The sequence below is a fragment of the Ramlibacter sp. WS9 genome, assembly GCF_003797765.1.
GTDB lineage: Bacteria > Pseudomonadota > Gammaproteobacteria > Burkholderiales > Burkholderiaceae_C > Ramlibacter.
Genome location: NZ_RKMB01000011.1, coordinates 112,657 through 168,450 on the forward strand (window position 1 = coordinate 112,657; position 55,794 = coordinate 168,450).

55 protein-coding genes and 1 pseudogene (2 of these 56 cut by a window edge) are annotated in these 55,794 nt (G+C 65.6%); 30 read left to right on the plus strand and 26 right to left on the minus strand.

What is annotated here, in order from left to right; translation table 11 throughout:
- Together boxC and EEB15_RS17605 are read right to left on the minus strand one after the other, a co-directional pair.
- Positions 1-931, minus strand: the 5' portion of a protein-coding gene (gene boxC, locus EEB15_RS17600; protein ID WP_141511175.1) for a 2,3-epoxybenzoyl-CoA dihydrolase. Its footprint begins 761 nt before the window's first position; the window shows 931 of its 1,692 coding nt (coding positions 1-931); the start codon lies at positions 929-931; the stop codon falls past the left edge of the window.
- Positions 932-1,031: 100 nt separating this feature from the next.
- Positions 1,032-2,009, minus strand: a complete 978-nt coding sequence (locus EEB15_RS17605; protein ID WP_141511176.1) for a helix-turn-helix transcriptional regulator — start codon at positions 2,007-2,009, stop codon at positions 1,032-1,034.
- A 117-nt stretch (positions 2,010-2,126) separates the two neighbouring features.
- Between EEB15_RS17605 and EEB15_RS17610 the strand changes: the two genes are divergently transcribed.
- Genes EEB15_RS17610 through EEB15_RS17645 form a run of 8 tightly spaced genes read left to right on the plus strand, consistent with a single transcriptional unit; the run spans position 2,127 to position 10,348 of the window.
- The gene (locus EEB15_RS17610; protein WP_141511261.1) at positions 2,127-2,591 is read left to right on the plus strand and encodes a DUF4863 family protein; all 465 of its coding nucleotides are present in this window, start codon (positions 2,127-2,129) and stop codon (positions 2,589-2,591) included.
- A 14-nt stretch (positions 2,592-2,605) separates the two neighbouring features.
- Positions 2,606-4,153, plus strand: coding sequence for a 3,4-dehydroadipyl-CoA semialdehyde dehydrogenase (locus EEB15_RS17615; RefSeq protein WP_141511177.1), 1,548 nt, complete (start codon positions 2,606-2,608; stop codon positions 4,151-4,153).
- 8 nt (positions 4,154-4,161) lie between these two features.
- Positions 4,162-5,754 (plus strand): benzoate-CoA ligase family protein, encoded by a 1,593-nt coding sequence (locus tag EEB15_RS17620; protein ID WP_141511178.1) that lies wholly within the window; start codon positions 4,162-4,164, stop codon positions 5,752-5,754.
- Between the two features lie 34 nt (positions 5,755-5,788).
- Positions 5,789-6,949, plus strand: coding sequence for an ABC transporter substrate-binding protein (locus EEB15_RS17625; protein ID WP_141511179.1), 1,161 nt, complete (start codon positions 5,789-5,791; stop codon positions 6,947-6,949).
- 32 nt (positions 6,950-6,981) lie between these two features.
- The gene (locus EEB15_RS17630; protein WP_141511180.1) at positions 6,982-7,863 is read left to right on the plus strand and encodes a branched-chain amino acid ABC transporter permease; all 882 of its coding nucleotides are present in this window, start codon (positions 6,982-6,984) and stop codon (positions 7,861-7,863) included.
- Positions 7,864-7,872: 9 nt separating this feature from the next.
- Entirely contained in the window at positions 7,873-8,886 is a 1,014-nt protein-coding gene (locus tag EEB15_RS17635) for a branched-chain amino acid ABC transporter permease (RefSeq protein WP_141511181.1), read from the plus strand.
- Positions 8,883-9,632, plus strand: a complete 750-nt coding sequence (locus EEB15_RS17640) for an ABC transporter ATP-binding protein (protein WP_141511182.1) — start codon at positions 8,883-8,885, stop codon at positions 9,630-9,632. The genes EEB15_RS17635 and EEB15_RS17640 overlap by 4 nt, the downstream gene beginning before the upstream one ends.
- Before the next feature lie 2 nt (positions 9,633-9,634).
- A complete protein-coding gene (locus tag EEB15_RS17645; protein WP_141511183.1) occupies positions 9,635-10,348 on the plus strand; it encodes an ABC transporter ATP-binding protein in 714 nt (237 codons plus the stop codon).
- Here EEB15_RS17645 and EEB15_RS17650 read toward each other — a convergent pair.
- Positions 10,343-11,263: a helix-turn-helix transcriptional regulator gene (locus tag EEB15_RS17650; RefSeq protein WP_233259529.1), complete on the minus strand. Its 921-nt coding sequence runs from the start codon at positions 11,261-11,263 to the stop codon at positions 10,343-10,345. The genes EEB15_RS17645 and EEB15_RS17650 overlap by 6 nt on opposite strands.
- Before the next feature lie 236 nt (positions 11,264-11,499).
- Here EEB15_RS17650 and EEB15_RS17655 point away from each other — a divergent pair, with 236 nt between their 5' ends.
- Genes EEB15_RS17655 through EEB15_RS17670 form a run of 4 tightly spaced genes read left to right on the plus strand, consistent with a single transcriptional unit; the run spans position 11,500 to position 16,449 of the window.
- The gene (locus tag EEB15_RS17655) at positions 11,500-13,344 is read left to right on the plus strand and encodes a tannase/feruloyl esterase family alpha/beta hydrolase (protein WP_141511185.1); all 1,845 of its coding nucleotides are present in this window, start codon (positions 11,500-11,502) and stop codon (positions 13,342-13,344) included.
- A gap of 8 nt (positions 13,345-13,352) precedes the next feature.
- On the plus strand, positions 13,353-14,471 hold the full coding sequence (locus tag EEB15_RS17660; protein ID WP_141511186.1) for an ABC transporter substrate-binding protein: 1,119 nt from the start codon (positions 13,353-13,355) through the stop codon (positions 14,469-14,471).
- A 17-nt stretch (positions 14,472-14,488) separates the two neighbouring features.
- Complete coding sequence (locus tag EEB15_RS17665) at positions 14,489-16,198, plus strand: tannase/feruloyl esterase family alpha/beta hydrolase (RefSeq protein WP_141511187.1); 1,710 nt, start codon at positions 14,489-14,491, stop codon at positions 16,196-16,198.
- A complete protein-coding gene (locus EEB15_RS17670; protein ID WP_141511188.1) occupies positions 16,183-16,449 on the plus strand; it encodes a substrate-binding domain-containing protein in 267 nt (88 codons plus the stop codon). Before EEB15_RS17665 ends, EEB15_RS17670 begins: the two co-directional genes overlap by 16 nt.
- A 95-nt stretch (positions 16,450-16,544) precedes the next feature.
- Here the strand turns inward: EEB15_RS17670 and EEB15_RS17675 are convergent, their stop codons facing one another.
- The 4 genes from EEB15_RS17675 to EEB15_RS17690 are packed head-to-tail and all read right to left on the minus strand — an operon-like array spanning position 16,545 to position 20,527.
- Positions 16,545-17,597, minus strand: coding sequence for a porin (locus EEB15_RS17675; protein WP_141511189.1), 1,053 nt, complete (start codon positions 17,595-17,597; stop codon positions 16,545-16,547).
- A 54-nt stretch (positions 17,598-17,651) separates the two neighbouring features.
- Positions 17,652-18,002 carry a LysR family transcriptional regulator gene (locus EEB15_RS17680; RefSeq protein ID WP_141511190.1) on the minus strand — a complete coding sequence of 117 codons (351 nt, stop codon included), beginning with the start codon at positions 18,000-18,002 and terminating at the stop codon, positions 17,652-17,654.
- Between the two features lie 45 nt (positions 18,003-18,047).
- Positions 18,048-19,550 (minus strand): FAD-dependent oxidoreductase, encoded by a 1,503-nt coding sequence (locus EEB15_RS17685; RefSeq protein WP_158290159.1) that lies wholly within the window; start codon positions 19,548-19,550, stop codon positions 18,048-18,050.
- 2 nt (positions 19,551-19,552) lie between these two features.
- On the minus strand, positions 19,553-20,527 hold the full coding sequence (locus EEB15_RS17690) for a tripartite tricarboxylate transporter substrate binding protein (protein WP_141511192.1): 975 nt from the start codon (positions 20,525-20,527) through the stop codon (positions 19,553-19,555).
- A 98-nt stretch (positions 20,528-20,625) separates the two neighbouring features.
- On the opposite strand from EEB15_RS17690, the gene EEB15_RS17695 reads away from it, so the two are divergent.
- The 6 genes from EEB15_RS17695 to EEB15_RS17720 all read left to right on the plus strand — a co-directional run bounded on the left by EEB15_RS17695 (position 20,626) and on the right by EEB15_RS17720 (position 27,938).
- Entirely contained in the window at positions 20,626-21,552 is a 927-nt protein-coding gene (locus EEB15_RS17695) for a LysR substrate-binding domain-containing protein (RefSeq protein ID WP_141511193.1), read from the plus strand.
- A 111-nt stretch (positions 21,553-21,663) separates the two neighbouring features.
- A complete protein-coding gene (locus EEB15_RS17700) occupies positions 21,664-22,635 on the plus strand; it encodes an NAD(P)-dependent oxidoreductase (RefSeq protein ID WP_141511194.1) in 972 nt (323 codons plus the stop codon).
- Positions 22,632-24,161, plus strand: coding sequence for a UxaA family hydrolase (locus tag EEB15_RS17705; protein ID WP_141511195.1), 1,530 nt, complete (start codon positions 22,632-22,634; stop codon positions 24,159-24,161). Before EEB15_RS17700 ends, EEB15_RS17705 begins: the two co-directional genes overlap by 4 nt.
- A gap of 28 nt (positions 24,162-24,189) precedes the next feature.
- The gene (locus tag EEB15_RS17710) at positions 24,190-25,674 is read left to right on the plus strand and encodes an NAD-dependent succinate-semialdehyde dehydrogenase (RefSeq protein ID WP_141511196.1); all 1,485 of its coding nucleotides are present in this window, start codon (positions 24,190-24,192) and stop codon (positions 25,672-25,674) included.
- On the plus strand, positions 25,671-26,471 hold the full coding sequence (gene hpaI / locus EEB15_RS17715) for a 4-hydroxy-2-oxoheptanedioate aldolase (protein ID WP_141511197.1): 801 nt from the start codon (positions 25,671-25,673) through the stop codon (positions 26,469-26,471). Before EEB15_RS17710 ends, hpaI begins: the two co-directional genes overlap by 4 nt.
- A 9-nt stretch (positions 26,472-26,480) precedes the next feature.
- Entirely contained in the window at positions 26,481-27,938 is a 1,458-nt protein-coding gene (locus tag EEB15_RS17720) for an FAD-binding oxidoreductase (RefSeq protein WP_141511198.1), read from the plus strand.
- 240 nt (positions 27,939-28,178) lie between these two features.
- Here EEB15_RS17720 and EEB15_RS34265 read toward each other — a convergent pair whose 3' ends face one another.
- From EEB15_RS34265 to EEB15_RS17740, 3 genes are read right to left on the minus strand one after another with little or no spacing between them, the layout of a single operon-like run.
- Positions 28,179-28,415 carry a tannase/feruloyl esterase family alpha/beta hydrolase gene (locus EEB15_RS34265; RefSeq protein WP_370283680.1) on the minus strand — a complete coding sequence of 79 codons (237 nt, stop codon included), beginning with the start codon at positions 28,413-28,415 and terminating at the stop codon, positions 28,179-28,181.
- Entirely contained in the window at positions 28,412-29,599 is a 1,188-nt protein-coding gene (locus tag EEB15_RS17735; RefSeq protein WP_141511199.1) for a thiolase family protein, read from the minus strand. Before EEB15_RS17735 ends, EEB15_RS34265 begins: the two co-directional genes overlap by 4 nt.
- A gap of 13 nt (positions 29,600-29,612) precedes the next feature.
- Entirely contained in the window at positions 29,613-30,605 is a 993-nt protein-coding gene (locus EEB15_RS17740; protein WP_141511200.1) for a Bug family tripartite tricarboxylate transporter substrate binding protein, read from the minus strand.
- Between the two features lie 192 nt (positions 30,606-30,797).
- Between EEB15_RS17740 and EEB15_RS17745 the strand changes: the two genes are divergently transcribed.
- On the plus strand, positions 30,798-31,442 hold the full coding sequence (locus EEB15_RS17745; protein ID WP_141511201.1) for a TetR/AcrR family transcriptional regulator: 645 nt from the start codon (positions 30,798-30,800) through the stop codon (positions 31,440-31,442).
- Positions 31,443-31,476: 34 nt separating this feature from the next.
- Here EEB15_RS17745 and EEB15_RS17750 read toward each other — a convergent pair whose 3' ends face one another.
- From EEB15_RS17750 to EEB15_RS17760, 3 genes are read right to left on the minus strand one after another with little or no spacing between them, the layout of a single operon-like run.
- A complete protein-coding gene (locus EEB15_RS17750; RefSeq protein WP_141511202.1) occupies positions 31,477-32,475 on the minus strand; it encodes an isopenicillin N synthase family oxygenase in 999 nt (332 codons plus the stop codon).
- Between the two features lie 45 nt (positions 32,476-32,520).
- Positions 32,521-35,046: an ATP-binding protein gene (locus tag EEB15_RS17755; RefSeq protein ID WP_158290160.1), complete on the minus strand. Its 2,526-nt coding sequence runs from the start codon at positions 35,044-35,046 to the stop codon at positions 32,521-32,523.
- A gap of 31 nt (positions 35,047-35,077) precedes the next feature.
- Positions 35,078-35,905, minus strand: a complete 828-nt coding sequence (locus tag EEB15_RS17760) for a glycosyl hydrolase family 18 protein (protein ID WP_141511204.1) — start codon at positions 35,903-35,905, stop codon at positions 35,078-35,080.
- A 188-nt stretch (positions 35,906-36,093) separates the two neighbouring features.
- Between EEB15_RS17760 and EEB15_RS34270 the strand changes: the two are divergent.
- Positions 36,094-36,435, plus strand: a pseudogene (locus EEB15_RS34270) (SulP family inorganic anion transporter); the annotation flags it as partial.
- A gap of 61 nt (positions 36,436-36,496) precedes the next feature.
- Positions 36,497-38,155 carry a cyclic nucleotide-binding domain-containing protein gene (locus EEB15_RS17765; protein WP_233259530.1) on the plus strand — a complete coding sequence of 553 codons (1,659 nt, stop codon included), beginning with the start codon at positions 36,497-36,499 and terminating at the stop codon, positions 38,153-38,155.
- Here the strand turns inward: EEB15_RS17765 and EEB15_RS17770 are convergent.
- Positions 38,097-38,657: an AAA family ATPase gene (locus EEB15_RS17770; RefSeq protein WP_141511205.1), complete on the minus strand. Its 561-nt coding sequence runs from the start codon at positions 38,655-38,657 to the stop codon at positions 38,097-38,099. The genes EEB15_RS17765 and EEB15_RS17770 overlap by 59 nt on opposite strands.
- A gap of 24 nt (positions 38,658-38,681) precedes the next feature.
- The gene (locus EEB15_RS17775; RefSeq protein ID WP_141511206.1) at positions 38,682-39,515 is read right to left on the minus strand and encodes a 5'-3' exonuclease H3TH domain-containing protein; all 834 of its coding nucleotides are present in this window, start codon (positions 39,513-39,515) and stop codon (positions 38,682-38,684) included.
- A 50-nt stretch (positions 39,516-39,565) separates the two neighbouring features.
- On the opposite strand from EEB15_RS17775, the gene EEB15_RS17780 reads away from it, so the two are divergent.
- Positions 39,566-40,075, plus strand: a complete 510-nt coding sequence (locus tag EEB15_RS17780) for a hypothetical protein (RefSeq protein ID WP_233259531.1) — start codon at positions 39,566-39,568, stop codon at positions 40,073-40,075.
- A gap of 4 nt (positions 40,076-40,079) precedes the next feature.
- Here EEB15_RS17780 and EEB15_RS17785 read toward each other — a convergent pair whose 3' ends face one another.
- The gene (locus tag EEB15_RS17785; protein ID WP_141511208.1) at positions 40,080-40,670 is read right to left on the minus strand and encodes a YdeI family protein; all 591 of its coding nucleotides are present in this window, start codon (positions 40,668-40,670) and stop codon (positions 40,080-40,082) included.
- A gap of 213 nt (positions 40,671-40,883) precedes the next feature.
- Between EEB15_RS17785 and EEB15_RS17790 the strand changes: the two genes are divergently transcribed.
- The gene (locus EEB15_RS17790) at positions 40,884-41,399 is read left to right on the plus strand and encodes a GAF domain-containing protein (RefSeq protein WP_233259532.1); all 516 of its coding nucleotides are present in this window, start codon (positions 40,884-40,886) and stop codon (positions 41,397-41,399) included.
- 15 nt (positions 41,400-41,414) lie between these two features.
- Here EEB15_RS17790 and EEB15_RS17795 read toward each other — a convergent pair whose 3' ends face one another.
- Both EEB15_RS17795 and EEB15_RS17800 read right to left on the minus strand, forming a co-directional pair.
- Positions 41,415-42,854, minus strand: a complete 1,440-nt coding sequence (locus EEB15_RS17795) for a PLP-dependent aminotransferase family protein (protein WP_141511209.1) — start codon at positions 42,852-42,854, stop codon at positions 41,415-41,417.
- A gap of 7 nt (positions 42,855-42,861) precedes the next feature.
- Positions 42,862-43,449 (minus strand): LysE family translocator, encoded by a 588-nt coding sequence (locus EEB15_RS17800; protein ID WP_233259533.1) that lies wholly within the window; start codon positions 43,447-43,449, stop codon positions 42,862-42,864.
- 122 nt (positions 43,450-43,571) lie between these two features.
- Between EEB15_RS17800 and EEB15_RS17805 the strand changes: the two genes are divergently transcribed.
- Complete coding sequence (locus EEB15_RS17805; protein ID WP_141511210.1) at positions 43,572-44,234, plus strand: alpha/beta family hydrolase; 663 nt, start codon at positions 43,572-43,574, stop codon at positions 44,232-44,234.
- A 5-nt stretch (positions 44,235-44,239) separates the two neighbouring features.
- On the opposite strand, the gene EEB15_RS17810 is transcribed toward EEB15_RS17805, so the two are convergent.
- The 3 genes from EEB15_RS17810 to EEB15_RS17820 all read right to left on the minus strand — a co-directional run bounded on the left by EEB15_RS17810 (position 44,240) and on the right by EEB15_RS17820 (position 46,347).
- Positions 44,240-44,503, minus strand: a complete 264-nt coding sequence (locus tag EEB15_RS17810; protein ID WP_141511211.1) for a helix-turn-helix transcriptional regulator — start codon at positions 44,501-44,503, stop codon at positions 44,240-44,242.
- A gap of 27 nt (positions 44,504-44,530) precedes the next feature.
- Positions 44,531-45,358, minus strand: coding sequence for an oxaloacetate decarboxylase (locus EEB15_RS17815; protein ID WP_141511212.1), 828 nt, complete (start codon positions 45,356-45,358; stop codon positions 44,531-44,533).
- A gap of 98 nt (positions 45,359-45,456) precedes the next feature.
- Positions 45,457-46,347 carry an MBL fold metallo-hydrolase gene (locus EEB15_RS17820; RefSeq protein WP_141511213.1) on the minus strand — a complete coding sequence of 297 codons (891 nt, stop codon included), beginning with the start codon at positions 46,345-46,347 and terminating at the stop codon, positions 45,457-45,459.
- Positions 46,348-46,465: 118 nt separating this feature from the next.
- Here EEB15_RS17820 and EEB15_RS17825 point away from each other — a divergent pair, with 118 nt between their 5' ends.
- A complete protein-coding gene (locus tag EEB15_RS17825) occupies positions 46,466-47,401 on the plus strand; it encodes a LysR family transcriptional regulator (protein WP_141511214.1) in 936 nt (311 codons plus the stop codon).
- Here EEB15_RS17825 and EEB15_RS17830 read toward each other — a convergent pair.
- The gene (locus EEB15_RS17830) at positions 47,398-48,090 is read right to left on the minus strand and encodes a Crp/Fnr family transcriptional regulator (protein ID WP_141511215.1); all 693 of its coding nucleotides are present in this window, start codon (positions 48,088-48,090) and stop codon (positions 47,398-47,400) included. The genes EEB15_RS17825 and EEB15_RS17830 overlap by 4 nt on opposite strands.
- 135 nt (positions 48,091-48,225) lie before the next feature.
- Between EEB15_RS17830 and EEB15_RS17835 the strand changes: the two genes are divergently transcribed.
- Together EEB15_RS17835 and EEB15_RS17840 are read left to right on the plus strand one after the other, a co-directional pair.
- Positions 48,226-48,972 (plus strand): nitroreductase, encoded by a 747-nt coding sequence (locus EEB15_RS17835; RefSeq protein WP_141511216.1) that lies wholly within the window; start codon positions 48,226-48,228, stop codon positions 48,970-48,972.
- The gene (locus tag EEB15_RS17840; protein WP_141511217.1) at positions 48,969-50,660 is read left to right on the plus strand and encodes an acyl-CoA synthetase; all 1,692 of its coding nucleotides are present in this window, start codon (positions 48,969-48,971) and stop codon (positions 50,658-50,660) included. Before EEB15_RS17835 ends, EEB15_RS17840 begins: the two co-directional genes overlap by 4 nt.
- A gap of 26 nt (positions 50,661-50,686) precedes the next feature.
- Here EEB15_RS17840 and EEB15_RS33720 read toward each other — a convergent pair whose 3' ends face one another.
- Positions 50,687-51,076, minus strand: coding sequence for a VOC family protein (locus EEB15_RS33720; protein WP_158290161.1), 390 nt, complete (start codon positions 51,074-51,076; stop codon positions 50,687-50,689).
- Positions 51,077-51,188: 112 nt separating this feature from the next.
- On the opposite strand from EEB15_RS33720, the gene EEB15_RS17850 reads away from it, so the two are divergent.
- Positions 51,189-51,668, plus strand: coding sequence for an Lrp/AsnC family transcriptional regulator (locus EEB15_RS17850; protein ID WP_141511219.1), 480 nt, complete (start codon positions 51,189-51,191; stop codon positions 51,666-51,668).
- Between the two features lie 82 nt (positions 51,669-51,750).
- The gene (locus EEB15_RS17855; protein WP_141511220.1) at positions 51,751-52,719 is read left to right on the plus strand and encodes a pyridoxal-phosphate dependent enzyme; all 969 of its coding nucleotides are present in this window, start codon (positions 51,751-51,753) and stop codon (positions 52,717-52,719) included.
- 390 nt (positions 52,720-53,109) lie between these two features.
- Here EEB15_RS17855 and EEB15_RS17860 read toward each other — a convergent pair whose 3' ends face one another.
- Positions 53,110-53,904, minus strand: coding sequence for a YhjD/YihY/BrkB family envelope integrity protein (locus tag EEB15_RS17860; RefSeq protein ID WP_233259534.1), 795 nt, complete (start codon positions 53,902-53,904; stop codon positions 53,110-53,112).
- A gap of 32 nt (positions 53,905-53,936) precedes the next feature.
- On the opposite strand from EEB15_RS17860, the gene EEB15_RS17865 reads away from it, so the two are divergent.
- The gene (locus tag EEB15_RS17865; protein WP_141511221.1) at positions 53,937-54,848 is read left to right on the plus strand and encodes a glutaminase; all 912 of its coding nucleotides are present in this window, start codon (positions 53,937-53,939) and stop codon (positions 54,846-54,848) included.
- A 24-nt stretch (positions 54,849-54,872) separates the two neighbouring features.
- Here EEB15_RS17865 and EEB15_RS17870 read toward each other — a convergent pair whose 3' ends face one another.
- Together EEB15_RS17870 and EEB15_RS17875 are read right to left on the minus strand one after the other, a co-directional pair.
- Positions 54,873-55,298: a PaaI family thioesterase gene (locus tag EEB15_RS17870; RefSeq protein WP_141511222.1), complete on the minus strand. Its 426-nt coding sequence runs from the start codon at positions 55,296-55,298 to the stop codon at positions 54,873-54,875.
- 83 nt (positions 55,299-55,381) lie between these two features.
- On the minus strand, positions 55,382-55,794 hold the 3' portion of the coding sequence (locus tag EEB15_RS17875; RefSeq protein ID WP_141511223.1) for an amylo-alpha-1,6-glucosidase. Its footprint extends 871 nt past the window's final position; only the last 413 of its 1,284 coding nucleotides appear in the window; its start codon lies beyond the right edge, outside the window; the stop codon is at positions 55,382-55,384.

Here is a 55,794-nt window from a genome sequence, read left to right on the forward strand (position 1 = left end):
AGGCGACGCCTTGGGCCTCGATCGCCGCGATGTCGGACGGGACGGGCGATGCGGGAGCCTTGACGATGAAGGTCGCGACACGGCGGTTGCGATCGATCTCCACCGTCACGTAGTCATAGCGCAGCGCGTCCGCCTCGGCTTTGCGCGCGAGCGGCGTCAGCAGCACGGGCTTTCCATCGGCGGGCCGGTCGCTTCCGGCGGCCAGTTCCAGCGCACGCTCTTGTACGCGCGCGGCGAATTCGGCGGTGCGAACCACTTCGTCCACCAGGCGCCACTCCACGGCTTTCTTGCCACGCACGCCTTCAGCTGTGGTGCAGAAGATGTCGGCCAGGTCATGGCGGACGTGGCGCTTGTCGGTCACTCGCGTGAGGCCTCCAGTGCCGGGCAGCACGCCGAGCAACGGCACTTCGGGCAAGCTCACCGCGCTGTTCCGGTCGTCCACCAGGATGATCTCGTCGCAAGCCAGCGCCAGCTCGTAGCCGCCACCCGCGCATGCGCCGTTCACGGCCGCAAGGAACTTCAGGCCGCTGTGCGCCGAAGAATCTTCGAGACCATTGCGAGTCTCGTTGGTGAACTTGCAGAAGTTCACCTTCCACGCATGGCTGGAAAGTCCCAGCATGAAGATGTTGGCGCCAGAGCAGAACACCTTCTCCTTGGCGCTGGTCAAGATCACCGTGCGCACTTCGGGGTGCTCAAAGCGGATGCGATTGATGGCGTCGTTCAGCTCGATGTCGACGCCGAGGTCATAGCTATTGAGCTTGAGCTTGTAGCCGGGGCGAAGGCCGCCGTTCTCGTCGAAGTCGGCCACGAGCCGGGCGATGGGGCCGTCGAAGGACAGCTTCCAGTGCCTGTACTGGCTGGGGTGGGTTTCGTAGTTGACGGGGCCTGGATGGGCGGACGGTTGCTGCTCTAGTTGCTGGGTTTGGGTCATTGTCTCTCCGTTGAAATGCACTAAAGTGCGTTCGCGCCGAAGCGGTTAACGCATCATAGTGCATGTTGCAGAGAACATGCAAGCAGTTTTATGCCTGGGGTTAACCCTTTACTTCAAGCTGGAGTGCCTTTCGGACCATGGCCCGCAGCGACAGGAAGGTTTCGTCCAGCGGTCGAATGCTGCTGTCGAGGTGCAGCTCCGCTTTTGCATAGAACGGCGAGCGCTGGGCGAGGATGCCCTTGAGGTCATCCATCGCTTCAGAGTTGCCCGCCATCGGCCGCATGTCACCCTGGGCCTGCACGCGATTCATGTGGTCTTCGGGATGGGCCCGTATCCACACGGTGGTGCATTGGGAGAGCAGCAGGTTGAAGTTCGACGGCTCGGCCACGATGCCGCCAGGCGTCGCGATCACAGCCTCGGGATAGATCTGCACCGTTTCCTCGAGCGCGCGCCGCTCGTAGCGCCGGTAAGCGTTCTGGCCGTACAGCGCCTGAATCTCGCTGATCGTGCAGCCGGCGAATTTTTCGATCTCGCGGCTCAACTCGATGAAGGGGTAGTCGAGGTCTTCCGCCAACATGCGCCCGAGGGTGGATTTGCCGGCTCCGCGCAATCCGATCAGGGCGACGCGCGTGGGCCGCTGGCCGCTTGCAGTGGTTGCACTGTCGACGATCGGCAGCATGACTTCACGTGCCCTGCGCAAGGTGGCTTCGTCCTGGTTGGCCAGCAACTCGCGGATCAATTGCCACTCGGGGGAGTGCGCCGCCTGGTCGTCCAACAACTCGGAAGGGCTGGTCTTGAGCGCCTGCGCGACTTGCAGGAGGATCAGGACGGAGGCGTTGCCGACACCGAGTTCCAGATTGCCCAGATGCCGTTCGGACACTTCCGCCGCGGACGCCAGCTCCTTGCGCGTCATCCCCCGGCCGTTGCGCACGCGTCGGATCCGCTCCCCCAGCTGGACGAGAAAAGGATGCTTTTCCCCGTTTGACCCTTCGACCGGAGTCGCAGGCATCGGCGGGGCGCTCCCGTGCAGTTCGGATCCGGGTGAAAACCCGGATACAGGCAATATACTGCTTGACATGAGGTTGTTTGAGGTTTTAAAGTGCCACCGGCACGATAGTGCATCTGATCCAAAAACGCAACAAGGCGCCCTCGCTCGGCATTCTCGACCATGACAATTGTCAACTCCGATCAAAAAATTTCTCCCGAGCTGTTTCGCGCCCAACTGGCGCGCCTGACGGCCCAGATCGCAAACCGGCCGCTTGAGCCCCAGCTGCAAGACTGGCTCAACACGCAGCACGGCAGCGAGTCGGAAACTTTTCGCGAACTGCAGGCGAGCTGCCGGGCCGGCGTGGCCGATGGATGGCTGTGTGCCCGTGAAGCCGGCGGAATCCGTTACGGGCGGATTTTCAAGCCCGATGCGGAACTCAACGACTTCTCCGTCGATGTCGTGGACATGCAGGACATCGCTGGGCCCCATCACGTGCATCCCGAGGGAGAGATTGACCTGGTGATGCCCATCGATGGCGGAGCCCTTTTCGATGGTCACCCCGCAGGCTGGGTTGTCTATCCGCCCGGCAGCGCGCATCGGCCCACCGTTTCCAAGGGGCGTGCCCTGGTGCTCTACCTCCTGCCGCAAGGCGCCATTCGCTTCACGGGCTGAACCCCCTCCATCACATGACTGAACTTCTCCTCAATCATCTCGGCGGCCGGGCTCAAGCCGGCACGGGCCAGGGAACGATCCTTGTCGACCCGGTGCTTGGCACCGAACTCGTCCGTGTGGACGCAACCGGCTTGGACCTCGCCGCGGGATTTGCATTCGCCCGCGACCACGCAGGGCCGGCACTGCGCGCCCTGACCTACGCCCAACGCGGGGAGATGCTGGCAGCGGCAGGCAAGGTGCTACAGGCGCGGCGCGACGAGTACTACGCCATCTCGACGGCCAACAGCGGCACGGTGCGCAACGACACGGCGGTCGATGTTGACGGCGCGATCTTCACGCTCGGCGCGTACGCGCGGAGCGCGGCGACCCTAGGCGCGCGAACGCACCTCGTCGATGGCGATGCCGTGAGCCTGTCGAAGGACGCCAGCTTCCAGTCGCAGCACGTGCAGGTGCCCACTCGCGGCGTCGCGCTCTTCATCAACGCGTTCAACTTCCCCGCGTGGGGTCTCTGGGAGAAGGCCGCACCGGCTCTGCTCTCGGGCGTGCCCGTCATCGTAAAGCCCGCCACAGCGACCGCCTGGTTGACCCAGCGCATGGTGCAGGACGTGCTCGAGGCCGGCGTGTTTCCGCCTGGCGCCCTGTCCGTCATCTGCGGTTCTTCGGCGGGGTTGATGGACCAGTTGAAGCCCTTCGATGTCGTCTCGTTCACGGGGTCCGCGGACACGGCGGCGGTGATACGGTCGCATCCCGCCATCGTCCGCGCATCGGTGCGAGTGAACATCGAGGCCGACAGCATCAACAGCGCCGTGCTGCTTCCCGGCGAGGCGTCCGGCAGCGCCTCCTTCGACTTGTTCGTCAAGGAAGTGGCGCGCGAGATGACCGTGAAGTCGGGGCAGAAGTGCACGGCGATCCGGCGCATGTTCGTGCCGGAATCGCTTTTCGACGCCGCGGCGGAAGCCATCGCCGCGCGCCTGCAAAAAAACACGGTGGGCAATCCGCGGAACGACTCCGTGCGCATGGGATCGCTGGTCAGCCGAGCCCAGTTCGATGCCGTCCGCGCCGGGCTGTCCGGGCTGAAGGCGCACGCGCGCACGCTTTACGACGGCGACACCCAAGCGCTGGTCGATGCGGACAGGGCCGTTGCCTGCTGCATGGGGCCGACTCTGCTGGGCGCCACCGACCCGGACGCCAATGCCCTGGTCCACGACACCGAAGTGTTCGGGCCGGTTGCCACCCTCATGCCGTATCGCGACCTGCCTCACGCGCTGCAACTCGTGCAGCGCGGCCAGGGTTCGCTGGTCGCATCGCTGTACGGCAGCGACAACGCGGCGCTCGGCAGCTGCGCACTCGACCTGGCTGCAAGCCACGGCCGGGTGCATGCGGTTTCGCCAGAGGTCGCGGCTTCGCACACCGGCCACGGCAACGTCATGCCGCAGTCGTTGCACGGCGGACCCGGTAGAGCGGGTGGCGGCGAGGAACTTGGCGGCCTGCGCGCCTTGAACTTCTATCACCGGCGCGCGGCTGTCCAGGGTGCGCAGGCCGTCCTGTCGCAAATTCACTGAGGAGCGTCATGGCTCATTCCGTCCAGGCGCCGCCGGAGCGCTTCAACTTTGCGCACCACCTGCTGGCAGCAACTTCCGGCATCAGCGACAAGCCGGCATTCATCGATGACCACGCCACACTGAGCTACGTCGAGCTCCGCGCACGCGTTCGTCGCTTCGCCTCGGGCCTGCGCGAACTCGAAGTGCGCCGGGAAGAACGGGTGTTGTTGCTCATGCAGGACAGCGTCGATTGGCCGGTGGCGTTCCTGGGCGCCATGTACGCCGGCGCCGTGCCCGTGGCGGTCAACACCTTGCTCACGGCGGGCGACTACGCGTACATGCTGGCCAATTCGCGCGCGCAGGCCGTGGTCGTTTCCGGCGCGCTGCTGCCTGTGCTCAACTCGGCGCTGGCCGGCGGCCCGCATGAAGTGAAACGCGTGATCGTGGCGCGGCCCGAAGCACCGCTCATGCCCGGGGAGGTGGATCTGCAGTCGTTCCTGCGCGAGTCCGCGGCCATGGATGCGCCGGCGGACACAAGCGCGGATGACCCGGCGTTCTGGCTCTACTCATCGGGTTCCACGGGCCGGCCCAAGGGTACGGTGCATTCGCATGCGAACCCCTACTGGACTTGCGAGCTCTATGGCAAGGGCGTGCTTGCGCTCCGGAGCGACGACGTGTGCTTCTCTGCCGCCAAGCTCTTCTTCGCCTATGGGCTCGGCAACGCGCTGACCTTTCCGCTTTCGGTGGGTGCCACCACCATCCTGATGGCGGAGCGCCCGACACCTGAAGCCACATTCCGCCGTCTCACGGGGGGTGTGGGCGCGCAAAAGCCCACGGTGTTCTACGGCGCGCCCACAGGTTTCGCGGGCATGCTCGCCTCGCCGCAACTGCCGGCACGCAGCCAGGTGGGGCTTCGCCTGGTCTCCTCGGCCGGCGAGGCATTGCCCGCGGAACTCGGCGAACGCTTCAACGCTCACTTCGGCGTCGACATCGTCGATGGCATCGGCTCGACCGAGATGCTCCACATCTACCTGTCGAACCGTCCGGGCGAGGTTCGCTACGGAACGACGGGCTGGCCTGTGCCCGGGTACGAGATCGAACTGCGCGGGGAGGATGGCAAGCCCGTGCCCGATGGCGAGCCCGGCGACCTCTACATCCAGGGCCCCAGCGCCGCCATGATGTATTGGGGCAATCGACAGAAAACGCGAGAAACCTTCCAGGGCACCTGGACCAAGAGCGGCGACAAGTACATCCGCAATGCGGACGGCACCTGCACCTACGCCGGCCGCAGCGACGACATGCTCAAGGTCAGCGGCATCTACGTGAGCCCGTTCGAGGTCGAAGCCACGCTGGTCCAGCACCCGGCGGTGCTGGAGGCAGCCGTCATCGGCATGGAAGACGCGGAAGGACTCACCAAGACCAAGGCGTTCGTGGTGCTGAAACAGGACGCGCAGGTCAGCGAGCAGGATCTCAAAGCGTTCGTGAAGAGCCGGCTGGCGCCGTACAAATACCCGCGCTCCATCGAGTTCGTGGCGGATTTGCCCAAGACAGCCACGGGAAAGATTCAACGATTCCGCCTGCGCGAGCGTGAGCGCGCCGCCAATCCCCTGCATCCGGCATGACGCCAGCATCACAACCAAATATCAAGGAGACCCCATGAAGTTCACTCACATCACCCTCGCCTGCGCACTGGCGCTCAGCGGCACGCTCGCCGGTGCACAGACAACCGGCAAGCTCAAGGTTGGCCTGATGCTGCCCGCCACCGGTACGTTTGCATCGCTTGGCACGGCCATCGAGAACGGTTTCCGGCTGCACATCGCGGAGCAAGGCGGCAAACTCGCCGGTCGCGAGATCGAGTTCTTCAAGGTGGATGACGAGAGTGATCCTTCGAAGGCGGTCGACAACGCCACCAAGCTCGTGAGCCGCGACAAAGTCGATGTGCTCGTGGGCACCGTTCACAGCGGCGTGGCCATGGCCATGGCCAAGGTCGCGAAAGATACGGGAACGATGCTGATCGTGCCCAACGCAGGCGCGGATGCCGTGACCGGTGCAATGTGCGCCCCGCACATTTTCCGCTCGAGCTTCAGCAACTGGCAACCGGGTTACGCCATGGGCGAGGTCATGGCCAAGCGCGGGCACAAGAACGTGGTCACGATCACCTGGAAGTACGCGGCCGGTGACGAGAGCGTTCGCGGTTTCAAGGAAGCCTTCGAGAAGAGTGGCGGCAAGGTCGTGAAGGAACTGGCGCTTCCTTTCCCCAACGTTGAGTTTCAGGCTCTGCTCACCGAAATCGCCGCGGCAAAGCCTGATGCGGTCTACACCTTTTTCGCCGGAGGCGGTGCCGTGAAGTTCGTCAAGGACTACGCAGGTGCGGGCCTCAAAATCAAAATCCCTCTCTACGGCGCGGGCTTCCTGACGGATGGAACACTGGAGGCCCAGGGCGCGGACGCGGACGGCCTGTTCACCACGCTGCACTATGCCGACAGCCTCAACACGCCGCGAGACCAGGCGTTCCGGCTGGCCTATGCCAAGGCGTACAAGTTGCAGCCGGACGTGTACGCAGTACAAGGTTACGACGCGGCCCAGATGCTGAGCGTCGGGCTTGCCGCGGTCAAGGGTGACATCAGCAAGAAGACGGAGTTCGCGGCGGCCCTGCGGAAGGCGAAGATCGACAGCCCACGTGGCCCGTTCACGATCTCCGCCAGCCACAACCCGGTGCAGGACATCTACCTGCGACAGGTCGGCGCCAAGGAGAACAAGTCCACCGGCATCGCCTCGAAGGCGCTGGCGGATCCAGGCCGCGGCTGCCGCATGTAGGCCACCCTCCCCTCGTCATCAAGAGTTGTACCTTGGATCTCGCCACCTTTCTCATTCAGTGCCTGAACTCGGTTCAGTACGGGCTTCTGCTGTTCCTCGTTGCCAGTGGCCTGACGCTGATCTTCGGGATCATGGGCGTCATCAACCTGGCGCACGGCAGCTTCTACATGGTGGGCGCCTACATGGCGTTTGCCCTGGCGCCGATCGTCGCTTCGACGTTCGGCGGAGGCTTCTTCGCGACGCTGCTCGTGGGTACCGTGCTGGCCGCCCTGCTCGGGTACGTGCTGGAGTGGGCTTTCTACAGCTACCTCTACGAGCGCGAGCACCTGCAACAGGTGCTCATGACGTACGGGCTCATCCTGGTGTTTGAGGAGTTCCGCAGCATGCTCGTGGGCGACGACGTGCACGGTGTAAGCCCGCCCGCCATGCTCGCTGGACTGCTGCCATTGGGCGACATGATGTCGTACCCGGTGTACCGGCTCTTCATTTCGGGCGTGTGCATCGCATTGGCGCTCGGCATGTACCTGGTGTTCACCCGTACGCGCCTGGGAATGATGATTCGCGCCGGCAGCACCAACCGCGAGATGGTCCAGAGCCTGGGCGTGGACATCCAGTTCCTCTACCGCATCGTGTTCGCGGCGGGCGTGGCCATCGCGGCATTGGCCGGCATGGTCGCCGCACCCGTGAGCAGCGTCTACCCGGGCATGGGGGGTCAGGTGCTGATCATCTGCTTCGTGGTCGTCGTCATTGGCGGAATCGGTTCGATCCGCGGGGCGCTCTTCGCGGCGCTGCTGATCGGCACGGTCGACACGTTTGGCAAGGTCGTGCTGCCCGCTGCGGCGGGTGTCCTGGTCTATGTGCTGATGGCACTGATCCTTATCTGGAAGCCGCAAGGGCTCTTCAAAGCCGGCTAGGCGCACACCATGAACTTCACAATGAACTCCCGGATCGCGTTCGTGCTGGCGGCTTTCGCCGCTCTGGCAGCGTATCCGCTCGTCGCCGGTGCTTACGGCACGGGCCTGGTGACCAAGATCATGATCTATGCCATTCTCGCCCTCAGCCTCGAGCTGCTGGTGGGAGGCGTGGGCCTGGTGTGCTTCGGCCACGCTGCCTTCTTCGGCATCGGCGCCTACGCCGCGGTGATGCTGTCTCCCGCCGATGGTCCGGGCAATATGCTGTGGCTGATGCTTGCCGCAATGGCCGCGGCAGGAGCGTACGCACTGGCGGTGGGTGCGCTCAGTCTGCGCACGCAAGGCGTGTACTTCATCATGGTCACGCTCGCCTTCGCCCAGATGGCCTACTACGTGGTGCACGACACGCCGCTCGGCGGCGGCACCGACGGGATCTACCTGAACGCGAAGCCCGTGTTCGGGCCGTTCGACCTGGACCAACCGCTCGCCCTGTACTTCGTCACGCTGGCGGTGCTCGCCGTCGTGTTTGCCTTTTTGGCCGTGGTGTCGCGCTCGCGTTTCGGCCGCGCGCTGGCGGGCATCCGCGTCAACGAACAGCGCATGCGCGCAACCGGTTTCTCCACCTATCCGTACAAGCTCGCGGCCTTCACGGTGTCAGGCGCCATCGCGGGCCTCGCGGGCTCGCTCTTCGCGGTCAAGGATGGCTTGGTCAACCCCGAGCTCATGAGCTGGCACATGTCGGGCGCCGTACTCGTGATGATCATCCTGGGCGGGATCGGTCACCTGCGGGGGGCGCTGCTCGGCGCGTTCGGCTACGCGCTGCTCCAGGAGTTGTTCCGCAGCGACGCGGTGTTCGGTGCATTCGCCAAGCATTGGCTGCTGGGCCTGGGTGTGGCCATTATCCTGAGCGTGGCGTTGTTGCCCCGCGGACTGGTGGGTGTTCCCGCACTCGCGCGGTTGCGGCTACGAAGCCGCGGGGAACGAGTGACAGACAAGCCCGCTGTGGTCCGGGAGGCCAACGCATGAGCGCCGAAATTTTGCTGCGCGGACGGGGCATCACCCGCCGCTGGGGCGGCTTGATCGCCGTCAACCAGGTCTCGCTGGAATTGGAGCGGGGCAAGGTCCATGCCGTGATCGGCACCAATGGCGCGGGAAAGTCCACGCTGATCAACATCCTGTCGGGGGAGATTCCGCCCTCCGAAGGCGAAGTTGAATTGCTCGGCCAGGACATCTCGCGCTGGACGCAACCGAGGCGCGCACGGGCGGGGCTCGGTCGCAGCTATCAGCGCAACACGATCTACCCGAGCTTCACCGTCCTCGAAAACTGCCGGCTCGCGGCGCAGGCTCGCGCCCCGCGTCCTTGGCGATTGTGGGAGTCGGCGGTCAAGTGCGAAGTCAGTGCGCCGGCGGCTCGCGACGCGGCTGCCCGCGCGGGCTTGACGGACCTGCTGGAGCGGCCTGCAGGCTCGCTCAGTCACGGCCAGAAGCGGCAACTCGAGATTGCAATGTGCCTGGCCACTTCCCCCCAGGTGCTCCTGTTGGATGAACCCCTGGCGGGCATGGGCCCGGAAGAAACGGAGCGCATGCTGGCCCTGCTCGTCACGCTGAAACGCGACCACGCCATCCTGCTTGTAGAGCACGACATGGACGCCGTGTTTCGCATTGCCGACACGATCACCGTGATGGTCAACGGCTCCGTGATCGCCTCCGACACGCCTGGCGCGGTGCGGGCCAACCTGCAGGTCCAGGCCGCCTACCTGGGAGGGCATTGATCATGCCGCAAGAACTCATCCTCGAAGCACGCGACATCCACGCCTGGTACGGCAGCAGTCATGTGCTGCAGGGCGTGAACCTGCAGATTGCACGGGGCGGGACGTTGGGTCTGCTTGGCCGCAACGGCATGGGCAAGAGCACGCTGATCCGCACGCTGCTGGGCCATGTGAAGGAACGCGAAGGGCAGATCCGCTTCGCTGGCCGCGACGCAAGCAAGTCGCGGCCCCATGAGGTTGCGCGGCTGGGCGTGGCGTATGTGCCTGAGGGGCGAGGCGTGTTCCCAAACCTCAGCGTCAAGGAAAACCTGGTGATGGCCGCGCGCAATGCGCCTGCTATTGCGCGCAGCTGGAGCTTCGGCCGCGTCATGGAAACGTTCCCGCGATTGGGCGAACGACTGGGGAATCTCGGCGGCCAATTGTCCGGCGGCGAGCAGCAGATGCTGTCCATCGGCCGGGCCTTGATGACACAGCCCGACCTCATCATCCTGGACGAAGCCACGGAAGGGCTCGCGCCGCTGATCGTCGCGGACATCTGGCGCGTGATCGAGGAAATCCGGCGGGACGGCATCGCCACGCTGATTGTCGACAGGGACTATCGCAAGGTGCTTGCCAATTGTGATCGTGCCCTTGTGCTGCAGAAGGGACAGGTCGTGCTCGAAGGAAAGGCCGACGCACTGGCGATGCATCCTGAGCTTTCCGGCTTTCTCGGGCTATGAACGCGGCGTCTCCGTGCGCTCATGCACCAGCTTGCAAAGCAGTCCGAGCGTCCCATCGAGCGCCTGGGCGCTGGTGTCGAGCGTGATGTCCGCCCGGCCATAAAACGCGGACCGTGCGTCGAGGATGCGCCTCAGGTCTGCCATCGCCTCGTCGTTGCCTGCCATCGGCCGCGTGTCACCCTGCCCGATCACGCGGCTCATGTGCGCCTCCGGCGCCGCTTGCAACCAAACGGTAGTGCAATGCGACAGCAGGAGGTTGAAGGCCGCCGGATCGGTCACCAACCCACCTGGCGTCGCGAGCACGACTTCAGGATAAATCTGAAGGACATCCTCCAATGCTCGGCGCTCGTACTTGCGGTACGCGCCCGGTCCATAAAGATTGTGGATTTCGGGAATACCGATGCCCGCAATGCGCTGGATTTCGGCACTTAGCTCGATGAACGGAACGTCCAGGTATTCCGCCAACATCTGGCCCAGCGTCGACTTGCCCGCGCCGCGCAACCCGATCAGCGCGATGCGCCGGTTCGCAGAACGCCTGTCACCGCCAGTGCCCAGGGCTTCGCCGACCGCCAACCGTGCCCGGCGCAAGTCTTCTTCGCCACGACCCTGAAGCAACTCGCGGATCAACGCCCATTCTGGCGATGTTGCCGAAACGTCCCCCAGCAATTGGGCGACGGAGCAATCCAGCGCCCGGGCGATCTCATGCAGGATCAGCAGCGAAGGATTGCCGCGCCCCGCTTCCAGATTCACGAGGTAGCGCTCGGACACGGCGGCCGTCTGGGCCAAGGCCCGGCGCGTCAAGCCCCGCTGCGCCCGCAAGGTGCGCAGGCGGTCGCCGAACGCGTCCAGCAGCGGATGCCTTTCCTCGATCGCGTTCGGTGGCGCCGGTTCCGGCGAAGGCCCGCCGGCACTCAACAGGTTTTTGTCCAGGATGAGGTCCCCTCAATGTTCGCTTGGCAATTCTTGCACGACACCAAGATCAAGCATCCACGCACTAAAGAGCACAAGATCATCCGCACAAACCCTCTATACGCACTATTGTGCATTGATGAAAATCAAATTTCAGGCACTAATGTGCGTATTAGGCTTGGTGATTGCATGAACCGTCCTTCCTGTCGGACGCCCCAGACAGCGGCTTTGGAGAACATCGAATGAACATTTCCTGGACCCCTGCCCGAATCCTGCGGCGCGCGGCGCTGCCGGCTGTTGCGGCCAGCGCGATGCTGGTCGGCCTCGCTTCGTGCGGCGGCAGCACACCTGCGGCTTTGCTGGCCTGCGACGACAGCCTCAAGACCGGCTTTCAGCCCGATTCGAACACGTCGGTTCTGCTGGTGAAGGCCTTCAAGAAGGGTGACCCGCTGCTGCTCAGCGGCACCGCGACGGCCTCGACACCGGCTGCGGCAAACGACCTCTGCGTGGTCAAGCTGAACGTCGGGCCCGGCAACCCGGGACCGGCGGGCGCGCCATCCACTTCGCCGGGCATCGGTATCGAGATCTGGCTGCCGAGCCGCGGCAACTGGAACCAGCGCCTCCATGTGCTTGGCGGCGGCGGCTGGGCGGGAGGCATCGAAGGATCGACCACCCAGTTGGCCGGCCTGCCCACGCCCTTCTCGGGACCTACGGCGGCCGCAGTCATCGCCGGCGTGGAAGGTGCCGTCTCGGCGACGACGGACACGGGCCACGCTGTGGGCACCGGCTCCTTTGCCATGAAGCCCGACGGCAGCATCAACACCGCCCTCTGGACCGACTTCTCCTCGCGGGCCATCCACGAGATGGCGGTCAAGACCAAGGCGTTGGCTGCCGCCTACTACGGCTCGGCCCCGAAGTACTCGTACTGGGAAGGCTTCTCCACCGGCGGACGCCAGGGCCTGAAGGAAGCGCAAGCCAACCCGGCCGATTTCGACGGCATCCTGGCGGGTGCGCCCGCGAATAACTGGAGCAAGTTCATCACAGCGGAGCTGTACCCGCAGATCGTGTTCCAGCAAGACCTCGCGGGCGCTCCGCTCACGACGGCCCAGCAGGACCTCGTATCGAACGCGGCCATCAATGCCTGCGACGTCGTCGGCGGGCAGCACTTGGGCTACATCCCCGATCCTGCGTCCTGCCACTACGACGCGACAGCCGATGCAAGCGTCCTCTGCGCGAGCAGTGGCGGCAGCAATTCGACGGCCGCTTGCGTGAGCACCGCACAGGCGCGCGCCATCAACAAGTTCTGGTACGGCATGACTTCCGACGGCAGCGTGCAGTCGCCCGCCGTAGACAACGGCTGGGGCGCCGCCTCTTCGGCAGGCGGGCCGACCGGGGCGCAACGCTGGTATGGCCTGGCGCGCGGCACTTCGCTATACGGCAGCACCTTCGCGGCTTTCGGGCTCAATGGGCTGACCAGCCCGAACGGACCTTTCCCCATCGCGTCCGACATGGTGGCGCTGGAGATGCAGAACCCGGCGATTGCCGCGCCAAACTTCACGAACGCCACCGGCAACGGCACCGATGGCTGGAAGACACTGACCTATGCGCAGTTGTCCAACGCCTTCGATCTTGGCGTCAGCCTGCAATCGTCCTTCGGCCAGATCAATACGGACAGCGCGGACCTGTCGGCCTTCAAGGCCCGCGGCGGCAAGCTGCTTCAGTACCACGGGCTGGCTGACGAACTCATCATGCCGCAGGGCTCCGTCAACTACTACAGCCGCGTGCAGTCGGCGATGGGCGGGCAGGATGCAGTTAGCGGTTTCTACCGGCTGTTCCTCATCCCCGGGTTTGGGCACGGGACGCCGAACGGCACCTCCAACCCGCTCGCGACCCCGCCGATCCCCATGCCCGGGCAGTTGTACGGCGTCCTGACCGACTGGGTGGAAAAGGGCATCGCGCCCGAAACGATCGTATTGCAGTCACTTCCCGGCGCATCCACCCGCTCTGCGCCGGTGTGCGCGTATCCGAAGAAGGCCGCGTTCACGACCGGGAATCCATTCGCCGCGGCTAGCTACACGTGTTCGTGAGACATAAAATGATTCGCACCTCTTTTAACTGCATCGTGCTGGCACTCGCCGTTGGAAGCAGCCATGCTGCCGAACTGGTGGTCGCCCATGTCGGTCCATTCACCGGCCCGCTAAGCGTCAACGGGCTTGCCAACCACGAAGGCGCCTCGGCGTGCATCGGCGAAGTGAACGCTGCCGGCGGCGTGAACGGCAACACGCTGAAGCTCGTGAGCGAGGACGACCAGTACAAGCCCGAAGAAACGGTGCGGCTGCTGCGCGAGGTCGCGCAGCGCGACAAGCCAGTCGCGTTCATCAACCTGCTGGGTTCCGCCAACGTCGGCGCCGTCCTCAAGGACAAGACACTCGACGACATCAAGACCCCTGTGGTTGGCGTCACACCGGGGGCCGATGCGCTGCGCAAACCGGGCAGCCCCTGGCTGTTCCATGTTCACGCCAGCGACACGGCGCAATTGCGACGCATCCTCAACCACCTCGGCACGGTGGGCCTCGCGAACATCGCGGTCGTCTACCAGGACATCCCGTTCGGCCAGGGAGGCCTCAAGTTCGTCGAGGAGGCCGCACCGGCACTCAAGTTGCGGATCGCGGAACGCGTTGCCGTGCCCTCGGCCGCGGATGACCTGGCCGCGCAAGCGGCGCAGCTGCGCGCGTCGAAGGCACAGGCCTACGTGATGATCCTCGCGCCGAACAGCGGCACGTCGCTGGTGCGAGACGTCCGCAAGCTCGGCGACGCGACACCGATCTACGGCATGTCCTATATCCCGGTGAAAGGGATCGTGGACAAGGCCGGCGGCGACAAGGCCGTGGGCATCGGACTGGCGCAGGTGACGCCCAACACATTCTCGTCGTCCAGCGGACTGGTCCGGCGATTTCACACCGCCATGGACAAGCATGCTGCTGCCGGCGTGGCCCACTCTCAACTGCATCTCATCGGATATTTGAGTTGCCGGGTGCTGGTCGAGGGCTTGAAGCAGTCAGGAAGCTCTCCGACGCCCCAAAAGCTCCAGGCTTCACTACGCAAGGTTCGCGCCGATCTGGGTGGTTACGTGGTCGACTTCGCGGGCGGCAACGAAGGCGCAAGGTATGTGGACATCGGCGTTGTCGACCGCGATGGCCGGCTGATGTATTGACCAAGGCTGGAGACACCATGACGAATTTTTCTTCTCGCGCACTCCCCCGCGCCGGCTTGGCGCTCCTTGCCTTGTCCTTGTCGGCGTGCACCACGATCCCGAACGCCGACCGGCTCGCAACGTCCTGCGCGAGCCTCACCCGCCATGTCATCGCCCCTGGTGCGATCGGATTGCCCAGCGGCAAGGCCTCGGTCACTTCGGCTGTTCTCACGACCGCATCCGCTGCTACGGTCAATAACGGGACGTACGTGCCGGCCCTTCCGCAGTTCTGCAAGGTCAACGGCACGATCGCATCGCGCGACCCTGCGGCCCAGGCCATCAACTTTCAGCTGAATCTTCCGATCTCCTGGAACGGCAAGGCGTTGCAGTACGGTGGCGGGGGCTTCAACGGGGTGCTGATCACGGGGTTGACGCCCCTGCGGGACGCGGCACCGGACGATCCGCTCCCCATCGCGCGGGGCTACGCGACCTTTGGCCAGGATTCCGGCCACCAGGCCGCTGCATTCCCACCCGGGGAGCCCGGCGCCTTCGCGCTGAACGAGGAAATGCTCGAGAACTTCGCTTTCGCCTCCTACAAGAAGGTGAAGGACGTGGCCGTGGACATCATGCGCACGTACTACGAACGCCAACCGCAGCGCATGTATTACTTCGGCATTTCCGAAGGTGGCCGCGAAGGGCTGACGATGGCACAGCGATTTCCTGCAGACTACGACGGGATCGTGAGCATTGTCCCCGTGATCAACTGGACCGGCCTGTTCCATGCCTTCATACGAAACCAGATACCGCAGCACGACGACTGGCTGCAAGCCGGAAAGGCCTCGCTCATTGCAAAGGCTACCTCCGACACGTGCGACGCGCTCGACGGGCTCGCTGATGGCGTTGTAAACAACTACATGGGCTGCCAGACCCGCGTGGACCTGCAACCCTTGCGTTGCCCCGGTGGTCGCGATGCAGGCTTGCACTGCCTCTCGGACGCCGAGCTGCGCCTCCTGCGCGACATCCATTCGCCCTATGTGTTCCCCTTCCCCATCGCCAACGGCCTCACCACGTATCCGCAATGGCTGTACGGGCACGAAGACAGCCTTGACGGCCCCTCTGCCGTCAGCCTGGTTCGTTGGGTCTCCGGCGCAGCGGCACCCGCCACGCCGCCCGACGCTTCGCGCAACTCCACCCAATGGATCTACGGAAGCAACTGGATCCGCTACGCCATTGCCCGTGACAAGGACTATGACGTTCGCCGCTATCGCCCCGAGAATTTCCGCGCGCAGGTGCAGAAGACGTCGGCGCTGATGGATTCCACCAACCCGGACCTCTCGGCGTTCTTCGCGCGCGGCGGCAAACTGATCCTGCGCGAGAACGCCGCGGATCGCGCACAGAGCCCTCTCATGGGAATCCAGTACCACGATGCGCTCGTCGCGCGCTTGGGCGCCGCAGCGGTCGAGAGGTCGGTGCGGCTCTACGTTTCACCTGGTTCGACGCATACCGGCAACTCTCGCGCGGTTGCAGCCGGGCCGGAGGTGCCGACGATGGTGGACCTGCTGGACCCATTGGACCGCTGGGTGAACAGTGGCGCCGCACCCGCGAGTGCCTTGGTACAGGTGATCAAGGGACCCCTCCCGCCGTTTGCCGTGCAGGCCACGCGCCCCATGTGCCGTTATCCCGCGTATCCCCACTACGTGAGAGGTGACCGCATGCAGGCGTCCAGTTACGAGTGCCGTCACTTCTGAGTTCGGCAACTCAATGGAGCGGCCGCCAAGAAGCCTTCCTGGATCACCAGTCTTGCACCGATCCGTCGAGGCCGACGGGCGTCCTGGATTTCGCGACGTCGGTAAGCCCGAGCCTGAGCACCATCCGAGTGGACTTCAAGCGCATCGGCACGCTGGCCGCACGCTGCATCGCTGACCGGGTGGCCGGACGCGACGACGCCGATCCGATGGTGGACGTGGGCTTCACCATCGTCGAGCGAGAAAGCGCGTGAGCCTCGCTCGGCCGCCTGATCGCGCTCGCACCGCGCCCTGGATTGGCGCCGAAGTGCGAGGAACCAGCAAACACCGTGCCAAAAAGAGCGGCGCTCTAGAAGCTGTGCCGAATCCCGAGGTCGAAGCCATTCGACGCGCCGTTCGGAGCCGTCGCAGCTCCATTGAGTGCGTGGGCGAATCCGCCCTCGTTGCGTACGCGCGCGAACGTCGTGTAAAGGACGCTGCGCTTGGAGAGGTTGTAGTGGTAGCCCAGTGAGATCTTCTTCGCTGCCGGGTTGTTCACTGCGCTGGTGCGATGATGAGAATAGGCGGCCCTGATTTCGCTTGCGCCGATAGGCACCCAGGCCCCGAGGGAGTATCCCTTGGCTGCGATCGCACCGTTGCGGTCGCTGTTGTAGGTTGCGGTCGCCTTGACGACCCCGAAGTTGTACGTCACGTTAGCGTTGTTTTGCTTCACGTCGCCGGCAGCATATTTGGTTCGCGAGAGCGCAAGCGCTGCTTGTAGCGGCCCGTTTTCGTAGGACAGGCGGATGCCGTCGCCGGTGCCGTCGCTGGACGTGGCAGCCCCGCTCGAGTTCTCTCCGAAGTAGTGCATCGCGTGGACAGCAAAACCGCCGAGTCTTGGGCTGAAATATGCGATGCTGTTCGACGCTCGCGTGTTGGTCACGCCTGTAATTATTGCGGTGTAGTTAACCACGGAACCTACGCCGACATTGCCGAATGGGTCGCCTGCGGCGAGGTTCAGGTACTGTGGCGTCAAGTCGCGACCCATCCGGAATTCGCCCCAAGCTCCGCCGAGCGAAATGGTCGACCGCCGATTGAACGTCAGGCCCTGCCCCCCACCAGCCGAAGCAGGTGTACCCGAGGCTTGATTGTTCGAACTGGTCGGCTGACCCGAGCCATCATCGGGATTCAATCCGGCCTCCAGCCAGAATCCCGCTGACATGCCACCGCCGAGATCTTCGACACCACGGAAGCCAAGCCGGTTTGAGCTATAGCCGCCGCGAAGCAGCTGTGTGCGGTCTGAGACGGATCCGGTGCCGTGTGCGAGCGTGACGTCCACGATGCCAAACATCGTGACGGACGACTGGGCGCATGCTGCACCGGCAAGTCCCAATGCGGATACCAGCACTAGCGTTTTCTTCATTTTTTGACTCCGTTATAGAAGGGTGTAATTGCGCTGAATGTCAGCCCTTCAAGGCTACGATTCAGCGCTAGCCATGCCATGCGGGTTACTCTGATCGTTGAGAAAATTCACACCCTCGGGCTCGCGCGCAATCATTGCAATTTGCCTGCTCAAGTTTTCCACTTGATGGAGGATTTCTCTTCCATGCTGGACGAAAAGCTCGCCCAGGTCCGTCGTGTGGAGTCCCCGGTGGTCTCGAGTGAACAGGCGGCCGCCGAGCGTTTCCTCCAGCGCACTCAGGCGATAGCTGCTGGTAGACCGTGTGCAGTGCACGAGTTTCGATGCAGCCGAAACGGAACCGTGCTCGGCACACAGTACAGCGAGCCGAATCGATACGAGATCGAGCCTTGCAAGGTTGATGTCCATCGCTCTTGCGTCGAAAGACGTGCAGCGCGTGGCAGTGGGCCAGTGTCAATCGCGCGGCGGAATGGCCAGGTAGCGGCGTGAGATCTTCCCTGCGTCGAGCGCGGCCTGGACGGCGGCGGCTGCACGCTGCTTCTGCGCTGCAACCTGTTCGTGATCGCGGTGGAGCAGTGCACCTTCACGCAGCAGCGCCTGCTGCAAGAGGCCGACCTCGAGTGCGCGGGGCTGGACGCGATGAGTGGCAGCCAGCGCTGCCGCGGCGCCTGCTGCATGGCCGATCGCCATCACGCCTCCTTGTGTCCGGAATGAAGCGTGCGCTTCATGACTGGCCGAAATTGCCCGTCCCGCGACCAGAAGGCCGTCAACGCTCTCTGGCACAAGGCAGCGGTAGGGGATGTCATAGGCGTCCTCGAGGTCGCGCCAGACGCCGCCGTCTTGTTTCGCCCCGGCCTTTGGCTGGGGATTGTGAATGTCTACGGGAAAGTAGCCGCGCGCAATGACGTCGTCGAACTTTCGTCCTTCGACCACGTCGCTCTCGGTGAGCACGTATTCGCCAACGACGTGCCGTGTTTCGCGCACGCCGACCTGAATGCCGGTGTCGGACAGCCACGCATCTTTGAAGCACTCAATCTTCGTCACGAGAAAATTCGACAGTGACATCACTTGTCTGCGACCTTCGACTTCCGCCCGCGTCAGGTCCGATGCTTTCGTCCCGTCGATTCCGGCGACCCGAGTGGAGTTGAAATGCACCACGCCTTGATGCACAGTCGTCCAGAACAGGACGGAATCGCGGCCAAGTGACAGTTCACCCGCCTCGTGCGCCTGCCGCACCGCGCTAACAAAGCCCTGCCCGCAGAAATGCCTGGATTCCAGCCGTGGCGAGAAACTGCGCATTGGCACGATTTCAGAGGTGCGCCAGAAATCTTCAGGATGCGAGTCCATGTAGGACTTGAGTGCGGCTGTGTCGACTCCAGCCATCTCGAACATGAGTGTCACCGGCTGCAGCACGCCGTCCGGCTCGCGGCCGAGTACATGCCTCGCGCCTGCCGCCTTGGCAACGTCGCCGTCGCCCGATGCGTCCACCACCACCTTTGCGCGCAGGGAAGTACGCCCCGACTTGTTGGTCACGACGATGCCCCGCACCGCGCCGTCTTCCACGATCACGTCATCGACGAACGTGTGCAGCAGAACCTCGGCGCCAGCCTCGCGCACCATTTGCAACGCCACCCATTTGTAGAGTTGCCGGTCGTAAAAGCATACGTAACTGCCATGTCCTCGCGGATCGGTGGCTTTGGCATGCCCGGTGCTGCCGCCTTCATCGACCATGCGGTCGATGAACTGCTGTGGGATCCCCGCGATCACTTGCTCGTCCCCGAAGTGAAAAGGCGAGATCGGCCCTATACAAGCGCTGGTGGGCATTCCTCCTAGGAATCCGTATCGCTCTACCAGAAGGGTCCGCGCGCCCAAGCGCGCCGAGGCCGTGGCGGCGATGAAGCCGGAAGGGCCACCACCCACCACGATGACATCGAATTCAAGTTCGCTGCTAGCCATGCTCATTCCGCGGAGATGTTTGCGGTCTTGATCAGAGTACTCCAGCGGCGCGTCTCCGATGCGATGAATGCATCGAATTCGTTCGCGGTGCTGCCCACTGGATCCAGGCCGAGCTCGGCGAAACGCGTCCTCACTTCCGGCCGCTTCGTCAATGTAACGATGTCCTTGTTGAGCTTGGTCACCTCGTCGGGGGCAGTTCCCGAGCGCACGAGCAACCCTACCCACGACCCCGCATCGAATCCAGCCAGCCCAGCTTCTGCGACCGTGGGCAGCTCCGGCATCAACGAGGATCGCGCGGAGCCGCCGACAGCCAGCGCCCGAACGCGACCGCTGCGAATGTGGGGCTGGATCGCCGGGATGGTGTCGAACATCATTGAAACCTGTCCGGCCAGCAGATCCGGATGGGCCGCGCTGCTGCCCTTGTAAGGAACGTGCAGGACGTTGACGCCCGCGAGCGACTTGAACATTTCCGCCGCCATGTGCTGCACCGTACCAGGCCCGGCAGATGCATAGCTCAGCTTGCCTGGATTGGCCTTCGCGAACTGGATCAGCTCCGCCACAGTCTTGACCGGCACCGACGAACTCACCACGAGAACGATAGGAGATTTGGCCACGAGCGTCACAGCGGAAAAATCCTTGACGCTGTCATAGGGCATCTTCTTTTGAAATGCGGCGTTCAACGGATGCGTGAGGGTCATCACCAGCAGGGTATGACCGTCCGCTGGCGCCTTGGCGACTGAATCCGTACCGATCACGGTGGCCGCTCCGGGACGGTTCTCCACCAATACCGGTTGCCCCCAGGTTTGGGCCAGCTTGTCAGAAAACAGCCTGGCGATGATGTCCGACGCTCCCCCGGGCGGGTTGGGAACGACGAACCGCACGGGCCGTGCTGGAAAGGCGTTCGCCATTGCGGCTAGCGGGGCGATGGCCGCGGCGATCAGCATGGAACGCCTCGTGGCGGAAAGAAATTGCATCATGTCTCCTGGGCTTCAGTGCCGCGAATTATGATGAGCGCCATCCCTACAATCCAATGAAAAAGCGAACTGCCTTCATAACCTTTCTGGAATGATCACTTGTGGCCACGATCGATCGCGTCTTCCGCTCTAACCTCAAGCTCAAACATCTGCAGCTGCTGGTTGCGCTCGACGAATTCCGCCATCTTGGCCGGGTCGCTGAATTCCTGTCCGTCACACAACCGGCTGTATCCAAGACACTGGCGGAAATTGAGCGGATGTTTGGTCTCGCCCTCTTCACTCGCTCGACGCGCGGAACCGAGCCCACGGCGTACGGCCAGACGGTAGTGCGGTTCGCCCGTTCCGTGATTGCCGACTACGCACGCACATGCGAAGAGATTGCGGCCGTGACCAGTGGCTCGGCGGGACACATCAATGTCGGTGCGATGGTCGTTGCCATGCCAGGTCTGCTGGCCCGCGCGGTTGAGTTGCTGAAGAGCGAATCTGCTCGGACCACTGTTTTTGTAGAAGAGGGGGACCTGACCCGGTTGCTCCCCCGCTTGCGGGTGGGTGAACTCGATTTGATAGTAGGCCGTCTCGAGCCCGGATATGCATCGCCCGATTTGCAGACTGAGCCGCTGTACGACGAGGCCATGACAATCGTTGCGCATCCCGACCATCCGCTTTGCACGGTCAGCCGGCCGAGCTGGAGCGACCTCGCCAAGGTGCCCTGGGTAGTCCCCCCGTCCTGGGCCTCCTCAAGGATCAAGTTGAACCAGATGTTTTACAAACACAAGCTGCATCCGCCGGTCGACGTGATCGAGACGGCCTCGTTCCTGGCCACGATGATTTTCGTGCGTGAGCGGCGGGCACTCGGCTTTCTCGCGCACGGCGTAGCGCGGCATTGCGAGCGGGACAATCTGCTGCGAGTGCTGCCTGTCAAGGTGCCTATCGAACTGCCGTCGGTGGGGCTGATCTCGGTGGCCGGTGCAATCCGCACGCCGAGTACCGAGCAATTCGTCAAGTGCCTGCGGCAGGCCGCCAGCTGATCGGAGGCGGGGCCACATTCCTTTCCGGTTATGAAGCCTGTCCTCAATTTCAATTGATCGCAATGGAGGGGCCTCCTAGACTCCGCTTACTCAGTACACGGACCTCTCGCGATGCCTTCCCCCACCGTTCTCGTTACATCACAGCACCTTGTCCCGGAGGCCCAGCAGATTCTGCACGCCGCAGGCGCAAGCATCGAATACATGGACGACCCCGTGGACGAACCGGCGCTCGTCGAGCGTCTTTCACGAGGGCCTGTCGACGCCATCGTGCTGCGCGGATCCAGACCAATTACTGCGCGCGTGCTGGCGGCGGCGCAGGGCCTGAAGATCATCGCTAAAAATGGGGCGGGGGTAGACAGCATCGACCTCCGGGAGGCCGCCCGGCGCAACGTCTGCGTTGCGGTTGCTCCCGGCGCGAACGCCGCGGCCGTGGCTGAACATGCGATCGCGATGATGATGTCCCTGGCACGCGATCTCTCCGGCCTCGATCGAAAAATCCGTCGTGGGGGTTGGGAAGGCACAGGCTACCAAGGACGAGACTTCAGGGCATCCGTTGTAGGCATCCTGGGGTTCGGCAGCATCGGCCGATGCGCGGCACAACTGGCGAATGCCTTGGGCGCGCATGTGGTCGTTTTCGACCCTTCCGGGCAACCGGACACGTTCGAGGTCGAAACCGACTTCGACAAATTCCTGGCGCGCGTGGACATTCTGAGCCTGCATTGCCCTTTGACCGACGAAACGCGCGGGCTGATCGGGGGCCGTGAGCTTGGACTGATGAAGCCTGGTTCCCTCATCGTCAATACGGCGCGAGGAGCCGTCATCGATGAACAGGCCCTCATCGATGCGCTGCGCAGCGGCCACTTGGCCGGAGCGGGTCTCGATACCTTCGAGGTAGAGCCTATCGTGTCAGAGAACCCGTTGCTCGGCATGGACAACGTCATCATGACGCCTCACATTGCTGGCGTTACTCGCCGGGCGGCTCTGGAGGTCGCGACTACGACCGCGCGCAATGTCGTCGACTTCTTGCAAGGGCGCGCCCTGCCCGCACACCACATTGTGCGTTTGGCGGAGACGACGGCATGACGATCGCGCTTTCTCCACTGATACGGCTGCACGCCAACGACAACGTCCTGGTGGCCAGGTCGCCCCTGGCCCTTGGCCAGGACCTACCGGAATTCGGCGTGCGCGTGCGCGCGCAGGTGCCGGCCGGCCACAAGATCGCGGCCAGCCGCATCGCGCAGGGCGAGCAGGTGCGCAAGTACAACGCCGTGATCGGCGTGGCAGCGCGCGACATTGAGGCGGGCGAATACGTCCATACGCACAATTTGGCGCTGGTCGAGTTCGACCGCGACCCAGCCTTTGGCCAGGACGTCAAGCCCATCGACTACGTGCCCGACGCGCAGCGTGCTCGCTTCATGGGCTTCGTGCGCGAGGACGGCCGCGTGGGCACGCGCAACTTCATCGGCATCCTGTCGTCGGTCAACTGCTCGGCCACCGTCATCAAAAACATCGCCGCGTATTTCACGCCCGAGCGGATGGCAGCCTACCCCAATGTCGACGGCGTGGCCGCGTTTGCGCAAACCAGCGGCTGCGGCATGTCTTCGCCCAGCGAGCACTTCGACGTGCTGCGCCGCACCCTGGCCGGCTATGCCCGCCACCCCAACCTGGCGGGCGTGCTGATCGTCGGCCTGGGGTGCGAGCGAAACCAGGTGGCAAGCCTGGTCGAGTCGCAGGGTCTGGAAGCCGGGCGGCTGATGCGCACGATGGTGATGCAGGAGGTTGGCGGCACACGCGTGACCATCGAAGCTGGCATCAAGGCCATCGAGGAAATGCTGCCGATTGCCAACGGCTACCTGCGCCAGAGCGTGCCAGCCAGCCACATCAAGGTCGGGCTGGAGTGCGGCGGCTCGGACGGGTTCTCCGGAATTACAGCCAACCCCGCCTTGGGCGCGGCGATGGACATCCTGGTGCGTCATGGCGGCACCGCCATCCTGTCGGAGACGCCCGAGATCCACGGCGTGGAGTACATGCTGACCCGCCGCGCGGTGACGCCTGCGGTCGGACAGAAGCTGCTGGACCGGCTGGCCTGGTGGGAAAACTACACACGCGGCCACAACGGCCAATTCAACGGCGTGGTCGGACCGGGCAACCAGGCCGGCGGCCTCGCGAACATCTTCGAGAAGTCACTCGGCTCGGCCATGAAGGGCGGGACGACACCGCTGCAGGCGGTATACGAGTACGCAGAGCCGATCGAGCAAGCCGGCTTCGTGTTTATGGACTCGCCAGGCTATGACCCCGTAGCGTCGACCGGCCAGATCGCCAGCGGCGCCAACCTGATCTGCTTTACCACTGGACGTGGCTCGATGTTCGGCTCCAAACCGGCGCCGACCATCAAGCTGGCCAGCAACACGACGATGTTCCGCAAGCTCGAGGAAGACATGGACGTCAACTGCGGCGCCATCCTCGATGGGGAGGTGGACGTGCCGCAGATGGGCCAGCGCATCTTCGAAGCGATCCTGCGGCACGCCTCGGGCGAGCCGACCAAGAGCGAGGCCCTCGGTCTGGGCGACCACGAGTTCGTGCCGTGGCACCTGGGCATCGTGAGCTAGTGCGCAGCCCACCAACCACTTCGAATCCATGCTTGAAACTTTGACCCACCCCGACCTCCTGCGCACCCAGAACTTCATTGCCGGCCGCTGGCAGGCGGCCCAAGGCGACGCACTGCTGGACGTCATCGATCCGGCCACACTCGAGACCGTGGCGCGCGTAGCCGACAGCGGCGCCGCCGACGCCCAGGCCGCGGCAGACGCCGCGCACGAAGCCTTTGCCGCGTGGCGCGGACGCAGCGGGCGCGAGCGCGCGCAACTGCTCAAGCGCTGGCATGCGCTCATCCTCGAGCACCGGGAAGACCTTGCACGCATCATCTCTTGCGAACAAGGCAAGCCCCTGGCCGAAGCACGCGGCGAAGTGCTCTACGGCGCTTCGTACGTGGAGTGGTTCGCCGAGGAAGCCACGCGCACGCACGGCGACATCATTCCGGAGCCGGCGCGTGGCAAAAAGCTGATGGCGGTGAAGGAGCCGGTCGGCGTGGTCGCGGCGATCACACCCTGGAACTTCCCCCTGGCCATGATCGCCCGCAAGCTTGCGCCGGCTTTGGCTGCGGGCTGCACCGTGGTCGCCAAGCCCGCGGAGGACACGCCGCTCACAGCCGCCGCGCTGGTGAAACTGGCCGAGGACGCCGGTTTTCCCGCCGGGACAATCAATCTGGTGTGCGCATCGCGCGAGCGCACGCCCGAGGTGGTGGACACCTGGCTGGCCGATCCGCGAGTTCGCAAAATTACCTTCACCGGCTCCACGCCGGTAGGCAAACACTTGGCGCGCGAGTCCGCCGGCACGCTGAAGAAACTGTCGTTGGAGCTGGGCGGCAACGCGCCGTTCATCGTATTCGACGACGCCGACCTGGACGCAGCGGTCGAGGGGCTGATGGTGTCCAAGTTCCGCAATGGCGGGCAGACCTGCGTCTGCCCGAACCGGGTTTTCGTCCAGGCCGCCGTGCACGACAGTTTCCTGGACAAATTGGCGACGCGCGTGGCCGCCTTGCAAGTGGGCCCGGCCAGCGCTGAAACGTCGCAGATCGGCCCGATGATCAACCAGCGTGCCGTCGACAAGATCGAGCGGCATGTGGGCGACGCGCTGGAGCGCGGCGCCCACGTCGTAGTCGGCGGCCGCCGCGTGCCTGCTGCCGAGACAGGCACGCCGGGTCACTACTACGCGCCCACGGTTCTGGCGGGCGCCGACGCGACGATGGCTCTGGCACAGGAGGAAACGTTCGGTCCGGTCGTGCCGGTGTTCCGCTTCGAGACCGAAGACGAGGCAGTCGCCTTGGCCAATGACACACCGTTCGGACTGGCCGCATATTTCTACACACGCGACGCAGCGCGTATCTGGCGCGTCGCCGACCGCCTGGAAACCGGCATCGTCGGCATCAACGAAGGTGCACTTGCCGCGGAGGCCGCGCCTTTTGGCGGCGTCAAGGAATCCGGCTATGGCCGCGAAGGCTCGCGCCATGGCCTGGAGGACTACATGCACGTCAAATACCTGTGCCAGGGAGGCCTGCGATGAGCGGTGGCAATACGTTCAAGGCCGCATTGGCGTCGCGCCGTCCGCAGATCGGGCTGTGGCTGTCGATGGCCGACCCTTACCTGGCCGAGGTCAGCGCGACGGCCGGTTTCGACTGGCTGCTGATCGACGGCGAACACGCGCCCAATGACCTGCGCACAACCCTCGGCGCATTGCAGGCCGTCGCGCCGCACCGCGCGCACCCCGTGCTGCGCCTGATCGCCGGCGAAGTACATCTCATCAAGCAGATGCTGGACATCGGCGCGCAGACCTTGCTGGTGCCGATGGTGGACACGCCCGAGCAGGCTCGCGTGCTGGTGCAGGCCACGCGCTATCCGCCTCAGGGAATCCGCGGCGTGGGCAGCGCGGTAGGCCGCGCGTCGCGCTGGAGCGCCCGCGCCGACTACCTCGACGTCGCCGACGACGAAGTCTGCCTGCTGGTGCAGGCCGAAACCGTGACCGCCTTGGGCAACCTTGAGGCGATCTGCGCCGTGGATGGCGTCGATGGTGTGTTTATTGGCCCGGCCGATCTCGCCGCCTCGATGGGCCATCGCGGGAAGCCAGGCCATCCGGACGTGCAAGCCGCAATTGAGCGCGCGATGGCGACAATCGTGGCTTCTGGCAAGGCGGCCGGCACTCTGACCTCTGACCCAAAGCTTGCGCGCCGCTACCTCGAACTGGGCTGCACCTTCGTGGCCACGGGCGTGGACGTGCTGCTGTTTGCCAATGCCGCGCGCAAGCTGGCGGCCGACTTCGACCGGGGGGCCGGCGCGCCGGTCGGACGCTCCGCTGCCTACTGATTGCACGACATGCACACACTATCCCCCGACCGTGTCGTAGTCGCACTCGCCGACATCGTGGGCTCACGCGCATGCCTGGCTAGCGGCCCCGACACCGCTGCCTTCACCACCGATTATCGCGGCATCCACCACGGCAAGGCCGCCGCCGTGGTGTTGCCTGCCAACACGAGGGAGCTCAGCCGCGTCATGGCCTGGTGCCACGCGCATGATGTACCAGTCGTGCCGCAGGGCGGCAACACGTCGCTCATGGGCGGTGCCGTGCCGGATGCCAGCGGCCAGGCCGTGGTGGTGAATCTCCGGCGCATGAACCAGGTGCTGGAAGTCGATGCGACGAACGACACCATGACGGTTCAGGCCGGCGTCACGCTTAGCGCTGCGCGTTCCGCGGCCGAAGCGGCAGGCCGGCTCTTTCCGCTGCGCATCGGCTCCGAGGGTTCCTGCCAGATCGGCGGCAATCTCTCCACCAACGCGGGTGGCACGGCCGTGCTGCGTTACGGCAACATGCGCGACCTTGTTCTCGGCTTGGAAGCGGTACTGCCCGATGGCCGCATCTACTCGGGTCTGCGCGGCCTGCGCAAAGACAACACCGGCTACGACCTCAAGCAATTGTTCGTTGGCTCTGAAGGCACACTGGGCATCATCACCGCCGCCGTGCTGAAGTTGATGCCGCTCCCCCGCTCGTCCGCTGTCGCCTTTGTAGCGGTAGCCAGCCCGGCAGCCGCCGTGGCGCTGCTGGGCGAGGCAAAAAAGATGGCCGGCCAGTCGCTCACCGCGTTCGAGTTGGTCTCGCGCCCGGCGCTGGAGCTCGTGCTCGCGTACCTGGGTGACGCCAGCTCGCCGCTTGAGGACTCGCATGAGTGGATGGTGCTGATCGAGCTGACGTCAGGCGTTGACGCCGAGGCACTCGATCAGACCCTGATGCAGGTGCTGGAAGCAGGCCTGGAGGCGGGTCTGGTGCTCGACGCCGCCGTGGCCGCGAGCGGCGCTGACGCGCAGGCATTCTGGCGCATCCGAGAAGAGATCTCGGACGCGCAAACCCGCACCGGTGGCAGTATCAAGTGCGACGTGTCTGTCCCGCTGTCGCGCATCGCGCCCTTCATCGAGCACGCCACGGCTGCCGTGCTGGCGCTCCAGCCTCGCGCGCGAATGGTCATCTACGGGCACATGGGAGACGGCAACGTGCACTTCAACCCGCTGCGGCCAGCCGACTGTACCGCGCCGGCTTTTCTGTCGGCCTGCTACGAGCCGGTGTCGCATGCGGTGGACTCGCTAGCTCACGCCGCCGGCGGTTCAATCTCGGCGGAGCACGGAATCGGAGTGGCCAAGCGCGATGACCTGACGCTCTATAAGTCGCCGGTGGAGCTGGCACTGATGTGGCAGATCAAAAGGGCTTTGGATCCCAAGAATCTGCTCAACCCCGCGAAGCTTCTGCTCGATGCTCCCAGCGTCGATGCTTTCGACTCTTGATCGACGGGTCGACGAGGGACCTTGAAGCGGCCTTCGGAGCCACGAAACGCGCTCCTAAGCATGCTATCTCGTTGATGTGACCGCTTGCGTTGATTATTCGCCTAGGTACGCCGCGCGCACTTTCGGGTCGCTGAGCATCTGCTTGGCGTCGCCAGACATCGGCGACGGCGGACTGTTGCGATCAATGTGACACCTGCCGCAGAAGCCACGCCGCATGGCCGGCCAAGCGATGTTTGGGCGTCATCGCTCGACAGTGTTGAGGCGCTGCACACGGCGCTTCTCGCCTCTCTCACGCCGGGCTTGGCGTACGTCGGTCGCCCCGGCCTTGAGAAGCGCCTTCTTGGGATGCGGACACAGCGGCCTGCTGCGCGAGGCGGACCAGTTGGCGGGTTGGTCCAGGTTGTCAGGCGCGATCCCCTTCTCAACCCAGTTGACTACCGCGCTCAGCGCGAGTTGATCTGCGACCAAAGGGTTCACTCCACCGAGATGACCACGGCGGCACCCATGTCGCCTGCGGCACAGCCGGTGAACAGGCCTACGCCACCGCCGGCGAGCGTCAGCGAGTGCGCCAATTCAGCGATGGCGCGCATTCCGGTGGGCGCTTGGGGGTGCCCGTAGATCAGGCTGCAGCCGAGCGGGTTCATGCGTTCCAGCGGGAAACCAGTCTCGCGGTGCAGCCAGAGATCGTTGACCGCAAAAGGGTTGTGCGTGGTGATGGTCTTGATCTGGTCGATCGACTTGTCGGCCAGCGCCAGGGCACGAGTCGCCGCGATCGCCGGTGCCTTGGGCATGCGGCCCTTCTCGGCGCGGGCAAAGGCGGCGGACAGCAGCCGGACCACGGGTTGTCCGCCGGCCAAGCCGCGAGCCGTGTCGCGATCGGTCACCACGGCGCCTGCCGAACCGTCGGCGGGATGGGTCTGCGTTCCCGGCGTGACCACAGCGTCCGGCTTCGACGGTTTCAGCTTCGCCAAGCCTTCCGCGCTGTATTCGCTGATGCCTTCGTCAGCGTCGAGAACGACGCGCGACTTCCGGCTCTCGATCACGATCGGGCGGAAGTAGCGCCGCTGCAGTGCGCGGTCTTCCCGCAGCGCATCACAGTATTGGTGGAAGCGCAGCAAAGTCAGTTCGTCGCATTGCTGCCGGGTGAAACCGCCGTCGGCCGCAGTGCATTCAGCCGTGTACAGCATCGATTCGGACGTCCAGGGATCGGCGGCGAACGACTCCAGCACCCAGTGCTCCGCCACCGGGCTGCCGCCCATGGAAGCGCTGCGCGGGTAGACCATCAGCGGTCCGTTGCTGGTGCGATCCGAGGTGACTACCAACTGGGTACGGCCGCCGCCCAGCGCCGATGACGCGGCGGCGCTGGCAAGGCACGCCACCGCGGTGGCGCAGGCCTGCGCGATCATGGGTCCGCCGACGCTGGTCATGCCAAGCGTCGCGGCGATCAGCGGCGGCGCGTAGAAACTGCGCTGCTGTGGGATGGTGCCGCCGAAGACGAGTTGGTCCGCTTCGGCCACGTCGAAGTCGGCGTGGGCCAGCGCGTCGCGCGTGACCTGCACGGCCATGTCGATGGCGGAGATGTCGGCGGCCGAGCCTTGCCATCGAATGAACGGAGAGGACCAAAGAAGTGGCAGCGGGATATAGGCGTTGTCGAAGCGCATGGGAATATGACTCTCAGGAATCGGCGGTGAAGCCGACGCGCTTGACCAGGGGTCCCCAGCGGCGCAGTTCCGCCTCTTGCGACTTCGCCATCTCCTCCGGAGTTGACGCATGAGCAATCAGGCCGACCACCGCCAGGCTGTCGATGACGGCGCGGTCGTTCACCGCTGCATTGATCGCGGCGTTGGCTGCAGATACGACGGCCGCCGGAGTTCGTGCCGGCGCATAGAAGCCGAACCATTCCTCGGTGGTGAGTTCCGGAAAGCCCTGTTCAGCGAAAGTGGAAACCTCCGGCGAAAACGGTGAGCGTTGGCGGCCCGAAGTGGCCAACAGGCGCAGCTTGCCCGCCTTGTGATTGGCAAGGAAGTCGCCGCTGGGTGTGGACATGGAAGCGATCTGTCCACCGACCACGTCGGTAACCCCAGGCACCGAGCCGCGATACGGGATGTGCTTCATGTCGACGCCGTTCAAGAGTCCCAGCAGCGCGCCGATGAAGTGCGGCGTGGAACCGGCCGCCGGCGAGCCGTAGCTGGCGTCCTTCGGGTTGGCCTTGGCCCAGGCAAGAAAATCGCGCAGCGTTTTCACGCTCGCCGGCACCAGCGGCCCGACGGCGAAGCCGTGGTGCATCACGGCGCCGATGGACACGGGCACGAAGTCCTTCTGCGCGTCGTAACTGAGCTTGCCGTACACGTGCGGGTAGATGGACGTGCAGGAAAACGGCGACAGCGCCAGCACGCTGCCGTCGCTCGGCGCCGCCTTCAGCACCTCCAGCGCGATGCGGCCGCCGGCGCCCGGCCGGTTCTCCACGACTGCCGGATTGCGCGTGTATGCCGACCCAGCCAGTTTTTCGCCCACACGCCGCGCGACGCTGTCGCCCGCGCTGCCCGGCGGGAAGCCGTAGTAAATCTTCACCTGGTCGATCGCCTGCGCGCGCGCGGCGAGCGGCGCGAGTGCCGCAAGGGCGGCACCGCTGCCCAATGTCTGGATGAAATGGCGACGAGTGGTCATGGGATCTGTGAAGAAGAAGGTTGAAGTTGAGGGCAGTGGCACTGCCAGCGGATATTCCATACACATACACAGGTGTATGGACGAATCATAGGAGTGAGCCAAAGAACTGTGCTCGGGGTTTACCCCAGCACTGCGCGCGAGGGGCCGCAAGCGCGCGCCAGCCGCAGGAGGGGCGACTATCATTGCGCGACGATGCTCACCAAGACGCCACTCACCGCACGTCCGCGCAAGGCTGCGACTGCCCTCGAACGCGCTGTTCGATCAGCCCGCGCACCGAAGAGCGAGCGGGTGCAGTTGACTCCCGAAGACTGGATCCGCGCGGCCACCGACGTGTTGGTCCACAAGAGCGTCGATGCGGTCCGCGTCGACGTTCTGGCCAAGCAGTTGGAGGTGACCCGCGGCAGCTTCTACTGGCACTTCGCCGACCGCGATGACCTGCTGCAGCGCGTGCTGGTTAGCTGGCGAGAAGCGCAGACCGAACAGATCATTGCCCGCTACCGGAAGGAAGGCGTCGAGGCCGAGGCCCTGATTCGCGAGTTGGTGGAACTGCCATTTCATGGCCGCTCCGCGATGAAAGGCTCCTCGGTGGAGCTCGCCATTCGCGCCTGGGCCCGGCGCGACGACATTGCGCGCAAGATCGTCGATGAAGTTGATTCCAAGCGTCTGGCCTACCTCGAGGAGTGCTTCCTCGCCCTCGGCTTCAAGGCCTCGGATGCGCGCGCCCGTGCTTTCCTGCTGTATTGCTACATGCAGTCGGAGTCACTGTTCCGCAACCAGGGCACCGCCACTGACAAGGCCGAGCGCCAACAGTTCGTCGCCACTTCCTTGCTCAAATAAGCACCTGGGCTGGCCGAAGGCGCGCCTTCGCGGTTCAGCTCGCCACGGCTTTCTTGAGATCCGGGAACACCTTGCCGATCTTGGCGGTGACGTAGTCGCCGTACGTGCCTTCGAACGCCTGCAGGTTGGCGCCGTCCCAGCGGCGGCCGCTGTCGTCCTGGCCGGGGCCGCTGCCGGGCACGGGCTGCACACGCGTGTCGAAATCCGGATCGAAGAAGAGCGGAATCGAAAGGCGGTCGCGACCGCTGGTGTTGATCGCGACCCGATGCGGCACCGAACGCAGCCGCCCGCCCGTCATGCGGTCGAGCATGTCGCCCACGTTGCATACGAAAGTGCCGGGCACCGGCGGGGCGTCGATCCAGCCCTTGTCCGTTCGCAGTTGCAGGCCGCCCACGTCGTCCTGCCAGAGCATGGTGAGCAAGCCATAGTCGGTGTGCTCGCCCACGCCCCACTGCGTGGCGGAGCCCGCGGGCACGGGCAGCGACGGGTAGTTGAAGAGACGCAGGAGCAGCAGCGGATCGGCCGTGCCGTGTTCCGCGAAGTAGTCCGGTGGCAGGCCGAGGCCCAGGGCAATGCCGCGCATGAGTGCATGGCCGAGCTGCGCAAGCGCATCGATGTACGCGAGCACGACGGGGCGGAAGCCGTCCAGCGTGGGCCACAAGTTGGCGCCGTGAAGGATGACGCCCTCGCGCACCCGCGGATGGTCGGGGCCCAGTTCGCTACCGAGGTAGAGCCCTTCTTTCCAGTCGGGCCGCCCCGACGTGAGCTCGCCCGCCAAGGGAAAGTAACCACGCCATGCGGTGCCGCCCGCGGACATGGGGATCGCCTGCTTCTGTTCGACATCCTGCGCGAAGAACTCACGCGCAAGGCCCACCAGCCTGTTGACGAGCACCGCGTCCACGCCGTGATTGGCCGCGTAGAAGAATCCGTACTTTCGCGCAGCCGCGTCGAGCTGCCCGGCGACCGCCTGCTGCTGCTCAGGGGCGCCGCGCGACACAAGCGCGCCCACGTCGATGATGGGAAGTCGGTCCATGTCTCAGTGTAGCGGTGCAAGCCGCTGAGCCTTGCGGTCGACCGTTCAGGGACGTGCAGGAGTCGAAGTTCGCGATTGAGCAACGTCCAGGAGCCTGATGAGTGTTGCGCTGTCGACCGGCTTGGCCACATGATGATCGAAGCCCGCAGCCAGCGCGGCTTCGCGGTCTTGTTCTTGCCCGTAGCCGGTGACCGCGATCAAGACGGTCTGCGCCGTTTCCGGCTGCGACCGCAGGCGCCGAGCCAGCTCGTTGCCATCCATCCCAGGCAAGCCGATATCGAGCAGACACACATCCGGCTTCTCGACGCGCGCCCGGTCCAGCGCCCGTTGCGGGTCGTGTTCGACGAACACACGATGCCCCCACGTTCCGAGCAACATCGCAAGCATTTTCGCCGCGTCGACGTTGTCGTCGACCACCATCAGATTCAATGCGCTGCCCGGCGCATCGACATTTCCGGCATGTGCTTGGGCACTCGACCAGGGCACTTCTTCGGTCAAATGAGGCAGGCACACCTCGAACCTGCTTCCCTGGCCCACACCGGCGCTGTGGACCGCGATGCTTCCACCATGAAGCGCCACCAGGCTTTTGACCAGCGCCAGCCCGATCCCCAACCCGCCCTGCGACCGGTCGGGCGACCGCGCTGCTTGCGCGAAAAGCTCGAACGCCCGATCCTGCAGTTCCGGCGCCATCCCGACGCCGTTGTCTGACACCGCGATTTTTATCTGGCCCGCCTCGGCTTCCATGCTGAGCGCAATGTCGCCGCCTGGCGGGGTGTACTTCGCGGCATTGTTCAACAGATTGGCGACGACTTGCACCAGGCGCTTGACGTCGCCCAGGACGAAAGTCGATTCCGGTGGTGTATGGACCGCCAGCCGGTGCCGGCGGGCTTCGATCAAGGGCCGCACCTGTTCGACGGCTTCAAACAGGATTCGCTTTGCATCCAGCCTGGCTTTGTCCAGCTGCACCAACCCTCGGGTGACACGGGAGACGTCGAGCAGGTCGTCGACCAGCCCGGTCATGTGCTTGACCTGGCGGCGGATGACGTTGCTGGTTTGCCCGATTTGTGTGTCGTCGAGCCGGCCCATGCCCAGCAGGTCCGCGGCGGCCGCGATCGGCGCCAGGGGATTGCGCAGCTCATGGGCGAGCATCGCAAGAAACTCGTCTTTCCGGCGATCCGCCTGCAGCAACGCCTCTTCCGACTTGATCCGGTCGCTGATGTCCATCTGCGCCACGACCGCGCCCACGATGCCGCCCTGGCCGTCCTTGATGGGCGCGCCGGTCATCAGGACCGTGCGCCGGACGGGCGGAACATCGAACGATTCGATGGTCACGATGTCACGCGGATTCTCTTCCCCCGAAAGGATGCGGGCCGTGGTCCATTCCCGGGCTCCGAGGGGCCGGCCGTGCCTTTCCGAATGGTCGGCCCACCAGCCTTTCCATTGCCTGAATTGGTCGACGTTCCACGGGTCCGGATGCGCACCCCACAAGCGCCTGTGTGCGGCGTTGGAAAGCAGGATCGCGCCGTTCGCTTCACTCACCACGATACCCACGGGCGCCGCCTGCAACACCGCATCCAGGCGTTGGCGCTCCGCCTCGGCCCGGCGGGCGGCCTCCGTCGCCGCATGCTCGCTGCGGCGCAGCGTCTCACTCAGGCGCTTTCGCTCGGTGATGTCCTTGAACAGCACGGCCACCCTTGGACCGTCTTCCTCCTGCATCCGAAACGCAAACACATCGAACCAGCGGTTCAGCGCCTTGGCTTCGTTCTCGAAGCGGATCGACTCGCCGGTCTCGGCGACGCGCCCGTAGATCTCGAACCAGTGCGCCTCGTGCGCGGGCGCCAGTTCCCGCATCGTTTTCCCCTTTGCATCCACAAGGCCGGTCTGCTGTTCAAAACTCGGGTTGACTTCGCAGAATCGGTAGTCTTGCGGTCGGCGCCTTTCATCGAACAACACCTCGATGATGCAAAAGCCTTCGTCGATGGAGGAGAACAGCGAGCGGTAGCGTTCTTCGCTAGCCCGGAGTGCGGCTTCGGCCAGTATTCGAAGCTTTTCTTCGATCGTCACGTCCTCCGCACGGTGAATGATGTGGGTCACCCTCCCCGTCGCATCGAGAACCGGTGTGTTGAGCCTGTCGGCGGCTTTCGTCTCCAGTACGCGGACGAGCGATGCACGCAGATCGGCCATACCGTTCGCAGCGGGGCCTTCAGGGTTGTCCGGGAAGACGTCGAGCATGCTCCGGCCGATGATTTCTTCGCGGCGTGTTTGCGTGGCTCGCAGGTACGCTTGATTGACATCGACGATGGACAGATCGGTGCCCAGGATCAGGTAGGGTGCCGGCGCAGCGTCGAACACAGCATGGAAATTGAGCGCAGCGATCGGAAGGCTTGGCACTGGCGACTCCGGCAATGGTGGAGACAGCGTTCGACTGACTCCGCAATGAGGATCGCATAAATCGTGCGTGGCGGGGCAGCGCATGCACCATGAGGCCCAACAGTTGGCATGCTCTCCTACACCGCCTGCTGATCCGTTTTTGTAGCATGTCGAGCTACAAGCCAGCCGATCGGGAGGCACAGATGAGCAAAGACGCCATTGAACGGTCTCGTCATTTGCCGGTCGCTTCGAGTCGGGTGAAGCCCTGCACCGTGTCGTAGATTTTCTGCGCGCCGGTGAACGTCGGGTTGACGTCTTCCTCGGTCCCGTTCTCGCCATGGTCGTTGTCCAGCCGCCAGCTGAACATGCCGCGCAACTGCTTTTTCATCGCGTACTGCGTCCACGCGGCGGTGTCGGCCAGCGAGGTTTGCACACTGCCGTTCTCGGTGGCCACGCCGCCCATCAGGAGACCGGGCAAGACACCGGCGCTGATCCACGCCGGCACGTCGGCCGGTGTGCCGGCCGACGAGTAGTCCTGCAGCTCCAGTGCATCCACGTACTGGTTGAACGCCGTGACGGCGTCGCTGCCGTACAGGCTGACCGGCCCGTTGGCCGGCCAGGGCACCGAGACGGCAATGCCCAGGCCGGCGGCCTTGAAGCTCGGGCCGAGCTGGGTGACCAGGTTCGGCACGCTCGACATGGATTCGAATTGTTCCGAGTCGATGCTGATGCCGTTCAGGCCCTGTTGCTGCAGGTAGGCCACGATGTTGGCCGTCGACCGGTTCTTGTTCTGCTGGTTGTCCTGCACCGTGGCGACAAGGCCGGTGTCGCCCACGCCCGCATAGACCAGTGCGCCGGGCGCCTGGGCCTTGAGCTGCGCCAGCACCTGCGACGCGTACTGCCCGTTCATGTCCACGGTGTAGCCGTTGGCGCCCTGCTGGAAGATGCCGAAGGCCAGGTTGTAGCGGGTCGCGTAGTCGAGCGGCACCTTCTTTTGAACCAGGTTGGCGAGCCCCGTGCTGTTCCACGTGTCGTACCAGGTCGCGATTTCGAAAGCCATGTTCTACCCTCTGAGTTTGGTGCGCAAAATGTCGCGGCAAACCCAGAGGTTGTCATCCTCCAGTTGGAGGAGGCGGCTGGCGTCTTGTGACTGACACATGACATTCTTATGATGCTTTGATGTCAAGCACCGTCGGCGCCGCAGCCGAAACCACCCCTCTCGCGCGCGCGCCCGGCCTCCTGGCCGGAATGGCCGCGTCCTCGGTCACCATCCCCCACGCTCTTGCGCTGGGATTGCTGGCGTTCGCGCCTTTGGCCTCGGACTTTTCCCTGGCGGGCCTGGCGCTTTGGTCCGCGGCCTTGCCCGGCGCGCTGCTCACCGTGCTGGCGCCGCGCCGCGGTGTGATCTATGCGCCGACCACGGTCGTCGCCCTGCTGTACGCGGCCATCGTCGCCAGCGTGATGGGAGCCGCGCCCTCGCTGGCGCTGACGCCTTTGCAGGTGCTGGCGATTTCCGGGGCGACGGTGGCCTTGGCCTTCGCGTTCCAATGGCTTCTCGGCCTCTTTCGCCTGGCTTCGCTGGCCCGCTTCCTGCCGCTGTCCGTGATGCACGGCTTTGCCGCCGGCGTGGGCCTGTCGATGGTCATCTCAAGTGAGCCACGGGTTCGGCCTGGGCCAATGGGCGTGGGACTGGCGGCTGGCCTGGCATGCCTGCGCGGCATTGCTGGTCGTCGTGCTGGCCCGGCTGCTGCAGTTGCGCTGGAAGGCGGTGCCGGGCCTGTTTCCGGCCGTGGTGATCGTCGCACTGCTGATTGCGCTGTCCGGGTTTGGCAGCCACTTCGTGCCCGCGGCGAGCACGGCGGCGTTTGCCTGGCCGCCCCTGCCGGACTGGCAAGGCGTGCCCTGGGCCGGCATTGTGAGTTCGCAAGGTACGCGGCTGGTCTCGCTGGCCTTGCTGATGGCCCTGGTCAACAGCCTGGACATCCTGGTGTTCAACCAGGAGCTCGACCTGGAGCACGGGCTGCTGCATGACCCGAACGCCACGCTGCGCCGCGAAAGCCTGATCGGCGCCGCGTGCGCGTTGCTGGGAATGATCCCGGCATCGACCAGCGCGTCCCGCTCGCGCATCGCCCTCAGCCGGGCGGGGGCCGCGACCAACGTCAGCCCCATCCACGCCGCCATCATGCTGGCGGTCGCCGCCACAGGCCAATGGTGGCTGCACTGGGTGCCGATGGCGTGCTTCGCGGGCGCTCTCATCCTGGCCGGCATCACGCAGGTGCCGTCGGCGCTGTGGTCACGCCGTTACGCGGCCGACGCCCCTGCCGTCTGGACGCAGAGCTGGCTGGTGGCTCTCGTGTTCGCGACCGCCGGCGGCGCGGGCGCGCTGATCGCCGGGTTGGTGGTGGCCACCTTCGTTCTGATGCGCGCGTCCGCCAGCACCGCGCTGCGCCGCGCCCTGCTCGATGGGGAAGTGCGGTCGCGGCGGCTGCGGCGCGCCGCGTCCGAGGCGTGGCTGGCCCCGCACATGCGCCGTCTGGCGGTGGTCGAACTGCAAGGCGTGATGTCGTTCGGCGTGTCCGCGCACCTGGCCGAACAGGTCAAGCAGTCACTGCGGCCGGACCATGACCGCCTGATCCTGGACGCGAGCCGCGTGGCAGCCTGGGACACCACCGCCTGGGTGCGCATGGGCGCTTTGGCGCGCGATCTCGCGCAGCGCCGTGTCGAAACGGCGATGGCCGGCGCGCAGATGCCGCTCGCGGGCGCGAACGCCCCTGCGCTCAAGGTGTTCGCGGACCTCGATCGCGCACTCGAGTGGGCCGAAGAAGCCATGCTGGAAGAGCGCCGGCCCGAGGACCGCCCGGCCTATCCGGCCAACGACGTGCTCGGTGAAATCGGCGACGGATTGCCGCCGCACGCGCGTGCGGCCCTGGAGGCCCGCCTGGTGCAGCAGACGCTGGCGCCGCACGAGCAGGCATTCACGGCGGGGGCGGCCGAGGCCGACATCGTCGTCGTGCAGTCCGGCCGCGTCACGCTCTCCACCGCGTGGCCGCCCGCTTCGGGCATGCGCCTGGCCACGGTGGGCCAAGGCATGGCCTTCGGCGAAATGGCTTTCTTGACCCAGCAGCCGCGCACGGCCTGCGCCGGCGCCGAGAGCGACGAAGCGCAACTGGTGCGCCTGAGCCGCCCCGAGTTCGACGCCTGGGCTGCGGACCATCCGGCAGAGGCGCTGACGGTGATGGGGAACCTGGCGATCATCGGGACGCGGCGGCTGGGGGCGACGACGCGGCAGTTGAGGGCGGTGTTGGAATAGCCGCTATCGCCTTGATCACGAGATCGGCGCTCGCCTCGGTCGCAGAGTCCCCCTCGATGCGCAGCACCGGCGCGGACCGCTGCGCGAGCCACGCGGCGTGCTGCGCGTAACTTCTGCCCTGCGGGGGCCCCTCTTCATACCGCGATGCCCATCGCAGAAAGACGGGATCGGACTTGCCGAAGCGCTCCAGGTCGCGCCGCACCAGGCGCGCAAGCCGCACCGCCGTCGGGACGCGCAGGAACACGATCAGGTCGAAGGCGTCTTCCAGCCTGCTGCCCCAGTTCATCATGCTTCCCGAAACCACCGCATCGGGCGCTTCGAACAGGTCGAGCGTCAACATGCGTACGCGCGTTGCTTCAGTGCGCTTGCGCTGGTAGGGCGGCGAGCTGGGGAACCAGAAGTAGTCGTCGGTATCGAGATGCCTGCACCCCCATTGACGGGCAAGCGCCGAGCCGAGCGTTGTGGCGCCGGCACCAGCCGCACCTGTGACGAGAATCCGCATCTTCCTGGCAAGAAAAGTTGGGCCCTATTTTGCCTTGGACTGTGCGGCCTTCAGGCTGCGCTGCAGCAATTTCGGCGCGCCCATGCGCTCGGCCCACGCGGCAAAGGCGTTCGTGGGGCCTTGCCATCGCAACGCTTCGACATCGCGGAACAGCTTCGCGTCGGTCCGCAGGGTCGCCAGGTTCTTGAACAGCAGCGCCGCTTCGAATTGATCGCCCAAGACGTGGGCGGGAAAGCGCTCGATGGCGCCGTACTGATTCAGCAAGCGCGCCGCGCCGACGGCGCCGATGCCCTTGATGCCAGGGTAGCCGTCGGCCGCATCGCCCACCAGCGCGAGATAGTCGGGGATGAGCTGCGGATCGACGCCGAACTTTTCCCGCACATCCTTGGCGCCGCGGATCTTCTTGCTCTTTCGGTCGACCTGCAGCACGCGGTCTGCGCGCACGCACTGGGCCAGGTCCTTGTCGGGCGTCCAGATGCGCACGATCTCCACGCGCTTGTCTTCGTCCGCGAGCCGCGCGGCCGTGGCCAGCGCGTCGTCGGCCTCCAGCTCGGTCATCGGCCAGACGGCAACGCCCATCGCCGTCAGGCTTTCTTCCAGCGGATGGAACTGCGCGAGCAGCGCGGGCTCGATGCCATCGCCGGTCTTGTAGCCGGCCCACAAGCGATTGCGAAACGACTCGATGACGTGGTCCGTCGCCACGCCGACATGCGTCACGTCGTTCTCGATCATCTCCAGCACACCGTTCAGAACGCCCACCACGGCGCCGAACGGCCTGTCTTGGCCCTTGGTGAAGCGGCGCAGGCCGTAGAAGTGCCGGAACAGCTCGTAGGTGCCGTCGATGAGGTCGATGATCATGGGTCGCGGGATTGTCGCTCTGGCCGCCGGTTTGCGTGGAAACTATGCGCATGAGTCCACCGACTGAAATCCCGATCGCCAGCCTGCTCCCCCTCTCGCCGGGGCTTGTTGCCGTGACGGGCGACGAGCGCACGGGCAAGACCACCCTGCTGCGCCGGCTCGGCGCGGATCCTTCCGCACTCTGGCTCGACCTGTCGCTGCCGGGCCAGGATGATCAAACGCCCCAGCAAGTGTGGGACGCGTTGCGGCCGCGGTACCCCCTGTGGGACGAGCCACTTCAGCAAGCGCTCGTCGAAGCACTGGACCTGCAGTCCCATCTTGGCAAGAAGCTCTTCATGCTCTCGACCGGCGGGCGGCGAAAGGTCGCGGTGGTCGCCTTGCTCGCTGGCGGCGCCACGGTCACTTGCCTCGACCAGCCGTTCGCAGCGCTGGACGCGCCATCGGCCCGTGCCATCCGCGAGTTCCTGGCCGACGTGGCGGATCACGCCACCCGCACCTGGGTGGTCGCGGACTACGAAGCGGATGCGCGCCTGCCCTGGCGGCGCCACATCACGCTTTAAGCCCTCATTTCAAAGCCTGCGGATAGATCGCCTCGCCCTTCTTGAGCATCTCGACGAAGGTTGCGATCTTCTTCTTTCGCCCGGCCTCGGTCTTCATGTTGTGCAGCCGAAAGGCGAGCGCGAAGCGGTTCTGCGCATTGAGCTTCGCCAAGGTCTCCTTCGCTTTGGGCACGGCCTCCACGGCGGCCAGCAGGTCCGCGGGGATGGCCATGCCTTGGCCGCTTGCGTACGCGCGGTCCCAACGGCCGTCGGCCTGGGCCAACGCCACCTGCTTCAGCCCATGCTCCGTCATCCGCCCTTCTTCGACGAGGCGCGCGACGTTGGCCACGTTGATCTGGCTCCAGATGCTCTTCTTGCCGCGGGGCGTATAGCGCTGCAGATAGCTCTTGTCGTCGAGCCCTTTGCGGATGGCATCAATCCAGCCCCAGCAAAGCACCACGTCGATGGCTTCCTTCGGCGTGATGGACTTCAGCCCCGAGTCCACCTTATGGATCTTGATCCAGACCTCGGTCTCTTTGTCGTGGTGCTTGCCGAGCCACTTGTAGAAAGCCTGCGAGTCCTTGAACTCGTGCACCTTGTCGGGATCGACGACCACTACGCGGCCTTCGAACCCATCTTGCCCTGCAACACGGATGATTTTTCCTGCATGGTGCCGCCCTCGATTGATTGGTTTTTTGAATCCTCAGGATACGGCAATGCAGGGCGGCGTGGCGCCCTGCCGCACGCACCCGCAGCGATGCCGGGCCGAGGAAAAAGCGCCTTCCGACAAGGCGGATACACTTGTGTTCATTTGTTACAGGGACGCCTTGTGAACGACCTGGCCTACGAACCCGACGACATCGATGTGCGCATTGCCGAACTCCTGATGGCGATTCCGGACGAGGCTGAGCCGTTCGAACATCCCAAGGTCCAGCAAGCACTGCACGTCCTGCGGACCCATCTCAATATGGACGTGGCATTCATGTCGCAGTTCAAACACGGGCGCAGGACGTATCGCGTCGTTGACAGCAGCCCTCAGTACAGTGCCGTTCAAGCGGGGCATTCCGACCCTGTGGAAGAAAGCTGGTGCCTGCACGTCGTCGAAGGCCGGCTGCCCCGACTGCTGCGCGACGCCAGGCCCTATGTCAGGGCCAAAGCCGTGCCGCCTACCGCCCTCCAGATCGGCACCCACCTCAGCACGCCCGTGGTCCTCAGGAATGGGAAGGTTTATGGCACGCTTTGCTGCTTCAGCGCGGATGTGAAGGCCGACGTATCGCCGAAGGAGCTGGGCCGGCTGCGGCTGACCGCCCAGTTGCTCGCGGACGAGCTGCGGCTCAACGTGTAAGAGTCTGGGCCGGCGTCACCCCGTGGCGCGCGCCCGCCGCAGCGCATCCTGCGCCGTGGCGACCGCCGCCAGGCGCGGCCGCAGATAGTCCGCCAGCCGCGTGTGCTGGCTGTAGACGACATTGAAGCGAATGTGCGGATCGTCGGCGCCGTCGGCCATGAAGGCCGAGCCGCGCATCAGCACGATCTTGTTGCGATACGCATCACGCACCAGCTCTTCGACGTCCACCTGCGGCGGCACCGCGCCCCAGAGGAACAGGCCGCCTTCACCGGGCGGCTCCAGCTGGACCCCGGCTTCACGCAGCTGGCGCGCAGCGACGGTGCGGGCCGTGCCGATCTTCTGCTGCAAGCGCTCGACATGCTTGCGCCAACGGCCGGCCGCAAGCAGTTCCAGCAGCACCAGCTCGTTCAATGCACCCGTGGTCAACACCGAGTAGATCTTTTCGCGCAGCAAAGGCTTGAGCAGCTTGGGCTCGGCCGCGATGTAGCCCATTCGAATCGCCGGACTCATCGCCTTGCAGAAGCTCGAAACGTAGATCACGCGCTCCAGGCCCGAGAGCTGCGCCAGGCGCGTCGGGTGGCCGGGATGGAAGTGGCCCTGCGTATCGTCTTCCGCGATCAGGAAACCGTATTGATGCGCGAGCATCAGCACGCGATGCAGGTTGGCCGCGCTGGAACCCCAGCCCGTGGGGTTGTGCAGCACGCTCTGGATGAACAGCAGCTTGGGCCGGTGCTCTCGGCACGCGGCCTCCAGTTCGTCCAGGTCGATACCGTCGGGCCGCCGCGCGACCGGCACCACGTGCAGCCCGCCTTGGCGCAGGCGGCCGAACATCAGGAAGTACCCTGGGTTCTCGACGAGCACGGCGTCGCCGGGCTGCAGGAAGGCGCGGCAGATCAGGTCGATGGCCTGCGTCGCGCCCCAGGTGGTGAGCAGCCGGCCGCCGTCCACCGTCATGCCCTGGGTGCGCATCATCATCGCGATGCGCTCGCGCACTTCCGCCATGCCCTGCGGCGGGCAGCGTGCGGCCAGCCCTGCATCGTGTCGGGCCAGCGCCCGCTGCAGCACGGTGGCGGGCAAGCCGTCGTTGAGCCAGCTGGGCGGCAGCACGCCGCTGCTGGCCAGCAGCATGCCCGCGCGCTGGTCGTTGGCTTGCTGCGCGGCCCAGACGGGCTCCTGTTCTTCGCCCGCTTCCAGCCAGGCGGCGTCGACCGCGCCGGCCACAGGCTCGCAGGCAAAAAAGCCGGCCGTGCCGCGCGACTCGATCAGGCCGGCAGCGACGAGGCGGTCGTAGGCCGTCACCACCGTGTTGGGGCTCACCGCCAATTGCGTGGCGAGCTGCCGGATCGACATCAGGCGCGCGCCGGCGGCGAGTTGCCCGCCTTCGATCAACGCGCGCAGGCGCGTCTCGATCTGGTCGGCCAGGGGCAGGGGCGATTCGCGGTCCAGCAGAAACATCGAGGGTCTAGAGAAGAAACTTGAGCGCCAGCAACGCGAGCGCACCCGCCATGATGACATTGAACACACGCCTGCGCTTCGGGTCGTCGAGCACGCGCCGGATGGCCACGCCGAACAGCGCCCAGGCCGACACGCACGGAAACCCGATCACGAAGCCGACGGCCGTGATCAGCAGCGCCCCCTCCACCGGCGACACGCCCGGCGGCATGAACACCGACGCGAGCGTCACGGCCTTCATCCAGCTCTTGGGATTGACGGCCTGGAACAACGCGCCCTCGCGCAAGGTCAACGGGCGCGCCACCTGCCCCGAGCCCATCACCCCGCCCGTGAGCTTCCATGCCAGGTACAGCAAGTACATGGCCCCGGCGACGCGCAGCACCGAGTGCAGCACCGGCCAGGCCACGAACAATGCGCCTAGCCCGGCGCACGTGGCGAACGTCTGCACCGCGCCGCCGAAGTTGATGCCCAGGATGTGCGGCAGGGTGCCGCGGTAGCCGAAGTTGGCGCCGGACGCGGTGAGCATCACGTTGTTGGGCCCCGGCGTGCTCGACATGAGGAAGCAATAGGTGGCGAGTGGCAGCAGGTCGGTGATCATGGCTGCCAGCGTAGGGCGTGCCGGGCGGTGCGGGAAGGTACAGCGCCGCCACGCAAACGCGGGACTGTATCGGCGGGCGGATGGGTACAGCGGGGCGTGCCCGGCTGGACTACGATGCTCACATGACTCCCTTGCGCATCTCACTGCCTGCCGGGACCACAGTTTCCGCTGTGCTCGACGCGCCCGCGCACCCGAAGGCTTGCTACGTCTTCGCGCATGGGGCCGGCGCGGGGATGAATCACGCGTTCATGGTGGCGGTCGCGCGGGGCCTGGTCGAGCGCGGCATCGCGACGCTGCGCTTCCAGTTTCCGTACATGGAGCAAGGCTCGAAGCGGCCGGATTCACCGGTCGTGGCGCAAGCTGCAGTGCGCGCCGCGGTTGAAGAGGCCACAAGGCAACTGCCCGGCGTGCCGCTCTTCGCCGGCGGCAAGTCGTTCGGCGGCCGCATGACGTCGCAGGCGCAGGCGGTGGAGCCGCTGGCCGGCGTGGGAGGCGTCGTCTTCGTCGGGTTCCCCCTTCATCCGGCCGGCAAGCCTTCCATCGAGCGCGCGACGCACCTGGCCGAGGTGAAAGTGCCGATGCTGTTTCTGCAGGGCACACGCGACACGCTGGCCGACCTCCAACTCATTCGCGAAACGACCGCAAAGCTCGGGCGCCGCGCAACGCTGCATGTCGTCGAGGGCGCCGATCACTCGTTCCACGTGCTGGTGCGCTCGGGACGCAACGATGCGCAGGTGCGCGATGAGCTGCTGGACGTGATGGCGAAGTGGATGACGAAAGGCTGAGGCGGCTACGCGTCACCACCACCCGGTTGCAGCAGCTTTGTCGAAACGCCATACAGCGCGAGCATGCCCAGCACATGCCCAATGGCGACACCGGGCTCGCCCGACTCGATGCGGCCAATCGTCTGCACGTGCACGCCCAGACGCGCGGCCGCGACTGCCTGGCCTTCCCCCGCTTTCGTCCGCGCCAGTTTGGCGGCGGCGCCCATGTCCTTGATGGCCTGCAGCGCGTATGCGTCGATGTCTGCGGAAATGCGTTTGCCTTGGGCCATGCCCGAATTCTCGCATCCAGCCAGCTGTCAAACGCCCATCAACTTGTTCAATTCCGCGCCGGCCGCCGCATCCGCGAAACCATCGAACTTGCCTTCCCCCGCGATCATCTGCGCCGCGCGCATGAAGCCGCCCCAGGCCGTGCGCGCCATCGCGCCGCCGACGCTGATGCGGCGCACGCCCAACGCTTCGATGTCGCGCAGCGTCAGATCGACGGCGGAGCCGACCAGCAGGTTGACAGGCTTGGGCGCTACCGCCTGAACCACGGCGATGATCTGTTCGCGCGTCTTGATGCCTGGCGCATAGAGGCAATCCGCGCCTGCTTCCGCATAGGCCTGCAGGCGGCGGATCGCGTCGTCGATGTCCGGGCGGCCCACGAAGAAGTTCTCTGCGCGGCCGATCAACAGCGTCTCGCCACCCGCTTCGTCGATGGCCGCGCGTGCGGCGCGCATGCGCAGGACGGCGGAATCGATGTCGCGCAGCGGATCGTTGGCGTTACCGGTGGAGTCTTCGATGGAAAGCGCCGCAACACCGGTGTCCAGCGCCAGCCGCACGTTGCGCGCGACGCCGTCCGCATCGTCCGCGAAGCCGGCTTCGAAGTCGGCGTTCACCGGCAATTCGGCGGCGGCCACCATCTCACGCAGGTGCGCCAACGTTTCCTCGAGCGACATCTGCCCGTCCGCCTTGCCCATCGACCAGGCCGCGCCCGAGCTGGTGGTGGCCAGCGCCTTGAACCCCAGCCGCTGCAGGTAGCGCGCGCTGCCGCGGTCCCAGGGGTTGGGAAGGACGAAGCATCCCGATTCGTGCAATTGGCGAAACGCCTGGCGGCGGGTGGAGATGTCTTCTGGCGTCAGCATAAAAAATGGCTCCCATCGGCTGTTGCGAATGGGAGCCATTGTGCAGGGCATCAAGCTGCCCTTTTGTCATCAGGGCCGGCGCGCGGCCCGGCGCATGCTCACCACTTCATCTCGCCCTTGTTCACCTTGGCGCCGATGTCCAGGGCAATGCCCAGGCCGGCTTCCGGATAGGCCTGCTTCATCGCACCGATGAGGGCGCCGCTGTTGGCGGCCTTCGGCAGTTCCTGCTCGTAACGCGCGAGGTACGCCTGGCTCCATGCGAGCTGCGAGGCGTCCTGCTTGGCGCCGGCGGCGCTGTGGCCCGGGATCACCGTGGTGGGCTGCAGCGCGGCCATCGCGCCGAGCTTCTTCGACCAGTCGGCACGCTCTTGCACGCTTTGCGCGTCGGCTGTCCACAGGTGCAGGCCGGCGTAGACGTTGACGCCGCCCGCGATGGCCTTGAGCGACGGGATCCACACATAGCTGCGATGCGGCAGGCTGTCGTCCAGACCGCGCACTTCCAGCGCCTTGCCTTCGAGCGTGATGACGTTGCCGGCCAGCACTTCAGGCAGCGGCACGGTCTTGGGCGCGTTGGCACCCATGCGCGGGCCCCACACCTGCAACTTGGTAGCCAGGGTGGCCTGGATCTTCTTCAGCGTCGGTGCGGTGGTGACCACCTTCGCGTCCGGGAAGTACTGCTTCAGCACTTCGATTCCGAAGTAGTAGTCCGGGTCTGCCTGCGTGATGAAGATCGTCTTGAGCGTCTTCTTGCTGTCCAGCACCATGGCCGCGATGCGCAGGGCGTCGGCGCGCGTGAAGCCCGTGTCGAGCAGCACGGCGTCGGTCTGGCCCGACACCAGCACCGAGTTCACGTGGAAGCTGTTGGCATCGGCGTTGTACACCTGCAGGGTCAGCGGGGCTGCGCTGGCTTGGGCCGCGGCGTCGACGGCCACCACGCCCAGCGCGAGGGCCGGCACGATCAGTCGGGCCAGTTTCTTGAAGGTCTGCATCTCGGTCTCTTTCGGTTGGTGTTGAAGAAGACTGGACTGTATTGGTTACTTTCCTGGAGATAAACAGTAGACTCGTCGACACTTTGTCTACCAGAACGGCCTAATCCGCCGCACCCCCATGGACCGGATTCGAGCGATGCAGGTGTTCACCGAGGTGGCCGAGCGCGGCAGCCTCACCGACGCGGGCAAGGCGATGGACATCTCGCGCGCGATGGTGTCGCGCTACCTGGAAAGCCTGGAGAGCTGGCTGGGCGTGCGTGTGCTGCACCGCACGACGCGGCGCGTGAGCCTGACGGATGCAGGCGCCGAGGCGTTGCAGCGCTGCAGGCAGGTGCTGGACCTGACGCTGGATGTCGAGGCCGCGGCCGGCGCCCGAAGCGCCGCGCCGAGCGGCAAGCTGCGCATCACCACCAGCAACTCGTTCGCGCAGGCGCATCTGGCCGCCGCGGTGTCGGACTTCCTGAAGGCGCATCCGCGCACCCAGGTCGAGCTGATCGTGCTGGAGCGCGCGGTGAACCTGGTGGAAGAGCGGATCGACCTGGCCGTGCGCATCAGCAACCAGCTCGACGACACACTGGTGGCTCGCCGCATCGCGAGTTGCCGCTCCGCGCTGTGTGCCGCGCCGTCCTACCTCGCGGAGCACGCCGCGCCGAAAACGCCGGAGCAACTGCGAACCCATCGCTGCCTCACCCACGCCCATGTCGGGCGAACCGAGTGGCGCCTGCAGCGCGACGGGCAAACGATCAAGGTGCCCGTGAGTGGCCCTCTTCAAAGCAACGAAGTGGCGGTGACACGGCAGGCCGCGCTGGAGGGTTTGGGAATTGCCATGCTGCCGACGTACTTCGCAAGCGACGATCTGGCGCAAGGCCGGCTGGTGCGCGTGCTGCCGGCGTACGAGCCGGAAACGTTGGGCATCCATGCGGTGTACCTGTCGCGCCAGCACCAGCCGCCACTGCTGCGCGCGATGCTGGACTTTTTGGCCGAGCGGTGGAGCGGCGCGGTGGCGCCTTGGGATGGCGTGGTGAAAGGCAGGAAGACCAAGGCGCGCAGCTAGGGCCCGCGCGAGAAGTTCTGCAGGCCCTCGAGGTCGAGGACCTCGATCACGCCATAGCGAATGCGCAGCAGGCCGGCCTCTTCGAGCTGGTGCAGCGCACGATTGGTGTTCTGCCTTGCAAGTCCGCACAGGCGGGCGATCTCGTCCTGGGAGATGACGAGCTCGCGATCCGTCGACGGATAGAGCTGCGGGTTGAATAGCTCGGACACGCAATAGGCGACGCGCGCCGGGAGGTCCTGCAGGCGAAAGCTCTCCACCAGCGCGACGTAGTGGCCCAGCCGCGCATTCAGCTGGTCGATCACCCAGCGGCTGAAGGCGCGGCTGTCGTCGATCAGCCAAAGGAATGTCTGGCGCGGCATGAAGGCCACGTTGCTGTCGCGGATGGCCACGACCGCATAGGGGCGCGGCTCGCCCTTCAACGCTGCGCCTTCGCCGAACCAGGCACCGGCGGGCACGCCGGCAAATGTCGTGGCACGCCCGTCGGAGGCGATCGTGTCGACTTTCAGCATCCCGTCCACCACGGCCAGCCAGTGCATCGCCGGCGAGCCGCGAAGGCACACCGTCGAGCCGGCCTTGAAACTTCGCATCGCCGTGTCGAGGTACACCCTGTCCATCTGCGCGGGCGTGAGACAGGAACGCCACGGGCTCGCTTCCAGGAAGTCGCGCAGGCTGGTGTTGGGGACGGTCATGAGGCAGGTGCTGATGAGGCGCTGGGCCTGCCCATTGTCCGCCGATTGGCCCCGGCGCGGCCGGGGGAAAGCACTCCCGCCGATTGTCATGAACAGAACATTCAGGATTCATCCTGCGGCCTAGCATTGGCGCCAATGAAGCGTCTTACTCCTCCTCCGTCCATCGCGCCCGAGATCCTGCGCGAGGCGGTCGACTGGGCGATCGTCTCTCGCCGGTCGATCCGGGCCTTCCTGCCGACACCCGTGCCGCGCGAGGAGATCGAGGCGATCCTGGAGGTTGCACGTCACTGCGCCTCAGGCGTCAACACACAGCCCTGGCAAGTCCACGTGCTGACGGGTAGCGCGAAAGACCGGCTCAGCGCGGCCGTCCTGGCTGCCTACGACGACCCCTCGCTTCTCGCGGAGCTGGAAGAACCCTACGACTACTACCCGCGGGAATGGGTGTCACCTTACGTCGACCGGCGCCGCAAGCTCGGCTGGGAGCTGTACGGCCTGCTCGGCATCGACAAAGGCGACAAGCCCCGCATGCACGCGCAGCACGCGCGCAACTATCGCTTCTTCGACGCGCCGGTCGGGCTGATTTTCACCATCGACCGGGTGATGCAGCAAGGCAGCTTCATTGATTACGGCATGTTCCTTCAGAGTGTGATGGTGGCGGCCCGCGGCCGTGGACTTGACACCTGCCCGCAGGCCGCCTTCACGACGTTCCACCGCATCATCGCGCGTGAGCTCGGCATTTCCGATGGGCAGATGCTCGTCTGCGGCATGAGCCTCGGGCACGCGGACCCCAGCCGCGTCGAGAACTCCCTGGTGAGCGAGCGCGAGCCGGTCAGCAGCTTCGCCCATTTTCACGACCACAGCCCCGCGGAGACATCGCCGTGACCCTCAACCCTTCGGCCTTCCCCACTGCCTCTCCCTATGCGCAAGGCCTCGAGCGCAACGCGGCCAACTTCGTGCCGTTGACGCCGCTGCGTTTCCTCGACCGCACCGCCGACGTCTATCCTCAGCGCCTGGCCATCGTGCACGGCAGCCTGCGCCAGACTTGGGCGCAGACGCGCGAGCGCTGCTATCGGCTGGCATCGGCGCTCGTGCGCATGGGCGTGCGGACCGGTGACACCGTGTCAATCATTGCGCCCAACACACCGGCGATGCTCGAAGCGCACTTTGGCATTCCGCTGTCGGGGGCCGTGCTCAATGCCATCAACTGCCGGCTGGACGCCGAAGGTGTCGCCTTCATCTTGCGCCACGGCGAGTCGCGCGTGCTGCTGGTCGATCGCGAGTTCGCGCCGCTGGTCCAGCGCGCCCTGGCGAACGTGGCGCAACCGCCGCGCGTGATCGACATCAACGATCTCGAAGCGCCGGACGGGCCGGCGATCGGCGAGACGGATTACGAGTCTCTGCTGGCGGGTGGCGATCCCGCATTTGCCGGCGTCTGGCCAACCGACGAGTGGACGCCCATTGCGCTGAACTACACGTCGGGGACCACGGGCGACCCCAAAGGCGTGGTGCCCAGCCACCGCGGCACTTACCTGATGAGCCTCATGCAGATGACGGACTGGGCGCTTCCGCGCGCACCCACCTACCTGTGGACGCTGCCGATGTTCCATGCCAACGGCTGGTGCTTCACGTGGGCCATCACGGCGGCGGCCGGCACGCACGTGTGCCTGCGCAAGGTGACTGCGGCCAACATCTTCCGCGCCATCGCCGAACAAGGGGTCACGCATTTCTGCGCCGCGCCCATCGTCATGGGCGGCATCGCCAACACGCCGCCCGCCGAACGCCAGGCCCTGCCCCGGCGCGTGCGCGTGCTGACCGCGGGCTCGCCTCCGCCGGCCGCCGTGCTCGAGGCGGTCGGGGCCATGGGCTTCGAGGTGGATCACGTGTTCGGCATCACGGAGATCTCCGGCACGGCCGTGAGCTGCGCCTGGCAAGACGCCTGGGACGACGCGCCCGCGGGCGAGCGAGCGCGGCTGCAAGCGCGTCAAGGTGTGCGGGCCGCCGTGCTGGAGGGGTTGATGGTCGCCGACCCGGAGACGTTGAAGCCGGTACGCGGCGACGGCAGCGATGCGGGCGAGATGCTGATTCGCGGCAACATCGTCATGATGGGCTATTTGAAGAACCCGGATGCGACGGCCAAGGCCTTCGCGGGCGGGTGGTTCCACACCGGCGACGTGGCGGTTGTGCATCCGGATGGCTACCTGCAGATCACGGACCGGTCCAAGGACGTCATCATCTCCGGCGGCGAGAACATCTCCTCCGTGGAGGTGGAGGACGTGCTGCATCGCCATCCAGGGGTCCTGCACGCTGCAGTCGTCGCCCAGCCCGACGACAAGTGGGGCGAAGTGCCCTGTGCCTTCGTCGAGCGCAAAGGCAGTGCCGATTTGCTCGACGAGGCCGAACTGATCGCCTTCTGCCGCGACCGCCTCGCCCACTTCAAATGCCCGCGCCGAGTCGTTTTTACCGAGTTGCCGAAAACCGCCACCGGCAAGATCCAGAAGTTTCGCCTGCGCGAGATGGCCGGCAGCCGCGAGGCGATCACACGGCTGGCGGAACCAGCCGGCGGGAAGTGACGTGAAATCACGGCGTAGGTCGATGCCTACTTGCACGGCTCTTCGATTGCGTTGGTCAACACCTCCACCGCATGGCCGTCGAGATCCTTGAACATCGCGCCGAAATAGGTTTCGCTGATGTCGGGCCGGCGGCGCGGGGAGAACACATCGGACGCCGCCGATTGCAGCGCGGTTTCATGCACGGCGTGGACCTGCTCGCGCGAAGGCGCGTCGAAGGCGACGTGGGTGCCCTTGGCCGTCACCTGCTCCGGCGCGGCCACGGGGTACAGAAAGAAGCACCATTGCGATCCGGTACCGAACGCCGCCTCGGCGCCCGTGTCGCGCAGGAGCTTCAGGCCCAGCGGCGCGAGCACCTGCGAGTAGAACGCCACCGCTTCGGCGTATCGGGACGTGCCCAGGGAGATGTGTGAAATCATGAAGTGCTTTCCAGGTTGGTCCCTAGAATGGTAGGGACGCCCCTGCGCGGATTGCGCGCAATATCGCGGCGCCCTTTGCCGAAATTCCGCGAATCCTTCCCTGCACCTATCGATGACCGACCTGGACCGTTTCGACCGCGAACTGCTCAACCTCGTGCAAGAGGATTCGGGCCAGACAGCCGAGAGCCTGGCGGCGCAGGTGGCGCTGTCGCCTTCCGCCATCCAGCGCCGGCTTCGGCGGATGCGCGAGGAAGGCGTGATCGCGCGTGAGGTCGCGGTGGTCGACGCGGCGAAGGTCGGACGGCCCACGTTCTTCATCGCCTCGCTGCAGCTCGAACAGGAAAGGCCCGAACACCTGAACCAGTTGGGCGCGTGGCTGCAGGCACAGCCGGCCGTGCAACAAGCCTTCTACGTGACCGGCCAGGCCGACTTCGTCCTTGTGCTGACGGCGCCGGACACTGCGTCGTACGAAGCATTCATGTCGCGCATGATGATCGAGCACCCGAACATCAAGCGCTACACCACGAGCGTGGCGCTCAACGTCGTCAAGCGCGGGCTCGCGATACCCGTTCCGCCGGCGCCCGCGGTGTAGCGCGCCGGAATCGCTTTTTTGCCGCGCCGAGGCGGGCGAATTCGCGGCGCATCCGCGGGCCTGGCGGGGCACACTCCAATTCATGGACACCAACACAACGAAACCGGCAGCGCCGACCCGCCTGATCCAGCTCCCGCTGCTGGCGCGCGAAGCCGGTGTGGCAAGCGTGTGGGTCAAGGCGGAGTGCGACCGGCCCCTCGGAAACTTCAAGTCGTTGGGCGGCACCGCCGCCGCGTTGAAGGCCCTGGCGCGGGCGGGGAGCGAAGCGTCTCGCACCACACTCATTTGCGCCAGCGACGGCAACCATGGGCTGGCGGTTGCCGCCGCGGCGACGGCGGCCGGCGCCCACGCGCGGATCTTCCTGCCGGCCGGCGCGACGCCGGTGCGCGTCGCGCGCATTGCGGCGCAAGGCGCGCAGGTGGAGACGGTGCACGGCACTTACGACGACGCGGTGACCGAGGCCGCCGCTGCCGCCGCGCGCGGCGAGGGCATCCTGGTGTCCGACACTTCGGACGACCCGGACGACCGCGGGGTTCGTGACGTGATGCGTGGCTACGCGCAGCTGGCACGCGAGGTGCTGCAGCAGACGCAGGGCCACGCTCTGCCGACGCATGTCTTTGCCCAAGCCGGCGTCGGCGGACTCGCCGCCGCGCTTGCAGAGGGCTTGATGGCCCACCTGCGCGATCCGGCCCGGCTGGTAGTGGTCGAGCCGGAGCGGGCGGCATGCGTCGCCGCGGGTCTTCGGGTGGGGCATCCGGTAACAGTCACCGGCGATTTGGAGACATGCGCGGAGATGCTTTCGTGCGGCACCGCGTCAGCTGCCGCACTCGACATCCTCCTGCGATTCGGCGCGAGTTCGGTGGCGGTAGATGAAGCGGCGCTGCTCTCCGCGCCCGCGACGCTCGCGAACTGCGGCGGCCCGCCCACAACGCCTTCAGGAGCCGCCGGTGTGGCCGGGCTCTTGCACGTGGCCCACCGCGACGCGCTGCGTGCCGCGCATCGGCTCGGCAGCGACAGCAGTGTCCTGCTCGTCGTCTCCGAGGGTGCCTAGGCTTGCCGATCCCCCGGCTGTCATTGCGGACTTCCCGCTCGACTGTCGTGAGCGCGGCCGGCGGCCGAGTCGCGCGTGCGGTTTTGCGACCGTCGTGCGCCAACAATGTCCCTGAGCGTCAGGCGGTGCCCGGCAGGGCCGATCTCTGTGGCGGCTGAGATTCTTGGTCTGGGGCCGGGCGCGCTTGCGCGCTTCGTTGACTAGCTCGCCGGACTTGTCCGAGCACAGCGGCCTTAGGCGCTGTGCGAGTTGTACGGCGCCGGCCCCAGGCCAAGAATCTCAGCGAAGTCGGCGCAAAGCGGCGACCGACACAGTGTGAGGCCATGACGGGTACCGCCTGACGCGACGCGAAGAAGAGGAAAACCGGAAGTCATGGATTGCGGGACAGGACTAAGCCGACCGACCGGCCCGCGGCAGGCAAGCACCCGCCAACGCGGCGCCCAGCGTGATGAACCACGAGTAGTACACCCACAGCAGGAACGCGAGCAGCGGAGCGAAGGCGCCATAGATCGTCCGGTAGGCCGGCATGTTCGCCAGGTAAATCGCGAAGCCGCGCTTGCCCAGCTCGAAGGCGATGCCGGCGAGCAGGCCACCGGCGATCGCATCGCGCCACCGCACGGCCGTGTGCGGCACGAAGCGGAACAGGCAGGTGAAGCCGGCCGCGCCCAACGCAAGGGGGCCGAGCGTTGCCGCGAGGCCGCGTGCATTGGCCAGCAGGTACGACGTCGCCCACAGGCTCGCGCCGATGATGACCGGCCCGGTCAGCAACAAGCCAATGTACAAGGCCAGCCGGCGCAGAAACGGCCGCGGTTTCTTGGCGAGCCAGATGCGGTTGAGCGTGTTCTCCACGCTGAGAAGCAGTGCCAGCGCCGACAGCAGCAATACGCCAAAGCCGACCCACGTGAGTCCGCTGGTGTTCCCGGTGAACTGGGCAAGATGCTTGAGAACGGTCTTGGTGATGTCGGCCGGTAGCAGGCCGCGCAGCAAGTGCTCCCGGATCGCTTCACCGGTGGGGCGCAAGGCCGGCACGCGCGCGAACAAGGCGAAGCTCACCGCCAGCAGCGGCACCATCGACATCACGGTCGCAAACGTGAGCCCGCCCGCCGCCTGCGCGAGGCGTTCTTCCCGGCCGCGCCGGACGATGAGGCTGGCCAGGCTGCCCTGGCTTCGGGTTGTTTTTGCCACCGGGGCAATATACCTGCGCGCACAATCCCGCCATGGACTTTCAATCGCTGCTCGAAGACATCGTCGCCACGCTTCGCCCCGAGCTGGGCGAGGCAGGGCACGTCGCCAACTACATCCCCGCACTGGCGCGCGTGCCGGCGGCGCGGTTCGGGATCGCGCTGCGAACCTGCGACGGCCACGAGGCCCATGCCGGGGACAGCACCACCGCGTTTTCGATCCAGAGCATTTCCAAGCTGTTCGCGCTGACGATGGGCATGCGCGAGATGGGCGAGACGCTGTGGGAGCGCATCGGCCGCGAGCCGTCAGGCAACCCGTTCAACTCCCTGGTGCAACTGGAGTCGGAACGCGGCATCCCGCGCAACCCCTTCATCAACGCCGGCGCAATCGCTGTGACGGACCGGCTCGTCAGCCTGTTCGATGCGAAAGCCGAGATGCTCACGCTGTTGTCCAGCCTGTGCGGCGAACCGGTGCAGTTCGACGAAGAGGTCGCCGCGTCGGAAGCCGCCACGGGCTTTCGCAACATCGCACTGGCCAATTTCATGAAGAGCTTCGGCCGTATCGACAACGATGTGTCGGCGGTGCTTGACGCCTATTTCCATCATTGCGCGGCCGCCATGAATTGCCTGCAGCTGGCCCGTGCCACCGGTTTCCTGTGCCGCGATGGAGTGCATCCGTTCACGGGCCACCAGCTCCTCACCGAAAGCCAGGCGCGGCGAATCAACGCGCTGATGCTGACCTGCGGCACCTACGATGCGGCCGGCGAGTTCGCCTTTCGCATCGGCCTGCCGTGCAAGAGCGGCGTGGGCGGCGGCATCGTGGCCGTGGTGCCGGACCGCCTGACCCTGTGCGTGTGGTCACCGGCCTTGGACTCGACCGGCAACTCGCTGCTGGGCATGAAGGCGCTCGAGTTGTTCACGGCGAAGACCGGGCTTTCGATCTTCTGACTTCGGCCCCGACGCGGCCCGCCGTCACGCCGATTCGTCGGGCACCACCAGGAGCAAGGTCTCGCCCGTGGCGACGAGTTTCTCGGCGCCCCCGGACAGCGCGAAGAGCTCGCACGACGTGAACACCTGCGACTTGCCGGGTTTGACGACACGCGCACGGGCGATGAATCGCTCGCCCACCGCCGGGCGTAGGCAGTTGACCGCGTAGTGCGACGCGAGCACGCGCCCGACCAGCGTCGCCGCCGCATAGCCGCAGGCCGTGTCGATGAGCGCGCCCACAAGCCCCGCGTGCAGAAAGCCGGAATACTGCCCCACCTCGATGCGCCAGGGCATCGCGATTTCGGCTTTGCCGGGCTCGGCGCTGACGACCTCGATGCCGCACCATTGGTTGAATGCGGACGTGAGGTTGATGGCCCGGATCTGGGCCAGGGGATCGGGAAGCGGTTTCATCGCGGCACTCCTTGAGGATGTGCCGTGACGATACGAACCTTAGCGCGGCACCAAGGTCATGGCCCCTGTCGCGCGCGCAACAGTCAGTGCGCGTTGGCCCATTGAAGCAGCATGTCGATCGCCAGCGCGATCTGCCCGGCAGAGCCGCGGTATTCGGCGGAACCCTGGCCCTTGCCATCGCGGCTGTACCACTCGTAGAAACCGTCGTCGCGCAGCACACGGTCGAGCATCGGGCCGATTTCCTGGTGGGCCATCTGCGGCTGGCCGCGCGCCACCATCTGCTGGATGATGCGCCCGCCGAACCACGGCCAGTCGCCGCCGTTCTGGTAGTGGTATTCGGGGCCCATCCAGAAGGTGTTGGCGAAAAAGTTCGCCGGATACGACGGGTAGAGCGTGACGCCGACGGTGCCGGAACCGGAATCGACTTTGTTCTTGATCATGCGAGCGAAAGTCAGCTCGACTTCGGCCGGCTCGAGCAGCCCCGCCTGGATGGCGA

Excerpts from the sequence above, each read along its gene's own strand:
- EEB15_RS17605 (WP_141511176.1), bottom strand. The coding sequence starts at position 2,009 with ATGTCAAGCAGTATATTGCCTGTATCCGGGTTTTCACCCGGATCCGAA.
- EEB15_RS17615 (WP_141511177.1), top strand. The coding sequence starts at position 2,606 with ATGACTGAACTTCTCCTCAATCATCTCGGCGGCCGGGCTCAAGCCGGC.
- EEB15_RS17620 (WP_141511178.1), top strand. The coding sequence starts at position 4,162 with ATGGCTCATTCCGTCCAGGCGCCGCCGGAGCGCTTCAACTTTGCGCAC.
- EEB15_RS17625 (WP_141511179.1), top strand. The coding sequence starts at position 5,789 with ATGAAGTTCACTCACATCACCCTCGCCTGCGCACTGGCGCTCAGCGGC.
- EEB15_RS17635 (WP_141511181.1), top strand. The coding sequence starts at position 7,873 with ATGAACTTCACAATGAACTCCCGGATCGCGTTCGTGCTGGCGGCTTTC.
- EEB15_RS17640 (WP_141511182.1), top strand. The coding sequence starts at position 8,883 with ATGAGCGCCGAAATTTTGCTGCGCGGACGGGGCATCACCCGCCGCTGG.
- EEB15_RS17645 (WP_141511183.1), top strand. The coding sequence starts at position 9,635 with ATGCCGCAAGAACTCATCCTCGAAGCACGCGACATCCACGCCTGGTAC.
- EEB15_RS17655 (WP_141511185.1), top strand. The coding sequence starts at position 11,500 with ATGAACATTTCCTGGACCCCTGCCCGAATCCTGCGGCGCGCGGCGCTG.
- EEB15_RS17660 (WP_141511186.1), top strand. The coding sequence starts at position 13,353 with ATGATTCGCACCTCTTTTAACTGCATCGTGCTGGCACTCGCCGTTGGA.
- EEB15_RS17665 (WP_141511187.1), top strand. The coding sequence starts at position 14,489 with ATGACGAATTTTTCTTCTCGCGCACTCCCCCGCGCCGGCTTGGCGCTC.
- EEB15_RS17675 (WP_141511189.1), bottom strand. The coding sequence starts at position 17,597 with ATGAAGAAAACGCTAGTGCTGGTATCCGCATTGGGACTTGCCGGTGCA.
- EEB15_RS17680 (WP_141511190.1), bottom strand. The coding sequence starts at position 18,002 with ATGGACATCAACCTTGCAAGGCTCGATCTCGTATCGATTCGGCTCGCT.
- EEB15_RS17685 (WP_158290159.1), bottom strand. The coding sequence starts at position 19,550 with ATGGCTAGCAGCGAACTTGAATTCGATGTCATCGTGGTGGGTGGTGGC.
- EEB15_RS17690 (WP_141511192.1), bottom strand. The coding sequence starts at position 20,527 with ATGATGCAATTTCTTTCCGCCACGAGGCGTTCCATGCTGATCGCCGCG.
- EEB15_RS17700 (WP_141511194.1), top strand. The coding sequence starts at position 21,664 with ATGCCTTCCCCCACCGTTCTCGTTACATCACAGCACCTTGTCCCGGAG.
- EEB15_RS17705 (WP_141511195.1), top strand. The coding sequence starts at position 22,632 with ATGACGATCGCGCTTTCTCCACTGATACGGCTGCACGCCAACGACAAC.
- EEB15_RS17710 (WP_141511196.1), top strand. The coding sequence starts at position 24,190 with ATGCTTGAAACTTTGACCCACCCCGACCTCCTGCGCACCCAGAACTTC.
- hpaI (WP_141511197.1), top strand. The coding sequence starts at position 25,671 with ATGAGCGGTGGCAATACGTTCAAGGCCGCATTGGCGTCGCGCCGTCCG.
- EEB15_RS17720 (WP_141511198.1), top strand. The coding sequence starts at position 26,481 with ATGCACACACTATCCCCCGACCGTGTCGTAGTCGCACTCGCCGACATC.
- EEB15_RS17735 (WP_141511199.1), bottom strand. The coding sequence starts at position 29,599 with ATGCGCTTCGACAACGCCTATATCCCGCTGCCACTTCTTTGGTCCTCT.
- EEB15_RS17740 (WP_141511200.1), bottom strand. The coding sequence starts at position 30,605 with ATGACCACTCGTCGCCATTTCATCCAGACATTGGGCAGCGGTGCCGCC.
- EEB15_RS17745 (WP_141511201.1), top strand. The coding sequence starts at position 30,798 with ATGCTCACCAAGACGCCACTCACCGCACGTCCGCGCAAGGCTGCGACT.
- EEB15_RS17750 (WP_141511202.1), bottom strand. The coding sequence starts at position 32,475 with ATGGACCGACTTCCCATCATCGACGTGGGCGCGCTTGTGTCGCGCGGC.
- EEB15_RS17760 (WP_141511204.1), bottom strand. The coding sequence starts at position 35,905 with ATGGCTTTCGAAATCGCGACCTGGTACGACACGTGGAACAGCACGGGG.
- EEB15_RS17770 (WP_141511205.1), bottom strand. The coding sequence starts at position 38,657 with ATGCGGATTCTCGTCACAGGTGCGGCTGGTGCCGGCGCCACAACGCTC.
- EEB15_RS17775 (WP_141511206.1), bottom strand. The coding sequence starts at position 39,515 with ATGATCATCGACCTCATCGACGGCACCTACGAGCTGTTCCGGCACTTC.
- EEB15_RS17780 (WP_233259531.1), top strand. The coding sequence starts at position 39,566 with ATGAGTCCACCGACTGAAATCCCGATCGCCAGCCTGCTCCCCCTCTCG.
- EEB15_RS17795 (WP_141511209.1), bottom strand. The coding sequence starts at position 42,854 with ATGTTTCTGCTGGACCGCGAATCGCCCCTGCCCCTGGCCGACCAGATC.
- EEB15_RS17800 (WP_233259533.1), bottom strand. The coding sequence starts at position 43,449 with ATGATCACCGACCTGCTGCCACTCGCCACCTATTGCTTCCTCATGTCG.
- EEB15_RS17805 (WP_141511210.1), top strand. The coding sequence starts at position 43,572 with ATGACTCCCTTGCGCATCTCACTGCCTGCCGGGACCACAGTTTCCGCT.
- EEB15_RS17810 (WP_141511211.1), bottom strand. The coding sequence starts at position 44,503 with ATGGCCCAAGGCAAACGCATTTCCGCAGACATCGACGCATACGCGCTG.
- EEB15_RS17815 (WP_141511212.1), bottom strand. The coding sequence starts at position 45,358 with ATGCTGACGCCAGAAGACATCTCCACCCGCCGCCAGGCGTTTCGCCAA.
- EEB15_RS17820 (WP_141511213.1), bottom strand. The coding sequence starts at position 46,347 with ATGCAGACCTTCAAGAAACTGGCCCGACTGATCGTGCCGGCCCTCGCG.
- EEB15_RS17825 (WP_141511214.1), top strand. The coding sequence starts at position 46,466 with ATGGACCGGATTCGAGCGATGCAGGTGTTCACCGAGGTGGCCGAGCGC.
- EEB15_RS17830 (WP_141511215.1), bottom strand. The coding sequence starts at position 48,090 with ATGACCGTCCCCAACACCAGCCTGCGCGACTTCCTGGAAGCGAGCCCG.
- EEB15_RS17835 (WP_141511216.1), top strand. The coding sequence starts at position 48,226 with ATGAAGCGTCTTACTCCTCCTCCGTCCATCGCGCCCGAGATCCTGCGC.
- EEB15_RS33720 (WP_158290161.1), bottom strand. The coding sequence starts at position 51,076 with ATGATTTCACACATCTCCCTGGGCACGTCCCGATACGCCGAAGCGGTG.
- EEB15_RS17850 (WP_141511219.1), top strand. The coding sequence starts at position 51,189 with ATGACCGACCTGGACCGTTTCGACCGCGAACTGCTCAACCTCGTGCAA.
- EEB15_RS17855 (WP_141511220.1), top strand. The coding sequence starts at position 51,751 with ATGGACACCAACACAACGAAACCGGCAGCGCCGACCCGCCTGATCCAG.
- EEB15_RS17865 (WP_141511221.1), top strand. The coding sequence starts at position 53,937 with ATGGACTTTCAATCGCTGCTCGAAGACATCGTCGCCACGCTTCGCCCC.
- EEB15_RS17870 (WP_141511222.1), bottom strand. The coding sequence starts at position 55,298 with ATGAAACCGCTTCCCGATCCCCTGGCCCAGATCCGGGCCATCAACCTC.